Origin of the sequence: Sphingomonas palmae (assembly GCF_900109565.1) — a bacterium.
Lineage (GTDB): Bacteria > Pseudomonadota > Alphaproteobacteria > Sphingomonadales > Sphingomonadaceae > Sphingomonas > Sphingomonas palmae.
Genome location: NZ_FNZZ01000001.1, coordinates 793,753 through 847,892, shown reverse-complemented (window position 1 = coordinate 847,892; position 54,140 = coordinate 793,753). Strand labels below are relative to the sequence as shown.

The window sequence follows — 54,140 nt, the reverse complement described above, 5'->3', positions numbered from 1 at the left end:
CGGGCGCCGATGCGCCTTGCGAGGCCGTTTCGCAAGGTGCCGGGATAGGATCAGGGCCGATAAAGTGCAGCCAGCGACCGAGCGCTTCGCCCAGTCGATCGGCCGCCGTGCGGTCGGTGACGCCGATATGTACCACATTTTCGCGGCCCAGCGCCAACGACAATATGGGGCGCGCGACGGGAAGAACCAGACCCTTTAGGTCGCTTCCCTCACGATCGGAGCCGACGCGCCATGCCTGCGCAAGCTTGCGCGCGCCGTCCTCACCCGCGTCGGCGGCGTGATAAAGCGCACGAAGTTGTCCACCGCGCGCTGCATTCTCGATCCGCTCCGCGCCGGTCAGCAGGTGCCCGGCACGTGCCTCCAGCCCCAAGCGGTCGAGTGCGTTCTTCTCCAGAGCGGTCGCGATCTGATGCGGCAGCGTGTCTGACACCTGCACGTCGTTCGACTTGAATGCGCGCGCGAGCGAACCGCGCAAGCGGCCCTTGGCATAGGCCTGTTCGAGTTCGCCACGCGTCACCCCGATCCAGGCACCGCGACCCGGCGCCTTCGCGCGCACGTCGGGGTAGACCAGATTGTCGGGGCCGAGCACCAGCCGCACCAGCGCGTGCTGCAGCGCACGATCGCGGGTCAGGATGCAGGAGCGGGTGGGGCCGCTTATCGCCTCATGGTCGGGGTTCCGCATGCGCGTCTCCCTTGGCGATAAGTGGCTGCGCTGGCGAGTCGCGATCGGCGATCAGCTGCCCGCCCGCACCGTAATTTTCCGTGCTGACTTCCTCGATCACGACCTGCACCGCGGCCGGGTTCTTGCCCAGCCGCGTGACCAGCGAGGATGTGACATCAGCCACGATCCCCGCTTTCTGATCGCGGGTCGCACTGCCCGCCAGTCGGATCAGCACGAACGGCATCAGTCGCGCGCAGCCTCTTCGGCTTCGGGCTCGGCGTTCTCGCTCGCGGATGCCGGCTCGTCCTCGAACCAGTGCGCACGCGCGGCCATGATCATCTCGTTACCCTGTTCCTCGGAGAGGCCATAGGCACCGAGCACGCCGCCCTTGTGCTCCGGACGCTTGGGAGCATCGTCATTGCGGCGGCGCGGCTCCTGACGCTTCTTCTCGATCAGCTCGTCGGTCGCGAGGTCGGCGAGATCGTCGAGCGTCTTGATGCCCGCCTTGCCGAGCGTGACGAGCATCGCCTCGGTCATGTAGGGCAGTTCGGCCAGCGCGTCCTCGACGCCCAGCGCGCGGCGCTCCTCGCGCTGCGCGGTCTCACGCCGCTCGAGCGCTTCCTGCGCGCGGCTCTGCAGCTCCTGCGCGAGGTCCTCGTCGAAGCCCTCGATGCCGGCGAGCTCGTCGAGCTCGACATAGGCGACTTCCTCGAGCTCGCTGAACCCTTCGGCGACGAGCAGCTGCGCGAGCGTCTCGTCGACGTCGAGCTCGTTTTGGAACGTGTCGCTGTTCTTCACGAACTCGGCCTGACGCTTCTCGCTCGAGTCGGTCTCGGTCAGGATGTCGATCGCCTTGGCGGTCAACTGCGAGGCGAGGCGCACGTTCTGGCCGCGGCGACCGATCGCAAGGGAAAGCTGATCGTCGGGCACGACCACCTCGATCCGGTCCTCTTCCTCGTCGATCAGCACGCGCGCGACGTTCGCCGGCTGCAATGCGTTGACGACAAAGGTCGCAGTATCGGGCGACCAGGGAATGATGTCGATCTTCTCGCCCTGCATCTCCTGCACGACGGCCTGGACGCGGCTACCCTTCATGCCGACGCAGGCGCCGACGGGATCGATCGAGGAGTCGTGGGAGATGACGCCGATCTTCGCGCGGCTGCCCGGATCGCGTGCCGCCGCCTTGATCTCGATGATGCCGTCGTAGATTTCGGGTACTTCCTGCGCGAACAGCTTCTTCATGAAGTCGGGGTGGGCGCGTGACAGGAAGATCTGCGGGCCGCGGTTCTCGCGCACGACCTTGAGGATCAGCGAGCGGATGCGATCGTTGACGCGCACCACCTCGCGCGGGATCTGCGCGTCGCGGCGGATCACGCCCTCGGCGCGGCCGAGGTCGACGACGATGTGGCCGAACTCTACGCGCTTGACGACGCCGGTGATGATCTCACCCGCGCGGTCCTTGAACTCTTCGTACTGGCGCTCGCGCTCGGCGTCGCGCACCTTCTGGAAGATCGTCTGCTTGGCGGCCTGCGCCTGGATGCGGCCGAACTCGATCGGGGGCAGCGGATCGACGAGGAAGTCGCCGAGCTGCGCGCCGTCCTGCAGCTTCTGCGCGCCCTTCAGGTCGACTTGCTTGTAGATGTCGTCGACCAGCTCGACCACCTCGACGACGCGCCACAGACGCAGGTCGCCGTTGTTGGGATCGAGCTTCGCGCGGATGTCCATTTCCTGGCCGTAGCGCGTGCGCGCCGCGCGCTGGATCGCATCCTCCATCGCCTCGATGACGATGCCCTTGTCGATCATCTTCTCCGACGCGACCGAATTGGCGATCGCGATCAGTTCCGCGCGGTTCGCAGTGACGCCCGTGGCCATCTTACTGACTGTCCTCTTCTTCGAATTCTTCTTCTTCCGCGCCCTCTTGCGAGAGCGGGACGGTGGCGGCGATCAGCCGGTCGGTGAGCAGCAGCTTCGCGTCGGCGACCTGGTCGAACCCGATCGTCATCGGCTCGTGCTTGCGCACGTCGATCGTGATCCGGTCGCCGTCGGTGCCGACGAGGTCGCCGGTCAGCTGCTTGCGCCCGTCGACCGGCGCGGTCAGGTGGATGCGGGCCTCATGCCCCTTCCAGTCCTCGAAATCCTGCAGCCGCGTTAGCGGGCGGTCGATGCCCGGGCTCGATACCTCGAGCCGGTAGGCGCCGTCGATGTAATCGCGCCCGGCCTCTTCGGCAGCGTCGAGCTGGTCGGAGATGCGGCGCGACAGGTCGGCGCAATCGTCGATCGTCAGCTGGCGCGTGTCGGGACGTTCGGCCATCACCTGCAACGTACGCTCGTCACCCTTGCCGAACAGGCGCACGCGCACCAGCGCGAAACCGAGCGCCTCGGCCTCGGGTGCGATCATGGCTGAAAGGGCGTTTGTATCGTCCAAGCGGGTCATCCGAACATGCGTTTCTTGCCGCCGCGGAGCCGGGCCCCGCAGCCCCTTGCACCTGACGATGTAAGAGAAAGCACGCGTGATATAGACCGATCGCGCCACCGCCGCAAGCCGGCAACGCTTCCGCGCGCTGGCAATAGTTCGTGACAGGCCCGTGCCGGAACAATCGCGCGCGGCTCGCCTTTGTCGCAGTCGGTACTGCAACAACCGGGAAAATGTCCGTGCGCCTGATCGCCTTTACCGCCGCGCTGCTCGCGTCCACCGCCTGCTCGGCCGAACCGCAGCGGCAGGGCGGGGGTGCGACCGCCGTGTCTTCCGACGTGACGAGCGGACCGCAGGGGCCACAGGTCGCCGGCAGCAACGATCCCGTGCCGAAGAACGCGCCCGCGCCGACCGCGCGCAACGTGCCGGCCACGACCGGGCGCGCCAACATGCCCGCGACGCCGCCGCCGGTCGCGATCGCGGAGATGGGGCAGTTCGACGCGCCGTTCGCGATCGCGTTCCTGCCCGACGCGAGCCTGCTGGTGACCGAGAAGGCCGGGGCGCTCAAGCACCGCGCAGCCGATGGCCGCGTGACCAATGTCGGCGGCGTGCCCGCGGTGGCGGGCGGCGGGCAGGGCGGGTTGCTCGACGTCGCGCCCGCGCCCGACTTTGCGAGCAGCCGCGCGGTCTATCTGACCTACGCCGAGCCGCGGCCGAACGGGGGGTCGAGCCTGGCGCTGATGCGCGCGCGACTGGAAGGTGAGCAGCTGCGCGATCAGCGGGTGATCTGGCGCGCGGGGTCGGATGGACCCGGCGGGCAGTTCGGCGCCGTGATCGCGTTCGCGCCCGACGGCAAGTCGCTGTTCCTGACCTCGGGCGAGCGGCAGCGCTTCACGCCGGCGCAGGACCCCGAGCAGTTGCTCGGCAAGATCGTGCGGCTGACGCTCGACGGAAAGGCGTGGCCGGGTAACCCGATGTACAAGGCGGGCGGCGCGCGTGCGATGACGTGGTCGAGCGGGCATCGCAATCCCTACGGCCTCGTCTTCGCACCCGATGGCCGCTTGTGGGAAGAGGAAATGGGGCCGCGCGGCGGCGACGAACTCAACCTGATCGAGCCGGGCAAGAACTATGGCTGGCCGCTGGTGTCGAACGGCGACAATTATTCGGGTGTCGAGATCCCCGACCATCCCTCGCGACCCGAGTTCCAGGCGCCGGTGCTGTGGTGGAACCCGGTGATCTCGCCGGGTGGGATGATCGCCTATACCGGTGCGATGTTCCCGCAGTATCGCGGCTCGCTGTTCATCACCGGACTGTCGAGCAAGTCGCTGGTGCGCGTCGCGGTGAATGGCGCGCAAGCGCGTGCGGCGGAGCGGTGGGACATGGGCGAGCGCATCCGCGACGTGGCGCAGGCGCCCGACGGTGCGATCTGGGTGATCCAGGACGGCGAGAAGGGCGGTGGCGGCAAGCTGCTGCGATTGACGCCGAAGGGTTGAGCCGAGCGGGATGGGGCGGGGCGGGACTCAGTCGCGCTCGATCAGATAGTTCATGCGGGCGGCGGCGATCGGCTTGCTGCGATCATCCTGCCACGCGAACGCCTCCACGTTCGCGACGCGGGTACCGAGCCGCGTGATCGTGCCCGCCGCGCGCGTTTCGCGATCGCGTCCGCCGCGCATGAAGTCGATTGTGACGTTGATCGGCTTGACCCGCCCGCCACCTTCCTCCGCCAGCGCATGGTGAAGCGCGGTGATCGCGGCGACTTCGAGCAGGCCGGAGATCGCGCCGCCCTGCAGGAAGCCGGGGCGGCCGATCACGCCGTCGTGGAACGGCATCATCATGATCGGTGTGCCGTCCGCGGCGCGTTCGAGCACCGCGCCGAGCAGCGCTGCATAGGGTAGCAGTTTCATGCCTGCTGCTCCCTATCGACCGCCTTGGGCGCGAGGCGCGGATATTGCCCGCTCGGGATCATGAAGGTGGCGGCGACGTGCGCGATCGGGTCGTCCAGGTCGCCGTCGTGCGCGATCCCGCGGGTGAACGCGATCGAGCGCGCGACGCGCAGACACTCGGCGCGCCCGATCACCGTATGGCCGGGGCGCGCGGGTCGCAGGTAGTCGATGCGCAGGTCTAGCGTCGCCTGCGGCACGAACGTCTTGATCTGATTCCAGATCGCGAAGCTGGTCGCCATGTCCATCATCGCGATGATCGGACCCGAGGCGATCACCCCGCTCGCCTCGTCACCGACAAGCGCGTCCGAATAGGGTAGCGCAAGCTCGATCCAGTCGGCCGCGCGCGCGTGGAAGCGGATGCCGAGCCGGCCGCCGTGTCCGCCGAACCGGGTGGCGGCGAGCTGGTCGAGCGTCATCGAGGACGGGTCCCATTTCATCCGCGCCTCCTACACCGACGCATCGAAGAGGCAATGTGCGTGCGCGCTGGTTGCAGCGCGCGGCTGCAGTGCGCTAGCCCTTGAACACGAGGCATGGAGAGGCGGCGGACATGAGTGACGCGGTGGTGGATGGCGATCGGGTGTCGATCACGCTCAAGGACGGCGTCGCCGACGTGCGGCTGACGCGCGCGGACAAGATGAACGCGCTAGACCTCGCGATGTTCGCCGCGCTGGTCGACGCGATCGAGCGGTTGAAGGCGATGCAGGGGCTTCGCGCCGTGGTGCTGTCGGGCGAGGGGCGCGCGTTTTGCGCCGGGCTCGACATGGCATCGATGGCGGGGGGCGGATCGGGGCTCAAGCTCGACGAGCGGACGCATGGGATCGCCAATACTCCGCAATATGTCTGCACCGGCTGGCGCGACCTGGGCGTGCCGGTGATCGCCGCGATCCACGGCGTCGCGATGGGGGGCGGGTTCCAGCTCCTGTCGGGCGCCGACATCCGCGTCGCGCATCCCGCCACGCGCCTGGCGATCCGCGAAACCTACTGGGGGCTGGTGCCCGACATGGGCGGGTTCGTGCTGTGGCGCGGCACCGCGCGCGACGATGTGCTGCGCGAGCTGGTCTACACCAGCCGCGAGTTCAGTGCGGCCGAGGCGCAGGAATGGGGGCTGGTCACGCATCTGGACGACGATCCGCACGCGCGTGCGATGAGAATCGCGCGCGAGATCGCCGCGCGCAGCCCCAAGGCGGTGCGCGCCGCCAAGCGCATCTTCAACGCGCTGCCCGACATGGACGCGGCCGCGATTCTGCTGGCGGAGAGCGAGGAGCAACTCGCGCTGATCCGCAAGCCGGAGCAGATCGAGGCGGTGCGCGCCAACATGGAGAAGCGCGCGCCCGTTTTCGAGGACTGACGCGATTGGGGGAGGGCGCGCCGCTTCAATCGGCTGCGGTGGCGTTCATCAGCTTACCCGCGAGCGCCGCGCGGAAGTCGTCGGGGATACCGCCCTCCTTCGGATCGGTCATCACGAGCACAGTGTCGCACGTCGCGATCGCGCGGCCGTGCTGGTGCATCACCGCGTGTATGTCCCACGACCGGTTGCCGATCCGCCCGATCCCCGTCGCGATCTCGACATCGGCGGGAAAGCTGCCTTCCGCCAGATAGTTGACCGCGTTCATCGCCACTACGGCCCGGAAACCATTGTCGCGGTTGATATGGCCGAGCTGCCAGTTGAAGCGCACCCGCGCGGTCTCGAACAGCGCTGCGAAGGCGACGTTGTTGATGTGCCCCATCGCGTCGAGGTCCTGGTAGCGTGTCGGCACGCACTCGCGGACGGGGTAGCTGGCGAGGTCGAGACGGTAGGGGGCGGGGCGGGGCATGGCGGCTTTCTGGGTGGGCGGGGGGGGGTGATCTGATCCCGTCTGCCAGCTCGGCCAAAGGCGGAGCTCTAGGCAGTTTCGCGCCGGGAGCGGTCGGCGGGCAGCGGGTGAGTGGTCGCGGCGGGATCACTTCGGGGCGGCCGACGCGGGAGTTAATCCCGCGTCGTCGGACGGGTTCGGCGGGGCCGACCCGCCGGCCGGCCTTGCGCGTGGGCGGCTTAGGCTTTGCCTATGCCGGTCCCGCGCTGCGGCTCACCGCGGTGCCATCCTTATTCCCCCATCAAGCCGCACGTCCTCGCCGTTGAAATAACCGTTCTCGATCATCGTCAGCGCGAGGCTGGCATATTCGGGCGGGTTGCCGAGGCGTTTGGGGAAGGGGACGGAGGCGGAGAGCGCGTCCTTCACGTTCTGCGGCGCGGCGGCGAGCAGCGGCGTGTTGAAGATGCCTGGCAGGATCGTGTTGACGCGGATCGCCTCGCCCATCAGGTCGCGCGCGATCGGCAGCGTCATGCCGACGACGCCGCCCTTGGACGCCGAATAGGCCGCCTGGCCGATCTGTCCGTCCTCCGCCGCGACGCTGGCGGTGTTGATGATGACGCCGCGGTCGCCGTCTTCGGTCGGATCGAGGCTGAGCATCCCCGCCGCCGACTTGGCGATACAGCGGAACGTGCCGACGAGATTGATCTGGATGATCGCGTTGAACGCGTCGAGCGGGAAGTGCTTGATCGAGCCGTCTTCCTTCGACCGGCTGGCGGTCTTGATCGCGTTGCCGGTGCCGGCGCAATTGACCAGGATGCGCTCCTGACCGATCGCGGCGCGCGCCTTTTCGAAGCCCGCGTCGACCGATGCTTCGTCGGTGACGTTGACCTTGCAGAAGACGCCGCCGAGTTCCTGCGCGACCGCCTCGCCTTTCTGCTCGTTCAGGTCGAACACCGCGACCTTGACGCCCTTTGCCGCCAGCGCGCGCGCGGTCGCCTCGCCCAGGCCCGACGCGCCGCCGGTGATGACCGCGGAAATGGTGTTGTCGAGTTTCATGTCTTCCCCTCTTGCTCCTATGCCGCCGCGTCGACGCGCTCGATAATCGTAACGTTGGCGACGCCGCCGCCCTCGCACATCGTTTGCAGGCCGTAGCGACCGCCGCGGCGCTTCAACTCGTGCACCAGCGTCGCCATCAGCTTGGTGCCCGAGGCGCCGAGCGGGTGGCCGAGCGCGATCGCACCGCCGTTGACGTTGAGCTTGTCCGGGTTCGCGCCGGTGTGCTTGAGCCACGCCATCGGCACCGGCGCGAACGCCTCGTTGACCTCGTACAGGTCGATGTCGTCGATGGTGAGCCCGGCGCGTTGGAGCGCCCTGTCGGTCGCGAACAGCGGTTCTTCCAGCATCACGACGGGATCGCCCGCGGTCACGGTCAGGTTGACGATGCGGGCGAGCGGCTTGAGGCCGTATTTCTCCACCGCCTCCGCGCTCGCGATCAGCACCGCCGAGGCGCCGTCACAGATCTGGCTGGCGGAGGCCGCGGTCAGCACTCCCTGTTCCGACAGCAGCTTGACGCCCGCCATGCTTTCCGCGCTGGCGTCGTAGCGGATGCCCTCATCGGCCTTGTGCGCGACCTCACCCTCGGGTGTTTCGATGTCGACGGGCACGATCTCGTCGTCGAAGCGGCCCGCCTCGGCCGCGGCGACCGCCTTGCGGTGCGAGCCGAGCGAGTAGGCGTCGGTGTCCTCGCGTGAGAAACCGTATTTGCGCGCGATCATCTCCGCGCCGGTGAACTGGCTGAACTGGACGCCGGGGTATTTCTCCTCGAGCCCGGGCGACTTGTTGTTGCCCATGCCGGCGTCGCTGAACAATTTGTAGGTCGAGCCCATCGGCACGCGCGTCATGCTTTCCACGCCGGCCGCGATCACCACGTCCTGCGTGCCCGACATCACCGCCTGTGCGGCGAACTGGATCGCCTGCTGCGACGAGCCGCACTGGCGGTCAATCGTCACCGCCGGCGTCGATTGCGGCAGCTTTTTCGAGGCGAGTACGGCGTTGCGGCCGACCTGCCCGGCCTGTTGGCCACCCTGGCTGACGCAACCCATGACGACGTCGTCGATCGCTTCCGGCGGGATGCCGCTACGCTCCACCAGCGCGTCGAGCACGTGCGCGGCGAGGTCGACCGGGTGGATGCCCGCCAGCTTGCCGCCGCGTCGGCCCCCGGCTGTACGCACCGCGTCGACGATATAAGCCTCGGCCATCTTCCGCCTCTCCATAACAGTTGTTATCCTCCCCCTGATCGCGCAAATCGCGGCGAACGGCAAGAGCGGAGACGAGCGGATGGATGTGTCACAGGCGATCGCGGCGCGACGCTCGGTCCGCGGGTACCTGAACCGCGCGGTCGATGCGGCTTTGTTGAAGGACATCGCGATCAGGGCCGCGCGCGCCGCGACCGGCGGCAATATTCAGCCGTGGCACGTCGACATCGTTCACGACCATACGATGCGGCGATTGAAGGAGATCATGGCGGGCAAGATCGAGCGGCGTGAGAAGGAAGCGCCCGGTTACGACATCTATCCGAAAGAAATGGACGATCGTTATCGTCAGCGCACCTTCGCGATCGGCGAGGAAATGTACGGTCGGCTCGGCATCCCGCGCGAGGACAAGCGCGCGCGGGCAACGTGGTTCGCGCGCAATTTCCAGTTCTTCGGCGCGCCCGCGGCTTATTTCGTGACCGTGGATCGCCGCATGGGCCCGCCGCAATGGTCGGATCTCGGCATGTACCTGCAGAATCTGATGCTGCTGGCGGTCGGGCACGGCCTCGCCACCTGTCCGCAGGAGTGCTGGGCGATGTTCCCGCAGACGGTGGAGGCGTTTCTGGGGACACCGGCGGAGCGGATGCTCTTCTGCGGCGTCGCGATCGGGTATGAGGACACGGACGATCCCGCCAATCTGACGCGCTCGGCGCGCGCGCCGGAAGAGGAGTGGCTGACGGTACGGGGATGAGCAGCGCTGCTGGGCGAACTTGATCGAGGTTAGCAGCCGTCGCGGTTGGAACGCGTCACGGTTGCTGCCATGAGGGGCGCAATGGCTTCTCTCCTGCGCGTCGGCGTTCTCACCTTTCATCGTTGCATCAATTACGGTTCCTACTGGCAGGCGCGCTGCCTGGTAGAGGGTCTGCGCGCGCGCGGGCACGATGCGGTGCTGCTCGACCATCACGACGACGCGGTGGCGCGCGCCGAGTGGCGTTGCGCGTTTCAGCCGAGCCTGCCCGAACGCTCGCGAGCCGACGATCTGCCGCGCTACAAGCAGAAGGGGCGCACGTTCCTCGCCGCGTTCGACGCGCTGCCGCAGAGCGAGCGCTTCCGGCTCGATCAGCCCGAAACGCTCGCGGGCTATGACGCGGTCGTCGTCGGCAGCGACGAGGTGTGGAATTTTCGCCATCCCTGGTACGGGGGGACGCCGATCTTCTTCGGCGAGGGGCTGCGCACACCGCGGCTGATCTCCTACGCGGCGAGCTTCGGCAATCACGACGCGAGCGATGGGATCGCACCGGAATGGGCCGAGCGGTTGGCGCGCTTTACCGCAGTGTCGGTGCGCGACGAGAATGCGCGGCGGCTGGTGGTCGAGGCGCTGGGCGAGGAGCCGGCAATGGTGCTCGACCCGTGCCTGCAATTCCCGGAGATCGCGCGCGCGGCACCGGCCACTGCGGAGCGGCCCTACGCGCTCGTCTACGGCCACGTCTTTCCCGACTGGTTGCAGCAGCAGGTGAGCGCGTGGAGCCGGCGTAGCGGTGTCGAGCTGGTCAGCCTGGGGTACCGCAACGACTGGGTCGAGCGGCACCTGATCGAGGCGGGGCCGCACGAGTTCGCGAGCCTGATGGCGGGGGCGAGCGCGGTGATCACCAATTTCTTCCACGGCTGCGTCTTCGCGCTGGTGAACGACAAGCCGTTCGTCACTTCGCCGAGCGAGTATCGCTTCAACAAGGTGCGCGACCTGACCAACGCGCTCGACGCGCGCGAGCATGTCGTGACCGCCGAAAGCGACGCGACGGCGTTCGACCGGCTGCTGGAAATACCCCCCGCGCCTCGCGTCGGTGAGGCGATCGCAAGCATGCGCGTGCAATCGGCGGCGTTCCTGGATGCAGCGCTTGGGTGAGCTACCCGCGCTAGCGCCGCGCGAGATTGTCCGCTCGGGTCTGTGCATCGGGTGCGGTGGCTGCGCGGCGGATAAGCCGGGCGCGGGCATGGCGTGGGACGCGTTCGGGCAGTTGAAGCCCGATGGTCCGGCTGATTGGTATGACGCGCCGACGCCGTCCTTCGCTGCGCGCTGCCCCTTTTCTCCTTCGGCCATCAACGAGGACGTGATCGCGGCCGAGCGGCTGCCCGATGCGCCGCACGTCGATGCGCGGATCGGGCGGTATGAGCACGCCTGGGTCGGGCACGTCGCGGAAGGCTCGTTTCGCAGCGACGGCAGCTCTGGCGGGATGGTCAGCTGGGTCGCGAACGAGCTGCTGCGCACGGGCCGCGTCGACGCGGTGGCGCACGTGGTCGCGACCGAGCCGGTCGGGGAGGACGCGCGCTTCTTTCGCTATCGCCTGTCACGCACCCGCGCCGAGATCGCCGAGGGCGCGAAGTCGCGCTATTACCCCATCGACCTGACCGAGATCATTCGCGCGATCCGCGCCACACCGGGGCGGTACGCGATCGTCGGCGTGCCGTGCTTCATCAAGGCGGTGCAGCTGCTCCGCCGCAGCGATCCGGTGATTGCCGAGCGCGTGACGCATACGCTGGGGCTGTTCTGCGGCCACATGAAGAGCGCGCGTCTGGTGGAGAGTTTCGCCTGGCAGCTGGATACGCCGATCAAGGAAGTGCGCGGCGTCGATTACCGCATCAAGGACGAAGGACGCCCGGCGAACTGGTACCGCGCGCATCTGACGCTCGCGGACGAAAGTGCACGCGCGCAGGATTGGTGGCATCTGGCGGACGGTGACTGGGGGGCGGGGTTCTTCCAGAACTCGGCCTGCAACATGTGCGACGACGTTGTGGCGGAAACCGCCGACATCGCGTTCGGCGATGCCTGGGTCGAACCCTATTCCTCCGATGGGCGCGGCAGCAACGTCGCGGTGGTGCGTTCGCCCGAGCTGGCGGCGATGGTCGCGGATGCGGTGGCGGACGGGCGGCTGGCGCTGACCCAGGTCGACGCGAACTATATCGTCGGCACGCAGGCGGCGGGGTTCCGGCACCGTCGCGAAGGGCTCGCCTACCGGCTGACATGGTGGCGGCGCGGGGTGCGTCCGGTCAAGCGCGTCGCGCCGGGCGCGGGTACGCTGAGCCCGCGGCGGCGGCTGGTCTATCGCACGCGCGCGGTGATCGCGTGGTGGAGCCACCGCCTTTTCTGGCTTGGGCGACGGACGGGTTGGCATGCGATCTATCTGCGACCGGCGAAGGCGGCGCTCGGCTTCTATCAGGCGCTTGCGTGGTCGCAGGGGAAGCTGGGTGCGTGGTTCGACCGCGCGGAGAAGCGCGGCTAGCGCTCCGGCATAGAGCATTCGTACGCGGCCACTGGGCGCGGCGATGATGTCGTTAGATCGCGAGATCGGAGTGCGAGACCAATACCGTCTACGGCGGCTCAGCTGCCGAGTACCGCGGAGATGCGTGTCAGCGGGATGGTCAGCGCGACGTACAGCTGCGTGACAAGCAGGTAAGCACCGCCGCCGGTCGCCAGCGTGAGCGCGGCGAACTGCATCGCGGAGCCGATCTGCCGGCTTCGCTCCGCCTGGGCGATGGAGGAAGCACGAGCGACGTTTCGCCGCTCGCCGGACGGCGCTCGTCTGGCCGTATGCCGAGGCTCGTCGAGCATCGCGCCAACGCTGACCGAGTTCTGCGTCGCAATGCCGATGCGGCCGTTGCGTATCCACGACACGTGGCCGTTGATCGTCAACGTACCACGGCGTGCCTGCACGTTATCTCCGCGGCGGAGCGACGCCGTCGTCGAAATGACGATATCATTGGGACCGATCTCGTGAATGCAGGCGTCGTACCAGCGCGTATCGACATTGATACGACAGGGGACGAGAACTGCTGTCGTCGTCTTTGTCATCGGCCGCACTCCCATGTCCGGGGTACGTCCACTATGGAGGAAGGTCTACCCGCGAATACTTACAGTGTAGGCGAGGAGCGCTCGGACTTTAGCGTGTGTCTGATGCAGTGCGAGCGGGTGGTGCCCCCGGCGAGATTCGAACTCACGGCCTGCGGTTTAGGAAACCGTCGCTCTATCCGGCTGAGCTACGGGGGCACAGGCGCAATGCGTATCGCGCGACTGGTTCTTAATCAACAGACGTAGGCGCGTAAGGTGGCCATTTAGCGAGCAAGCGCGGTGGCATCGTGCGTGAAGGCAGGAAGGTGGCACGCTCGGCCTCCTCCCTGCCCCCTGCGTCAATCAGGCTTTCTTCAGCGCGTCGGGCTTGTGCGCGGCCTTCGCGCCGCTGTCGGTCTTCACGATATATTGCGGGTCGTCCTTCGATGCCTTGACCTGGTGGCTCTTGATCTTGGTGTCGCTGGTCTGCTTCTTCTCGACCGTGCCGTGCGCCTCGCCGCCGTGCGACTTCCACTTTACCTCGTCGCCCTTGTGCAATTCCTTCGTCATGCGCCTTCTCCTTTGACCTGGATCAGTGCGCGATCAATCGGCGGCGACGGCAAAGGTTGCGCGCGCGGCTGATCCCATGTCGGGACGAGCCGCGCGCGCGTGGATCAGAACTTGAACCCGGCGGCGACGCCGTAGCGCCGCGGCTCGATGGTGAAGATGTTGGTGTACAGCCCCGACGACTGATCGCCCACATAAAGGCCGGTTGTTGCGTTGTTCTTCGTCAGGTTGGAAACGAATCCGCGGACGTAGAAGCGATCATCGGGCGCGTTCAGCTGGATCTGCGCGTTGACGACCTCGTAGCCGGGCAGGCGGTCAATCGGGTTCTTGTTGAAGATCGTGCCCCAGGCGTTGCCGGTGTAGTTGAGGTCGACGCGCGGCACGAGCGTGAAGCCACTGTCGGCGAAATCGATCGTGTATTGCGCGCCGACCGACCATTTGTAGGTCGGCGCATTGGGCAGCTGGTTGCCGCGAACGTTCGTCTCGACGCCCGAGCCGAGCACCTGGATGCCGCCGAACGCCGCACCCACGGTGGCCGCCTGCGCAGTGAGTGCGGAGCAGATGCTGAACGCACCGGTGGTGTTGGTGCCGGGTACCGCCTGCGTGGGCCGCAGCAGCGTGGGATTGCCGAACGAGGTGCCAATCCCGCCGTTGACCGCGTTGACGAAGGCGTTCACCCCAGCAGCGTTGCCTGGCGTCGTCGGCACCACCGCGCAGTTCGCCGCGTTGGTGATATCCTTGATGATGACCGCGTCGGAGCGTCCGCCCGAGGGATCGCGCGGGTTGGCGAGGAAGCGATCGTCGGCAACCTTGGTCTTGAGGTAGCTGGCGTTCATGTTGACGACGAAGCGCGGGATCGGGCTGATCACCGCCTCGGCCTCGACGCCGTAGATGTCGGCGTTGACGTTGTCGTTGACCGCGGTGCGCGCGACGATGCGCGACAGCTGCAGGTTCTTGTACTTGTAGTAGAAGCCGGTCAGGTTGAGCCGGAAGGCGCCGCCGCCGAAGGTGTTCTTCGATCCGATCTCAAAGGCGTCGACGCTCTCGGGCGCGAAGGTGGTCGGGACCGAGAAGACTGGCGACAGCGGCGGGTTGATGCCGCCCGATTTGTAGCCGCGCGAGTAGGATGCGTAGAGCAGATTGTCCGGCGTGATCTTGTAATCGAACACCGCACGGCCCGTGACGCGCGAGAAGTTGACGCTGTCCTCGGCATAGGGCTGCACGCCGGCGCGGGTCGCATCGTAATCATACCGGCCCCCGTCCATCGTCGGGAAGGCGCTGGTGGTGCCGATGGGTACCAGAACGGGTACGCTGGGCGTGCCGTTGTCGACTAGCAGCGAGGTGCGCGCGCGGACGAACTTGTCGTCGTGGTTGTAGCGCAGCCCGAGCGTCAGCTTGGCGCGATCGTTGAACTCGAAATAGGTTTCGCCAAAAATGCCGTAGCTTTTCAGGCGGAACAGCGGCGTGCTGTTGCGGTAAAAAGGTGTCGCCGCGAACGAGGTGCCGCCTGACCGCCCGGCGCCGAGCAGTCCCGAGGCGTAATCGAGGCCGAAGGCGCTGACGTAATAATCGTTGCTCTGTTTGCTGTCGAAATAGATGCCGCCGAGCAGGAAGTTGAACATGCCGTCGAACTTGCTGTCGATGTGCGCCTCGGCGCTATACTGCCGCGCCTTGTTGAACGAGCGGTCGATGTCGAGCGCTGTGGCTGCGCACACGCCCGCGCCGCCGTAAACGCCCGAATTGTTGGCGTCGGGCAGCGACTGGCATATGGTCGCGGTTCCGTTCGGGATCAGTGTCTGGCGGACGCCGTTCAGCACCGCGCCGGGCGCGCCAGGGCGGCCGATCAGGTTGAGCAGGTTGAGCCCGGCATTGTTGGCGTAGCTATTCTCGACCGCCAGCGTGTAATCGGTCGTCGAGTCGACCTTGTTCTTCATGTAGCCGCCGGTGAAGTTGAAGCTGATCTTACCGAAGTCATGGAAGATTTTGGCGGTGTATTGCTGTTCCTCGGCGAAATAGGTCGGCTCGGCGTCGATGCTGACGCGGCGAACGTCGGTCGGGTTGCTCGCGCCGGAGAAGGCGTCGGGCGTCTGGTACACGCTGCCGAGCGCGAACGGGGCGAGCGCGCCGGCGCCCGATACGGTCAGGAATTCGCGGCTGGTGAAGATCGAGGCGAGCGACGAATTGCCGTTGGTGATGCCGTTCGCCAGCCGGTCGGGCGAGCAGCCGAGGATACCGGTCGAGTCGCGGTTGCACAGCTGCTTCTGGATGCGGCTGCGGTCGTCGTTCTCGTGGAAGTAGTAAGCGATCAGGTCGACGCGGGTGTCGGGATTCGGCTCCCACGACAATGTGCCGCGCACCGAGTAGAGGTCACGCCCATCGATGCGGTTGCCGGTATATTCGTTGAGGGTGTAACCGTCGCGCTTGAGGTAGGTGCCGGCGACGCGGATGCCGAGCGTGTCGGTGAACGGCAGGTTGAACATCGCACGGACGCGCTTCGAATCGTAATTGCCGTACTCGAACTCGCCTGCGGCGTGGATGCCCGACAGATCGGGCTTGGCGGTGATGAAGTTGACCACACCCGAGGTCGCATTGCGGCCGAACAGCGTGCCCTGCGGACCACGCAGTACCTCGACGCGTTCGAGGTCGAAGAATTCGCTCTCGAACAGGCGCGTGGCGAGCAGCGGCATATCGTTGACGTGGATTGCGGTCGCGCTGTCGCAGGTCGTGCCGGTGCACAGGTCGCCGACGCCGCGGATGGTGAAGCTGGACGAGGTGAAATTCGTCTTGGTGAAGGTGATGTTGGGCAGCGATTGCTGCAGCGCGACCGGGTTGACGATCTGCTGCTTTTCGAGGTTGTCGGCGGTGAAGGCGGTAACCGCGATCGGAACGTCCTGCAGTCGCTGCGACTGGCGCTGAGCGGTGACGACGATGTCGGGGGCGTAGCCCTGATCGGTCGCGGCCGCCTGGCTGCTCGTCTGCGTGTCCGTCGGGGTGGAGGAGGGGGCCTCCTGTCCGGGGCCGTTTGTAGGTGCGGTATTCTGCGACGAGGTGGTGGCCCCCGTCTGTGCGTGCGCAGGGATCGAGGTCACGAGCGCGAGCGCCGACGCGGCGAGCAGGTCGAACTTCTTCATGGCATCCCCTCCTGGGAACCGCCCCCGCTCTACGGCGGTGTTGCGGTGTTTCGATGAACCGGTATGGAGCAGACGACGAAAAACGAGCGTCGTCAAACGAAATTATTGTTGGATGTTGCGCAGCCAGTGAACGTGGCCGAAAAGAGACAGTTGTCGAATGTCGCGCGACTTCTGCTACCACGCGCGGCGGAAGGACGTTTAAACCGAGATGACGACGATCGAGAGTGGCGAGCCCGAGGACGGCGACCTGGTAGCAGCGGACGGCAAGCTGCCCGTGCCCGACCATGTGGCGGCGGCGATCCGCACGCTGATCGAGTGGGCGGGCGACGATCCCACGCGCGAGGGACTGGTCGATACGCCGAAGCGCGTCGCGCGCGCGTGGAAGGAATATTGCAGCGGTTACAGCGAGGACCCGGGCGTCCACCTGTCGCGCGTGTTCGAGGAGGTCGGCGGCTACGACGAGATCGTGCTGCTGAAGGACATCCCGTTCCAGTCGCACTGCGAGCATCACATGGCGCCGATCATCGGGCGCGCGCACATCGCCTATCTGCCCAAAGACCACGTCGTCGGCATCTCCAAGCTGGCGCGCGTGCTGCACGGCTTCGCGCGGCGATTGCAGGTGCAGGAGCGGCTGACCGCCGAGGTGGCCGACTGCATCTGGAATGGGTTGCGTCCGCAAGGTGTCGCGGTGGTGATCGAGGCGAGCCACGCGTGCATGACCGCGCGCGGGGTGCGCACGCCCGGCGTCGCGATGGTGACGAGCCGGATGATGGGCGTGTTCCGCGACGACGAGCGCAGCCGCAAGGAAGTGCTGGCGCTGATGGGGCTGGGTTGAGCGATCCCATGCGCGTGCTGGTCACTGGTGGTGCGAAGCGGCTGGGCGCCACGATCGCGCGCGCGGTCGCGGGTGCGGGGCACGGGGTAGTGATCCACTACGGCACGTCGCGCGACGAAGCGGAGGCGCTGGCGTCCGAGCTCGGCGGCAGTGCGATCGGCGGCGATCTGGCCGACACCGCGGCGCTGCCCGACCTGTTCGCGCGCGCGGCGGCGGCGGGGCCGATTGACGGTCTGGTGAACAGCGCTTCGTTGTTCGAGTATGACGCGGCGGACGCACTCGACCCGGTGCTCGCGGCGCGATTGTACGCAATCAACTGCCTGGCGCCCGCGACACTGACCGCGGCATTGGCGGCGCAGGGACGCGAGGGCGCGGTGGTCAATCTGCTCGACCAGAAGCTCGCCAATCCCAACCCCGATTTCTTCTCCTACACGTTGAGCAAATACGCGCTCGGGGGGGCGACGACGATGCTGGCGCAGGCGTTCGCGCCGCGCGTGCGCGTCAATGCGGTCGCGCCCGGGCTGACGCTGCCGAGCGGCGACCAGAGCCACGCCGAGTTCGAGAAGGTCGCCAGCCGCAATCTGTTGCAGCATCCGGTCGGCGCGCGGCGGGTCGCCGAGGCGGTGCTGTTCCTGCTCGGCGCGCAGAGCACGACCGGGCAGACGTTGTTCGTCGACGCAGGCCAACGCTTCCTGGCGCGCGACCGCGACGTGATGTTCGAGGACCGCGATGCCTGACTATACCGTGATCCTCGACGACTTGGACGTGGCGATGCGGCTGGGCATCCACCCGCACGAGACGACGCCGCAGCGCGTGCGGCTGTCGGTGCACCTGCGGGTTCGTTATGCGCACCCGCCGAGTGCGGACCGGATCGAGGAAGTGCTCGACTACGACTTCGTCCGCGACGGGGTGCACGCGCTCGCCACGGGGCCGGGCTTCGCGTTGCAGGAAACGCTGGTCGAGGCGGTCGCGTCGCTGTGCCTGGCGGACGCGCGCGTGCGCGAGGTGCGGGTGCGCTCGACCAAGCTCGACATCTACCCCGACGCGACCGTCGGGTGCGAGATCGTCCGCACGCGCGACTGAGCGTCAGGCGGGCTTGGGCTTCGGCTCGCGCATGCGGATCAGGCCTTCCTGCGCGACGCTCGCCACCAGCCGACCGTCCTGCGTGAAGATCTGCCCGCGGTTGAACCCGCGCGCGTGACCCGCCCAGGTGCTGTCGGTCGCGTAGAGCAGCCACTCGTCGGCGCGGAACGGTTCGTGGAGCCAGAGCGCGTGATCGAGGCTCGCGCTTTGTAGACCGGGTGAGGTCCAGTTGATCCCGTGCGGCAGCATCGAGGTGCCGAGCAGCGCCATGTCGCTGGCATAGGCGAGCACCGCGCGGTGCACCGCGGCGTCGTCACCGATCGGGGCGCAAATGCGAAACCAGCTGTGCTGCACCGGGTCGGTCGGCTGCGGCTTGAACCACTTGCGCGGGTAGACCGGCCGAATCTCGACCGGGCGCGGGCGGGTCAGATTGGCGCGGAAGCGTTCGTCGACGTGGACGCTCTCGCGCGCGCGGATCGCAGCCTCGCTTTCCAGCGTCTCGGGGGCGGGCACCTGGGGCATCTGCGCCTGGTGATGATATCCTTCCTCCGGCACCTGGAACGAGGTGGCCATGTTGAGGATCGGCTGTCCGCGCTGCATCGCGATGACGCGGCGGGTGGCGAAGCTGCGCCCCTCGAAATCGCGCACGACACGGTAGATGATCGGGTGCTGCTCGTCGCCCGCTCGCATAAAATAAGCGTGGAGCGAGTGCGCGATCTTGGGCGCGTCGGTCGAGCGCTGCGCCGCCTGCAATGCCTGCGCGATCACCTGCCCGCCGAACACGCGCCCGACGCCACCGCGCGAGCGACGCCCGCGGTACAGGTCGGTGTCGATCTCCTCAACGTCGAGCAGGTCGACGAGGTCCGCGGCGAGTTCGGTCGGGGAGGGGGGCGCTTGGTCGGTCATCTTATCCTCGCCAGAATGGATAAGGGGACCGCCGGCCGAAGGTCGGTGGTGGAGGAGGATCGCCACCTGCGATCCGCCCGTGCTCCCCCTCCACCATGCTGCGCATGGTCCCCCTCCCCGTGCCGGGGAGGATAGTGGCTCGTCAATAGCCCGCCGCGCGCGCGAGCTGGTCGGCGTGGAAGTTGGCGTCGCCGAATATCTCGGCCAGCACGCGCCCGCGCTTCATGTAGAAGCCGATGTCATACTCGTCGGTCATGCCGATGCCGCCGTGCATCTGTACGCCCTCCTGCACCGCCAGGGTGGTCGCGATGCCGGTCATCGCCTTGGCGACCGACACCGCCGCTTCTGCGCGGTTGTCGCCCAGATCGAGCAACTGCTGCGCCTTCAGCACCGCGGCGCGCGCGACTTCCATCTCGGAATAGAGATGCGCTGCGCGGTGCTGGAGCGCCTGGTAGCTGCCGATCACGGTCCCGAACTGCTTGCGCTCCTTGAGGTAGCCGAGCGTCATATCCATCGCGCCGCCGCCGACGCCGAGCATCTCCGCCGCGGCGCCGGTGCGGCCCGCGCGCAGCAGCCGGCCGAGCGGGTCACGGCCAGCGTCGACCTCGCCGATCACCGCGTCGGCGTCGACCTCCACTCCGTCGAACTCGATGCGCGCGGCGAGGCTGGCGTCGGTCAGCCGCTCTGCACGCGCGGACAGATTGGCTGCGTCGCGCGGCACCGCGAACAGCGTCACGCCGTCCTCGTCCTCCGCCGATCCGGCGGTGCGCGCGGCGACGATCAGCAGGTCGGCGACGTGGCCATGAGTCACGAACTGCTTGGCGCCGGTCAGCTTGAAGCCGTTGCCCGAACGCTCGGCCTTCATGCCGACGGCATTGCGATGTTTCGCGCCCTCGTCGATCGCGAGACCGACGACCGTGTCGCCCGCGATGATGCCGGGGAACCAGCGTTCGGCCTGGGCGCTGCCCTTCAATGCCTCGACCGCCGCGACCGCGGTCGACAGAAACGGCGAGGGCGACAGGTTGCGCCCGATTTCCTCCAGCACCACGCCAGCCTCGACATGGCCGAGCCCGAGGCCGCCCTGATCCTCGCCGATCAGCATGCCGGTGAAGCCCATTTCTGCGAACTGCTTCCACAGGTCGCGGCTGAACCCGGTCTGGTCATCGGCGTCGCGGAGCGCGCGCATGTGGCTGACGGGGGCGTGCTCGGCGACGAAGTCCTTGGCGGTGTCGCGCAGCATCGTTTGTTCGTCGTTCAGGAAAAGCGGCATTGTCTAACTCCCTCTCCCTTACGGGGAGAGGGTCGGGGTGAGGGACGCCTCACGCACCGACCCTGATTTGTTGTGTTTGAACGGGGCAGCCCTCACTCCGCAGGGGAGAGGGCTTTAGATCACGCGCCCGGCAGTTCCAGGATGCGCTTGGCGATGATGTTGAGCTGGATCTCGCTGGTCCCGCCCTCGATCGAGTTCGCCTTGGTGCGCAGCCACGCGCGCGCGTGGTGACCGCCGCGGCTGGCCTCGCTCTCCCATTCGAGCTCATCCGATCCGCCCGCCGCCATCATCAATTCGTGGCGGCTCTTGTTCAGCTCGGTGCCGTAGTATTTCATCATGCTCGGCTGCGCGGGGTGCGCGCGGCCGGCCTTCAACTCGTCGATGAAGCGCTCGCTCTGCGCGGTGAAGGCGCGGGCGCGGACCTCGAACATGGCGATCTGCGCGCGCAGCAGCGGGTCGGCGAGGCGACCGTCGTGATCGAGCCCGATCGTCGCCAGCGCGCCCTCGATCAGCGGGTTCTTGCCACCCGCACCCAAGCCCATGCCTGAGATCATCTCGCGCTCATGGCCCAGCAGGTACTTGGCAACCTCCCAGCCGCGGTTGAGTTCGCCGACGAGGTTCTCTTTCGGGACCTCGACATTGTCGAAGAAGGTCTCGCAGAAGGGCGAGTAGCCGCTGATCAGCAGGATCGGCTTGGTCGAGACGCCGGGCGTGCGCATGTCGAACAGCACGAAGCTGATCCCGCCCTGCTTGGTCGTCTTGTCGGTGCGCACCAGGCAGAAGATCCAGTCGGCCTTGTCGGCGTAGCTGGTCCATACCTTTTGCCCGTTGACGAGGAAGTGGTCGCCCTTGTCCTCGGCGCTGGTCGCGAGGCTGGCGAGGTCGGACCCGGCGTTGGGCTCCGAATAGCCCTGGCACCAGCGGATTTCGCCGCGCGCGATCTCGGGCAGGAAGCGCTTCTTCTGTTCCTCTGTGCCGTATTTAAGCAGCGCCGGCCCAAGCATCGAGATACCGAACGAGTAGAGCGGATTGCGTGCGCGGATGCGGGCCATTTCCTCGCGCAGCACCTTGGTCTCGGCCGCCGACAGCCCGCCGCCGCCGTATTCCTTGGGCCAGTCGGGGACGGTCCAGCCGCGCGCGCCCATGCGATCCATCCACGTCTTCTGCGCGGGCGTCATGTCGCTCTGGTCGCGCCCGCCCCAGGCGGTGTCCTTGTCCGAGCGGATCGGCTCGCGCATCCCGGGCGGGCAATTCTCCTCCAGCCACGCGCGTGTTTCTGTGCGGAAGGTGTCGAGGTCGGTCATGTGCGGCTCCTGACGAGGTCGTGCGCGACGCGCGCGACCGCGATGGCGTGATGGTCGGCGTAAAGGTCTGCGATCACCTGCGCGCCGATCGGCAGGCCGTCGGCATCGTGCCCGATCGGCACACTGGTGGCAGGCAGCATCGGCAGGGTGGCGAGTCCGGCCCAGGCGAACTGGTGGAAGAATTGCGTGTCGGCGCCGTTCACGTCGAGCCGCCGCTGGGCGAGCGGCGTGTCGTCGTGCGGGAAGGCGGTGGTGCCGAGCGTCGGCGCGATCACCGCGTCGTAATCCTCGAACAATCGCCGCCACTGGCGTTGGATGCGTGCCTGCTCGTCGTGGAGGTGCAGCCACGTGTCGACCGACACCGTCGGGCGGCTGTCGGGCGGGCCACGCCTGGACATCGCGATGTTGAGCATGTTCCAGTAGGCGTCGTGCTGCCGCGCGAGATCGGGCAGCAGCTCGCTCGCGCGGTCTACGCGCGCGCCGGCCTGCTCCAGCGCGGTGCCGAGCGACTCAAGGCTCGCGACGATCGCGTCCTGCGCGGTTGCGAGCGGGTGGGTGGTCAGCAGCAGGACGCGCAGGTCGCCCGCGCTTCGCACCATCGAGGGCTTGAGCGGGTGGTCGGCGACCACGTCGAGCGCGGCATCGAGGTCGTCGGGGTGCCGTGCGAGCGGGCCGATGACGGACAGGACGCTGCGCGCGCCATCGGTGCCTGGGTGGAAGTGGCCGTCGGTCGGCAGAACGCCCCAGGTCGGCTTGTGCCCCCACACGCCGTTGAAGGCCGCGGGCACGCGGATCGACCCGCCGATGTCGGAACCGAACTCGAGCGGCACCATCCCGCTGGCGAGTGCGACCGCCGAGCCGCCCGATGACCCGCCGGCGCTGCGGTCGGGGTTCACCGCGTTCAGCGTGCGGCCGTAGACCGGGTTGTTCGACTGCAAGTCGGAGAGCGCGGGCGGCACGTTGGTCTTGCCGAGCAGGATCGCGCCCGCCGCCTTCAACCGTTTTACCGCGACCGCGTCGGCTTGCGCCACGAAGTCGCGATGCTCCTCGAATCCGAACGTCGTCGGCAGTCCGGCGACGTCGAAACTCTCCTTGATCGTCATCGGCACGCCGAGCAGGGGCGCGTCGAAGCCCTCCGCGATCCGCCGGTCGAGCGCGGCGGCGGCAGCGCGCGCGCGATCGAAGTCGCGCACGACGACGGCGTTCAGCGCGCCGTCCCGCGCCTCGATTCGCCCGATCGCGGCGTCGGTTTCGGCGAGCGCGGTGGTCTCGTGCGCGCGGATCGCAGCGGCGGTGACGAGGCCGGAGCGTTCAGCCATCATATCCTCCCCAGAATGGGGAGGGGGACCAGCCGCAGGCTGGTGGAGGGGGCGTCCAACGCGATCCGCAAGCGGCGAACCCCCTCCACCACCACGCTGCGCGCGGCGGTCCCCCTCCCCACGAGTGGGGAGGATATGTTGCGCTCCGCCCTCACTTGATCGTGCCGGCCTTGAGCGTATCCGCCACCTTGAAGCCGTGCTTCTCGAGCCCCGCGACGACCTTGTCGTAGCCTTCGCTCTGCGCCCAGAACATCGGGCCACCGCGATAGACGGGCCAGCCGTAGCCGTAGATCCATACCACATCGACGTCGGACCCGCGCTGCGCCTTGCCTTCCTCCAGGATCAGCGCGCCTTCGTTCACCATCGGGTAGAGCGTGCGCTCGACGATCTCCTGGTCGGTGATCTCGCGCTTGGGCATGTTCGAGCGGCTGCGGAAATCCTCGATGATCTCGGCGACGCGCGGGGAGGGGGTGGGGTTACGCTTCTCGTCGTAATCGTAATAGCCCGCCTGCTTCTTCTGCCCCCAGCGCCCTTCGGCGGCGAGCGCGTCGCGGATGCTCTCGATCCGGTTGGGATCGCGGTGCCAGCCGATGTCGACGCCGGCGAGGTCGCTCATCTGGAACGGCCCCATCGGCATGCCGAACTCGGTGTGGACGCGGTCGATCTGCTCCGGCGTCGCGCCCTCCATCAGCAGCTTGTTCGCCTCGACCTGCCGCGGCATCAGCATGCGGTTGCCAATGAAGCCGTGCGTGACGCCCGCGACCACCGCGACCTTCCTGATCTTCTTCGCCAGCGCCATCGCGGTCGCGAGCACGTCGTCCGCGGTCTTCGCGCCGCGCACAATCTCCAAGAGCTTCATGACGTTGGCGGGCGAGAAGAAGTGCATGCCGAGCACGTCCTCAGGTCGGCTGGTCGAGGCGGCGATCTCGTCGATGTCGAGGTAGCTGGTGTTCGACGCCAGGATCGCGCCGGGTTTGGCGATCTTGTCCAGCTTGCCGAAGATCTCCTTCTTGACCTCCATGTTCTCGTACACCGCCTCGATGATGAGGTCGCAGTCGGCGAGGTCTTCGAGGTTGAGCGTCGGCTTGAGCAGCCCCATCGCCTGCTCGGGCGCGTCGGGCTTGATCCTGCCCTTCGCCGCCGACGCCTCGTAATTCTTGCGCATCACGCCGGTGCCGCGGTCGAGTGCCTCCTTCTGCATCTCGACGATCGTCACCGCAATGCCGGCCGACAGAAAGTTCATGCTGATCCCGCCGCCCATCGTGCCCGCGCCGATCACGCCGACGCGGTTGATCGGGCGCAGCGTGATGTCGGACGCGATGCCGTCGATCTTCGCGGCCTGACGTTCGGCGAAGAAGATGTGGCGCTGCGCGGCGGACTGCGTGCCCGTCATCAGCTTCATGAACTGCTCGCGCTCGAACTGGAGCCCTTCGTCGAACGGCTTCTCGGTCGCCGCCACCACGCAGGCGACGCAGGCGGCAGGGGCGTCGAAGCCACGCATTTTGCGACCGTTGGCTTGTCTGAACGCCTCAACCGCCTCGGGGTCGGGCGCGACCTCGCGATCGCGCACGCGCGGGATCGGGCGCTTGTCCGCGATCTCGCGCGCGAAGGCGATCGCGTCGGCTTCCAGACTGTCTTCACCGACGACCTTGTCGACGAGGCCAATCTCCGCGGCTTTCTTCGCCGACACGGGATCGCCCAGCGCGATCATCTCGAGCGCCGCCTTGACCCCGACGACGCGCGGCAGCCGCTGCGTGCCGCCGGCACCGGGGAGCAGGCCGAGCTTGACCTCGGGCAGCCCGACCTTGGCCGAAGGCACCGCGACGCGGTACTGGCACGCGAGCGCGACCTCGCACCCGCCGCCGAGCGCGGTGCCGTGGATCGCGGCGACGATCGGCTTGCTGCTGGCGTCGATCATGTCGATCACCTCGTGCAGCCCGATCCCCTGCATCGGCTTGCCGAATTCGGTGATGTCAGCGCCCGCGAAGAAGGTGCGGCCGTCGCAGCGCAGCACCATTGCGGTGATCGACGCGTCCGCGACGCCTTCCTTGACCCCGGCCTCGAGCCCGCCCCGCACCGCGGCGCCGAGCGCGTTGACCGGCGGCGAATCGGAGATGATGACGAGCACGTCGCCGTGGCGTTCGGTACGGACGGGATTCTGCACGGGCGAGGTCATGTGAGGCGATACTCCGAGAGGATTGGGGAAGCCGCGACAACGCGGCGGGAAGGGGATCAGGTCATCGCGGCGTAGATCATCGTCTTCAACTCGCGCCGGATCGGATACAGGCTCGACGGACTCAGCTGCGTCATGAAGACCATGTTGATGCGCTCGACCGGATCGATGAAGAATGCGGTCGAGAACATGCCGCCCCAGTAATATTCGCCGACGCTGCCCGGCATCATCGAGCGTGCGACATCGATCGTCACCGCGAAGCCGAGTCCGAATCCGGTCCCTGCGTTCTGCGTCTCGCTGAACAGCGACTTCGACATGACCGACAGGTCCGCCTTGCCGGGCAGGTGGTTGATCGTCATCAGCTCGATCGTCTTGCGCCCGAGGATGCGGGTGCCGTCCAGCACGCCGCCGTTCAGGCACATGGTACAGAAACGGTGATAGTCGAGCGCGGTCGAGACGAGCCCGCCGCCGCCCGACACCAGCCGCGGCATCCGGCTCCACGCGCTGGCCGCGCCGCGATCGTAGAGCTGGCGACCTTTTCCGGGCACGAAGGTGTAACAATCGGTCAGTCGGTCGATCTTGTCCTCGGGCACCGCGAAGAAGGTGTCTTGCATCCCGAGCGGCTGGAAGATGCGCTCTGCGAAGAAGCGGTCGAGCGGCATGCCCGAGACCCGCTGCACCACGGCGCCGAGCACATCGGTCGCGACCGAGTAGTTCCACTGCGTGCCGGGCGAGAATTCGAGCGGCAGCTTGCCCAGTTCGGCGACGAAGCCATCGAGGTCGTGTCCGCCGTGCCAGTTCTCCAGCTTCAGCTCGCGGTGCGCGGCATCGATGTTGGAGCGGTTCTGGAACCCGTAGGTGAAGCCCGCGGTATGGCGCAGCAGGTCGACCATCCGCATCGGCTCGTCCGTGGCACGCGTCGCGAACGGCACGCCCGCGCCGCCGCCCGCGTAGACGCCGACATTCTTCAACTCGGGCAGCACGTGGTGGACCGGGGTGTCGAGCGCGACACGGCCTTCCTCCACCAGCATCATGAACGCGACCGAGGTGACCGGCTTGGTCATGGAGGCGATGCGGAACAGCGAGGCCTCGGTGATCGCCGCATCCTCGCCCTCGCGGGCCGAGCCCTGCGACGACAGGTGCACGACCTCACCCTCGCGCGCGACGAGCAACTGCGCGTGCGGCAGCAGGCCGGTGTCGAGGTAGCGCGCCTTCACGAAGCGGTCGATCGCGGCGAGGCGTCCGGCGTCGAACCCGAGATCGGCGGGTCTGGCGTTTGTCATGTCCGCGTCCGTACCCCTGCTTCGAAGAATGATTGCTTCCTACGCCTTGAGCGTGGCGCAAATCAACTCTAACCTCGTTCCCAAGCGAACCCGATGTTCAAGATTCGGGTCGACCTGAGCAGCGGAGACGACGCGTGGCGACACAGGCTATGGCAGATGCGGGCAAGTGGCCGGCAATGACGCTGGATGCGGTGGAGCGCGCGCTGTGCGCGCCGGGCGCCCGCTTCGAGATGGAGACGATCGACATCCGCGGCGTGCCGACTCGCGTGTGGAAGAACGCGCCGCCGCATATGGGTGCGTTGGTGGCGCTGTCGCGCACGCATGGCGAGCGGCTGGCGACGATCTACGAGGACGAGCGCGTCACTTATGAGGCGCAGTTTCGCGCGATCGCGGCACTGGCCGAGGTGTACCGCGCGCACGGCGTGAAGAAGGGAGATCGCGTCGCGCTCGCAATGCGCAACCTGCCCGAATGGCCCGTCGCGTTTTTCGCCGCGACTGTGATCGGTGCGATCGCAGTGCCGCTAAACGCGTGGTGGTCCGGGGACGAGCTCGCCTACGGGTTGAACGATTCGGGCGCCAGGCTGCTGGTGTGCGATGCCGAGCGCTGGGATCGGATCGTGCCGCACCTTTCCGAGTTGCCCGACTTGGCGCAGGTGCTGGTCAGCCGCGCGACCGCGCCACTGTCGCCGCCCGCGACCCGGCTGGAGGACGCGATCGGTATCCCGAACGACTGGCACACGCTGCCCGATCGCGCGCTGCCCGACGCAGGGTTGTTGCCCGACGACGATGCGACGATCCTCTACACCAGCGGCACGACCGGCAAGCCGAAGGGCGCGCTCGGCACGCATCGCAATTTCATGACCAACATCATGTCAACGGGCTTTTCGGGCGCACGGATGCTGCTGCGTCGCGGCGACCCGATCCCCGCGCCGCAGCCGCGCGTCGGGCTGACCGTCATTCCGCTGTTCCACGCCACTGCGCTGTCGGCTGGGTTGATGGGCGCGATGGCTGCGGGACACACCAGTATCTACATGCGCAAGTTCGAGGCGCTGCGCGCGTTCGAGATCATCGAGCGCGAGAAGGTCAATTCGACCGGTGGCGTGCCGACGATCGCGTGGCAGTTGCTGGAGCATCCCGACCGGCACAAATACGATCTCTCCAGCCTGGAGGCGGTCGGCTACGGCGGCGCGCCCTCCGCGCCCGAACTGGTACGCAAGATCGCGGGCGAGATGAAGGCGATCCCGACCAACGGCTGGGGCATGACCGAGACGACCGCGACCGTCACCACCCACGGCGCGGAGGACTACATCCACCGACCCGAGAGCTGCGGGCCACCTGTCGCGGTCGCCGACCTGAAGATCATGGACGCGGACGGCACGACCGAGCTGCCGGTCGGCGAGGTCGGCGAATTGTGGGCGCGCGGGCCGATGATCGTGAAGGGTTATTGGAACAAGCCGGAGGCGACCGCGGCGACCTTCGTCGACGGCTGGGTCCGCACCGGCGACCTCGCGCGCCTGGACGAGGAGGGGTTCTGCTTCATCCTCGACCGCGCCAAGGACATGATCATCCGCGGGGGCGAGAACATCTACTCGACCGAAATCGAGAATGTGCTCTACGACCATCCGGCGGTTACCGACTGCGCGCTGATCGGGCTGCCGCATCGTATCCTAGGCGAGGAGCCTGCCGCGGTGGTCCATCTGGGGCCGGGCGCGAGCGCGACCGAGGCGGAGTTGCAGGCGTGGGTGCGCGCGCGGCTGGCGGCGTTCAAGGTGCCGGTCGCGATCCGCTTCGTGCCCGAGACGCTGCCCAGGAATGCGAACGGCAAGATCCTCAAGCGCGACCTGAAGGGCTTGTTCGAGGATCGCGCCGCCGCGTAAGGAACGGCGAACGGATCGTAAGGAAAACAATCTTGGGGGTCACCGACGATTTCCTGCGCGAGCGCGGGCGGGGTTTGCTGAGCCATGACGAGATCGCGGTGCTGGAAGGCGCGATCGACCGCGTCGAGACGTTCCCGGCGCGCACCGCGATCACGCGTCGCGGCGACCGCGTGCGCGAGAGCACGCTGCTGATCGAGGGGGCGATGTGCCGCTATCTCGACGCCCGCGACGGCTTCCGCCAGTTACTCGCCTATCACGTGCCGGGCGATTTCGTCGACATGCACGGCTACACGCTCCACCGGCTCGATCACGATGTCGCGACGATCGTCGAGTCGCGCGTCGCGATGGTCCCGCACGACCGGATCGACGCCATCATGCGCGACGCGCCGCGCCTGGCAAAGATGCTGTGGCGCTCGACATTGCTCGACGCGGCGATGCACCGTGAGTGGATCTTTCGGCTCGGGCGGCTCGATGCCGCGGGGCGGATCGCGCATTTCGTGTGCGAGGTGCAGGCGCGGATGGAGGCGATCGGCCGCGTCAAGGACGGCGCCTTCGCGCTGCCGCTGACGCAGCAGGACATCGGCGAGGCGTGCGGGCTGACCAGCGTCCACGTCAACCGCACGCTCCGCCGCCTGCGCGAGGAAGGGGTGGCCGACATCGGACGAGGCGAGGCGAGGATCGCGGATCCGCGACAGCTCGCCCGGATCGGCGAGTTCGATGCCGATTACCTGTACCTGGACGACGGCCCGTGGGGTGACACCGACGATTGATCGCGCCCGCGCCGCGTCGGGGATATTCGCGGGCGATAAATGGCGGTACGCGTGGGGAACATGGCTGACCTTCCCGATCCTGTCGTCGCCTCTGCTGCTACCCCGACCGGCCCGGCCGAACCCACGCCCCCGGGCGTGTTCGGGCTGCCCCCGGCGCCGGGCGAGGACGCGCGTATCGCGCAGCGGCGCGACCGCCTGCTCGCGTCGCTGACGCTGACGGCCGGCGTCGGCCTGATGGTCGGATTGCCGTTCGCGCTGAAATCCGGGTCGGAGTTCTTTCTGCCGACGACGGTGGCGCTGGTGGTCTCGCTCGCGCTGATCCCGCTGCTGCAATGGCTCGAGCGGCGGCGGCTGCCGTCGCCGATCGCGGCGCTGCTGTGCGTGATCCTGTTCCTCGTCGCCGCCAACATCGCGATCGCCGCGATCGTCGTGCCCGCGACCGATTTCTTCCGCCTGCTGCCGTCGCGGATCGGGCGCATCCAGTCGAACCTGCAGCCGCTGCTCGATATCTATTCCAACCTCGAGCATTATGTGAACCGCACGCTGCGCCAGGTCGCATCGTCGCCGGTACGCCCGTCGCCCAGCGCCGCGGTGTCGCCGCCCAGCTCGATCGTCGAACTCGCCGCGACCAGCGCGCCGGCGTTCATCGTGCAGGTGTTCTACGCCATCCTGGTCGCGTATTTCTTCCTCAGCGGCTGGACACGGCTGCGCCAGCGGATGATCACCGAGCGGTCGAGCTTCGGCGGCGCGATGGCGACCGCGCGCGTGCTGCAGGACGTGGTCGACGACGTGTCGTCGTACCTGGGCACGATCACCGCGATCAACATCGCGCTCGGCGCGATCATCGCGACCGCGCTGTACCTGATCGGCATGCCGTTTCCGCTGATGTGGGGCGGCATCGTCGTGCTGTTGAACTACATCCCCTATTTCGGACCCGTCATCGCCGCGCTGCTGCTTGCCGTCGGCGGGTTGATGACGTTCAACGACATCTGGACCGCGCTGACCGCGCCCGCGATCATGTACGGCACGCATTTGATCGAGGCGAATGTGGTGACGCCGCTGATTGTTGGTCACCGGCTGACGATCAACCCGGTGCTGATCCTAATCTCGATTAGCTTCTGGGGCTGGGTCTGGGGCACGGCGGGCGCGCTGCTGGCGGTGCCGATCCTGATCATCGTGCAGACGGTGATCGGTGCCGCGGGGCGCCCCGACATCACCGGTTTCCTGTTCGAGCACGGGACGCTCGTGCGCGGGCGCGACCGCGAGGCGAAAAACTACGAAGGCGATACGCGTTCCGGTTGACAGGGGGGCGGGCGCCGCCTAGCAGCCGCGCCTCACGCTTCTACAAGCGGGTGTAGCTCAGTTGGTTAGAGCGCCGGCCTGTCACGCCGGAGGTCGCGGGTTCGAGCCCCGTCACTCGCGCCATTCCCCGGTCGTTAAGCCGGAGCAGGAATGGCTAGAGAGGAGCGTGTTGACTTGGGGGAAGTGCCAGCCTAGTTGGCGCGCCTTCACGCTTTGCAAGCGGGTGTAGCTCAGTTGGTTAGAGCGCCGGCCTGTCACGCCGGAGGTCGCGGGTTCGAGCCCCGTCACTCGCGCCATTGCCGGCGTTTCTCAATGACAGCATCGGATCGGTCGGCGCGCTCACGCGCGCCAACGGCCCGTTTCCATCCAGCGCAGCAGCGGCTTGAGCGGCGTGATCCAGATGATCCCGGCGACGAGGTAGAAGGCGAACTGGAGCGTCCAGTGCCAGCGCCCGACCACGCCCGACAGCGACATGATGACGATTGACCAGATCGCGATCAGCGCGAGGATGGCGAGCATGCCCACGGGTTTGCGCCAGTCGGGTGTCATCGCGTGATCCATTCCTGTTCGGTGACGATCGCGTCGAGCGGCGCGTCCCACGGATCGGCGTCGATGCGGGCGACCTCCTGAACGCTCCACGCGACGCCGATGCGCTTGGCATGAGGGTATTGGGCAAAGGCGCGGTCGTAGTGGCCCGCGCCCTGTCCGACGCGGTTGAGCGCGCGGTCGAAGGCGATGAGCGGGGTTAGTACGAGTTCGGGCGCGATCGGACAGGCATCGCCGGCCGGCTGGCGCAGGCGGAACGGTCCGTCGACGAGCGCCGCGTTCTCATCCCACGGCAGAAACGTGAGCGCGGTCTGACGATCGACGACGTGGGGCAAGGCGACGCGACACCCTGCCACACGCGCCGCGGCGACGAGCGGGGCGGGGTCGGCCTCGCTGCCGATCGGCACGTAAGCGGCGACGATCATGTCGGCGCGGAACATGGCTCGCAGCGCCGCTGGTACGGCGAGTGCACGCGGTGCCGCGGCGACGAAGGCTTCGCGCGCGCGGCGCATCTCGGCGCGGAGCTGTTTCTTGTCGGTCATGCTGGGCGCCGTGGGGCAGGGCGGGTGGCGGGACCGCCGTGGTCGTTTGCCGGTATATCCACTGACGCACGGTACGTCAGGTGGGGATCGTGTACGTCGGACCAGGATCCGGGCAGGGACAACCCCCTTTGGATGATGAATAGCCTCAGGGATAAGTCTGGCTCGTACCGGGCAGAACCCGCCGCTACGTGACTTAGGGCTTCGCCGCCTCGTCCTCAAGGGCCGAGGCGAGGGTTTCGAGCCGTTCGGCGATGCGACCGAGCGCGACGTCGGCCGGCGTCTCGGGCGGGGGTGCCTCGCGCGCCTCGATCAGCGCGTCGGCGAGCATCAGTGCGGTCAGCAGGAAGGTGCGCGGCACCCCGCCGCTGCCCGCCGCGCGTTTCGCCGCGGCCCAGCGCTCGTCGATCAAGGCGCCCGCCTGCATCAGCCGTGCCTCGCCGCCGTCGCGGCACGCGACCTCGTAGGAGAGGTCGCCGATCCTGAGCGTGACCATCGCCATTATTCCGCCCCCTCGCGCGCCATCACCGCGTCGAGTGCGGCGACTGCCTCCGCCATGCGCGATTTCAGCGCGGCGTGACGTTCCGCCACGGCCTCGGCCGCGACGCGGCGGCGCGCAATCGCCGCTTCGATTCGTTCGATCGCCTGTTCGATGCGCGCGAGTGCCGGATGATCCATGACGCCAAGCGATAGGCAGGCGTCGTCGCACGGGCAAGACGCTGGTTTTCGTCTCGGCGTGCGGCGCGCCGACAGGAATACGGCCGATGCGGTTGACGCATGCCCCGCTTGCCCGGCAAAGGCCGCTGCAATTGCGAACAACCGGGTGAGGGATTGAGCGATGACGAAGGTAGCGATCAACGGGTTCGGGCGGATCGGTCGCCTGGTGGCGCGCGCGTTGCTGGAGCGGAACAGCGAGCTCGAACTCGTCGCGATCAACGATCTCGCCGATGCGAAGTCGAACGCCTGGCTGTTCAGCCGCGACAGCGTTCACGGCCGCTACGACGGCACGGTCGAGGCCGAGGGCAACGACCTGGTGATCGACGGCCGCCGCATCCGCGTGACCTCCGAGCGCGACCCCGCCAATTTGCCGCACAAGGAACTGGGTGTCGACATCGTGCTCGAATGCACCGGTTTCTTCACCGACCGCGCCAGCGCGCAGAAGCACATCGACGCGGGCGCGAAGAAGGTCCTGATCTCGGCTCCGGCAAAGGGCGTCGACATCACGGTGGTCTACGGCGTCAACGACGACAAGCTGGAAGCGGGGCACACGATCGTGTCGAACGCGTCGTGCACGACCAACTGCCTGGCGCCGGTCGCGAAGGTGCTGAACGACGCGATCGGCATCGAGCGCGGGCTGATGACGACGATCCACGCCTATACGAACGACCAGAAAATCCTCGACCAGATTCACCCCGACCTGCGCCGTGCGCGGGCGGCCGCGATGAGCATGATCCCGACCACCACGGGCGCGGCGCGCGCGGTGGGTGAGGTGCTGCCCGAGTTGAAGGGCAAGCTCGACGGGTCGGCCGTGCGCGTGCCGGTGCCCGACGGCAGCCTGGTCGACCTGACCTTCACGCCCGCGCGCGACACGACGCGCGAAGAGGTGAACGAACTGCTCAAGGCCGCGGCCGACGGTCCGATGAAGGGCGTGCTGCACTTCTCCGACGAGCCGCTGGTGTCGATCGACATCGTCCACACGCCGTACTCGTCGACGGTCGACAGCCTTGAGACGGCGGTGATCGACGGCAAGCTGGTGCGCGTGGTCACGTGGTACGACAACGAATGGGGCTTCTCCAACCGCATGGTCGACACCGCCACCGCGATGGCGAACTTCGGCTGACAACCTTTCGCGCCGTCGCGGCAGCATCGCGGCGGCGCATAACCTTTACGGACAGACGATGGGTATCCTCCTCGGCATCGCGCGCCACGCTTTTCCCAAGGCGCCGATGGAACTGATCGACCGCGCGGTCGTGACGTGCGAGGAGGGCATCCACGGCGACTATCGCGGGGCGATGAAGCGCAAGCCCTACAAGCGGCAGATGACGCTGATCGAGCGCAGCGACTGGGCGGCGGCGCTGGCCGAGATCGGTGAGAGCATCGGCTGGGAGGAGCGGCGCTCCAACCTGCTGATCGACCAGTTCGACCTACCGCAGGTACCCGGCACCTTGCTGCGCATCGGCGCCGACGTGGTGCTGGAGATCACGCGCGAGACCGATCCGTGCGAGCGGATGGAGGCGCTGGCGCCGGGTTTGAAGGCGGCGCTGCTGCCCGACTGGCGCGGCGGCGCGTGTGCGATGGTGAGACAAGGCGGCGTGATCGCCGTCGGTGACCAAATCAGGATCGAGGAAACATGGACAAGTCCTTCCGAACGCTCGACGACATCAGCGATGTCCACGGCCGCCGCGTCCTCGTTCGCGAGGATCTGAACGTACCCCTGCACGACGGGCAGGTGAGCGACGACACCCGACTGCGCGCCACCGTGCCGACGATCGCGGAACTGTCCGACAAGGGCGCGATCGTGCTGATCCTGGCGCACTTCGGGCGGCCGAAGGGCGTGCCAAGCCCGGAGATGTCGCTGGCGCAGATCGTTCGCCCCTACGAGGCGGTGCTCGGCCGCGCGGTGCGCTATATCGACTGGGAGGGTGCCGAGGCGGCGATTGCGACGATGCAGCCGGGCGACGTCGGCGTGCTGGAGAATACGCGCTTCTTGGGTGGCGAAGAGAAGAACGAGCGCCAAGTCGTTGATCGCTTTGCCGCGCTGGGCGACCTCTACGTGAACGACGCCTTTTCCGCCGCGCACCGCGCACATGCTTCGACCGAGGGGCTCGCGCGCCGCTTGCCGGCGTACGCCGGGCGGCAGATGGAGGCCGAGCTCGACGCGCTGGAGAAGGCACTCGGCAACCCCGAGCATCCGGTCGCGGCGGTCGTCGGCGGCGCGAAGGTCTCGACCAAGCTCGATGTGCTCAAGCACTTGGTTGCGCGGGTCGATCACCTGATCATTGGCGGTGGAATGGCGAATACCTTCTTGGCGGCGCGCGGGGTCGACGTCGGCAAGAGCCTGTGCGAGCATGACCTGACCGCCACTGCCGAGGAGATCCTCGACGCCGCGGACAAGGCGGGCTGCACCGTCCACCTGCCGTACGATGTCGTGGTCGCGCGCGAGTTCAAGCCCAACCCGGAGACGCGCACCGTCAACGTCCACGAGGTCGCCGTCGACGAGATGATCCTCGACATCGGACCCGCCGCGGCCGAGTCGCTGGGCGACGTGCTCAAGAACTGCCGCACGCTGGTGTGGAACGGCCCGCTGGGCGCGTTCGAGACGCCGCCGTTTGATGCCGCGACGGTCGCGCTCGCGCGCACCGCCGCGGCGCTGACCAAGGAAGGGGGGCTCGTCTCGGTCGCGGGTGGGGGCGACACCGTTGCGGCGCTCAACCAGGCCGGCGTGGCGAGCGAGTTCAGCTTCGTCTCGACCGCGGGCGGCGCGTTCCTGGAGTGGATGGAGGGGCGCGAACTGCCGGGCGTCGCGGCACTCGCGCGCTAATCTCGTGAGCGCGCGGTCGGTCCGGCCGCGCTCAGCCGGCGGGGGCGGGTTCCTGCAGCAGCGGCACGATAATCTTGTTGAGCGTATCAAGGTCGAACGCGCCTGCAGTGGCGTAGCGGATGCGCCCGGCGCGATCGATGACGTAGTTCATCGGCACCGCTGACACTTCCGAATACGGACCCTTCGACCGCTTCACCGCCGGGATCGCCATCGCGGCGAACAGCGGCTTCATGCGGTAGAGCGGCAGCGAGTCTTCGGTCGTGACCGCGAAGGCGCGGAAGCCGTGCTTCTTCTGAATGTCGTAATAGCGATCGATCAGCGGTAGCTCGGCACGGCATGGCACGCACCACGTCGCCCAGAAGTTGAGTAGCACGACTTGTCCTTTCAGGTCGTCTCGCGACACCTTGCTGCCGTCCATCAGCGTGAAGGTGAAGTCGGGCGCGACCTCGCCGACCTTGGGCAAGCGCGCACTCGCCGGCGCGGCACAGAACATTGCCGCCGACGCGGCGATCAGCCAGTGTTTGATCATTGAGCAGTCCCCCCTGACGCGATGCTGCGACGGGATGCGACCGGCGTCAACGTGGCTTGCTTACGGCAACGCCGACGCGTAATGCCGTGTTTAACACGTTAAACAAGGGGTGCGCTGATGCTCGGGGTGCGGCTGGACGAGGAGCTGGAACAGCGTCTCGCCGCGGTCGCGCGCTCGCAGGGGCGCAGCAAGAGCGACATCGCGCGCGAGGCGGTGCGGCGCTACGTCGACCTGCACGACGAGGCGTTCCGGCGCGAGGCACGACGTCAGTCGCTGCGCGCGTCGCGCCGCGAGACCGAAGGCGATCACCTTTTCTGGGAAGCGGCGGAGGTGACTGATGCCGCCGACGCGGGGGGTGCCGGGTGAGCGTGCCCGAGATCAGGCACGGCGCGATCGTGATGGTGTCGCCGTTACAGGGCGAGGCCGCGCCGCGCGCCAGCGTGGTCGTGCAGGCCGATCTGTTCAACGACACGCACGCGACGATCACCCTTTGCCCACTGACCGAGATCATCGGTGGCGAGTCGCTGTTCCGCGTCGCGATCTCGCCGCAGGAACACACCGGCCTGTCTGTCGAGTGCGAGGTGCAGGTGGATCGGATCACCTCGGTCCGGCGTCATCGCATCGTCGAGGTGATCGGCCATGCATCACCGACGCGGATGGAGCAGGTCGATCAGGCGCTGCGGCGCTGGCTTACCTTATGATTACAACGAACTAGGAGCTGAACATGACCCCGATCGTCAAGAACATCCTCGACAAGTACGAGGGCACCAGCCCGGCGGTGAAGGCGAACCTGGCGCGCATCCTGATGCACGGCAAGCTGGGCGGCACCGGCAAGCTGGTGATCCTGCCGGTCGATCAGGGGTTCGAGCATGGCCCCGCGCGCTCGTTCGCAGTCAACCCGGCGGCGTACGACCCGCACTACCATTACCAGATCGCGATCGACGCCGGCCTGTCGGCCTATGCCGCGCCGCTCGGCATGCTGGAGGCGGGCGCCGACACGTTCGCGGGGCAGATCCCGACGATACTGAAGGTCAATTCGTCGAACAGCTGGGCGACCAGCATCAACCAGGCGCAGACCGGCAGCGTCGAGGACGCGCTGCGGCTCGGCTGTGCGGCGATCGGCTTCACCATCTACCCGGGTTCCGACCACATCTTCGAGATGATGGAGCAGATCCGTGCGCTGCGCGAGGAAGCTGAGGCGGCGGGTCTCGCGACGGTGATCTGGTCGTATCCGCGCGGCGGCGACATTTCGAAGGACGGCGAGCTCGCGCTCGACGTCGGCGCCTATGCCGCGCACATGGCGGCGTTGCTGGGTGCGCACATCATCAAGGTGAAGCTGCCGAGCGCGCATATCGAGCAGAAGGACGCGAAGAAGGCGTACGAGAAGCTCGATGCCTCGACCCAGGCGAAGCGCGTCGCGCACGTCGTGCAGGCGAGCTTCGCCGGGCGTCGCGTCGTGGTGTTCTCGGGCGGTGCGTCGAAGGGCGCGGACGCGGTCTATCAAGACGCGCGCGACATTCGTGACGGCGGCGGCAATGGCTCGATCATCGGGCGCAACACGTTCCAGCGCGAGCGCGGCGAGGCGCTGGAGATGCTCGCCAAGCTGATCGCGATCTACAAGAACGAGGAATAAGGCGTTGTGATCGCGGCGGCTCTGGTATGAGCCGCCACGACGAACACAGGTCGGCGTTGGCGCTTTCGTCCCGAGGGGCGAAGCGCTAGTGCGGTTCGATGGATATCGAAGACCCGCTCGGCCCGCTCGACCCCGGTTTCGCGACCGCTTTCCGGCGCGACGATCGGCGACCGGCCTGTCAATTGTACCTTGTCTCGCCATTGAACGTAAGCGGGGTATTTCCCGACCGTTTGCGCCGAGCACTGGGCGCGGGGCCGGTCGCGGCGTTTCAGTTTCGGGTCAAGGATGTCGACCAGCACGCCGCCGCGAAACTGGCCGAGCCGTTGCAGGCGATTTGCGCCGAGCACGACGTTGCCTTCATCGTCAACGACAGCGCGAGCCTGGCCAAGCGGCTGGGTGCGGACGGCGTGCACTTGGGGCAGGACGACGACGATCCGCGCGACGCGCGCGCGTTGCTCGGCCCGGACGTGCAGATCGGCGTGACGTGCCACGATAGCCGGCATCTGGCGATGGAGGCCGGTGAGGCGAATGCCGATTACGTCGCGTTCGGCGCTTTCTACCCGACCACGACCAAGGAGGTGAAGCACCGTCCCGAGCCGTCGATCCTGTCGTGGTGGTCGACGCTGTTCGAGCTGCCGAGCGTTGCGATCGGCGGGATCACGCCCCAGAATGTCGCGCCACTGGTCGCGGCGGGGGCGGACTTCGTCGCGGCGTCGGGATCGGTGTGGAACGGTGATGAAGCCGCGGCAATCAAGGCGTTCGAGGCGGCACTGGCCGACGCGCATCGGCGCTGAACACCGACGGTTCGCTTGACGGGCGGGCCGGTCCGACGTTCATAGTGACGCCATGACCCGGCTCGGCGCCATCATCCTGCTGATCATCGTCGTGGCTGTCGTCGGCTTCGCGTCGATGCTGTCGTTCGGTTCGGCGCCGGTGAGACCTGCACGGATCGAGCGCACGGCGCCTCAGGCGAGTGTCGCTCCTTCCCGGTTAAGCAGCGACGTGAACCTGAGCGTGCCGGTCGCGGGCGTCGGACGCGGTGCACTGCGCGACAGCTGGGGTGACGCGCGCGAGGGCGGCGAGCGCGGCCATCACGGCATCGACATCATGGCACCGGGTGGCACGCCGGTGATCGCGACCGCGGACGGTCAAATCGAGAAGCTGTTCGAGAGCGGGCGGGGCGGCACCACCCTTTACCAGCGATCGGCGGACGGGCGCTGGATGTATTATTACGCGCACCTGGCCGGCTATGCTTCGGGCCTGCGCGAAGGCTTGCGCGTGCGGCGTGGGCAGTTGCTCGGCTACGTCGGTGACAGCGGCAATGCGGGGGCTGGCAATTACCACCTGCATTTCGGCCTGTCGCGGATGACGTCGAGCGAGCGCTGGTGGCAGGGCGAGAGCGTCGACCCGTATCCGCTTCTTGCCCGGCCGCGCTCCGAGCGCTAAGTGGCGCGCACCGGCTTCCCGCGCGTGCGGCGAGGCCCCAGCTCTTTTCCATAGGCGAGATCCATGAAGATCAGCGGCGTGGACATCCGTCCCGGCAACATCATCGAGTATGAAGGCGGCATCTGGCGCGCCGTTAAGATCCAGCACACGCAGCCCGGCAAGGGCGGTGCGTACATGCAGGTGGAGTTGAAGAACCTGCGCGACGGGCGCAAGAACAACGTCCGCTTCCGCTCGGCGGAGTCGGTCGAGCGCGTGCGGCTCGACACCAAGGACTTCCAGTTCCTGTTCGCCGACGGTGACGGCCTCGTCTTCATGGACAAGCAGACCTACGATCAGGTGACGCTGCCGCGCGACCTGCTGGGTGATGCCGCTGCGTTCCTGCAGGACGGCATGGACGTCGTCATGGAGCTGTACGACGACGAGGCGATCAGCGTGCAGCTGCCCGACACGATCGAGGCCGAGATCGTCGAGGCCGACGCGGTAGTGAAGGGGCAGACCGCTTCGTCGAGCTACAAGCCCGCGATCCTTGACAATGGCGTGCGCGTGATGGTGCCGCCGCATATTTCGGCGGGCACGCGGATCGTGGTCGATGTTTACGAGCAAACGTATGTTCGGCGCGCCGACTGAGACGATTAGCACCTGCTGATCGCACAGTCGGCCGCCCGGCCGGCGCGCGACAAGTGCGACCGACGACGCGGGCCGCCGTTTCAGAAGCCCTCGACGAAGGGCCGGGGAGGGGCCGCCGGGGCGACCCTCTCCCCCATGCGACACCGCGTGGGGCTCCCCTCTCCCAAACCCTCTCCCCGGAGGGGCGAGGGCTTTTGTCATGCCATCCCATTCCGGCCTGTTTACGATCATCGAGCGCGCGGCGCGCAAGGCGGCGCCGCGGCTGCGTCGCGACTTCAACGAGGTTCAGCAGCTGCAGGTCAGCCGCAAGGGGCCGGCCGATTTCGTCAGCCAGGCCGATCAGCGCTGCGAGCAGACGCTGTACGAGGAATTGTCGAAGGCGCGGCCCGACTGGGGTTTCCTGATGGAGGAGCGCGGCGAGGTCGAAGGCGATCCGACCAAGCCGCGCTTCATCGTCGATCCCTTGGACGGCACGTCGAACTTCCTCCACGGTATCCCGCACTTCGCGATCTCGATCGCGGTCGAGGAGCCGCTGCCCAACGGCAAGCGCGAGATCACCACCGCGCTGACCTATCAGCCGCTGACCGACGAGAGTTTCTGGGCGGAGAAGGGGCGCGGCGCGTGGTTGCAGGACCAGCGGCTGCGCGTATCGGCGCGTCGCGAGCCTTCGGAAGCGCTGATCGCGACCGGCATCCCGTTCATGGGCCACGGCGATTTCGTGCAATGGACGCGCATCTTCGGTGCCGTAGCACCGCAGGTCGCCGGCATCCGCCGGCTGGGCGCGGCGACGCTCGACCTCGCTTGGGTCGCGGCGGGGCGCTTCGACGCTTATTGGGAGAGCGACCTGAAGCCGTGGGACGTGTCGGCCGGCGTGCTGCTGGTCAAGGAAGCGGGCGGCTTCGTCACCGACTTCCGCGGCGGTGACCGTTACATGGAGCGCAACGAATTCCTGGCGTCGAACGACAGCATGCATTCCAAGCTGCACAAGATGGTGGCGCAATCGCTACGTTGAGTTGCTGAGGTCGAACGCTTCACCCGCCGGTGCGCCGGCGGGCTGTGTTGCGATTCATTCTCACACTCCCTGCGCCTTGCCCGGTCATGCCCGGAGGCCTAAAGCGTCGGGTAATCGTTCGCACATGCGGTACGAACCCGTGCAAGCCATATTGAGAGTCTGACATTGGTCGACCTGTCGCAATATCTGCCGATCCTGATGTTCCTGGGCGTCGCGCTCATCCTGTCGTCGGCATTCGTATTTCTGCCGATGGCGGTGTCGCGGATCACCGGGTCGCACAAGCCGACCGCGGAGAAGCTGTCCGAATATGAGTGCGGCTTCCCCGCGTTCGAGGACAGCCGCAGCCAGTTCGACGTGCGTTTTTATCTCGTTGCCATTCTGTTCATCATCTTCGATCTCGAGGCGGCGTTCCTATATCCTTGGGCGGTAAGCGTTTTCTCGCTCGGATGGACGGCGTGGATCAGCATGATGGTATTTATCGCGGAGCTGGCGCTCGGGCTGGTGTACGCGTGGAAGAAAGGAGCGTTGGAGTGGGAGTAGAAGTGCACTCCGGTCCTGTCGGACTTGTCAACGCGCCGGAAACCGATCGCTCGGTCGTCGCGCCCGATCAGGGCTTCTTCGACAGTTTGAATGGCGAGCTGACCGACAAGGGTTTCCTGGTTACCTCCTCGGAAGAGTTGTTCCAGTGGGCGCGCACGGGCTCTTTGTGGTGGATGACGTTCGGTCTCGCGTGCTGCGCGGTGGAGATGATTCACGTCAACATGCCGCGCTACGACCTGGAGCGCTTCGGTGCCGCGCCGCGCGCGAGCCCGCGTCAGTCGGACGTGATGATCGTCGCAGGCACGCTGTGCAACAAGATGGCGCCGGCACTTCGCAAGGTCTACGACCAGATGTCGGAGCCGAAGTACGTCATCTCGATGGGCAGCTGCGCCAATGGCGGCGGTTACTATCACTACAGCTACTCGGTGGTGCGCGGTTGCGACCGCGTTGTGCCGGTCGACATCTACGTGCCGGGCTGTCCGCCGACTGCGGAGGCGTTGCTCTATGGCATCATGCAGTTGCAGCGGAAAATCCGCCGCAGCGGGAGCATCGAGCGATGAGGGCGCCGGCACCGGCTTTCGCCTACAGCCTGAACGACGAGACGATCGCGGCGGCGCGAGACGCGATCGGCGGCGGGCTGACCGACGCCTTCGCGCGCGCGGGCGAGGTGCAGCTGCACGTGACGCGCGAGGCGCTGATCCCCGCGCTGACCGCGCTGCGCGACACGCCCGGGCTCGAGTACCAACAGTTGATGGAAATCGCGGGCGTCGACTATCCCGATCGCGGCGCTGAGCGGTTCGAGGTCGTCTACTGCCTGCTGTCGCTGACGCGTAATCACCGGCTGCACGTCCACGTGCGCGCGTCGGAGGACATGCCGGTGCCGAGCGTGACGGGGCTGTGGCCGGTCGCGGGCTGGTTGGAGCGCGAGGTGTACGACATGTACGGCGTGCTGTTTGCGGGCAACCAGGACCTGCGCCGCATCCTGACCGACTATGGCTTTCGCGGTCATCCGTTCCGCAAGGACTTCCCGCTCTCCGGCTTCGTCGAGATGCGCTATTCGGAAGAACAGAAGCGGGTGGTGTACGAGCCGGTCAAGCTCGCGCAGGATTTCCGCAGCTTCGACTTCATGAGTCCGTGGGAAGGCGCCGAATACGTGCTGCCGGGCGACGAGAAGGCCGGCGACGCCGCGCTGCCGCAGGCAAAGGGCGCGCAGACGCCCGCGACCGCCACGCAGGTGCAGAACGCCGGCGCGAGCGAGAGCGACAAGCAGCCGCCCGCCGCGTCGAGCGAACCGTACGCGAAGAAGGACGCGCCCAGCACCGCCGAGACTGGGGCGGGCAAGAGCGATCCCGATTCCAAACCTGAGCCGCGCGACCCCGATGTCGTGCCCGGCAAGGGAGGGCAGAACCAATGACCGACACGCTCGTCGACAAGGACATGGCCGTTGATCGCGAAGTCGATCCCGCGGTCGAGAAGATCGTTCACGCCACCGACGCCTCACACCCGAGCGAGGGCGATGTTGCGATCCAGAACTACACGATCAACTTCGGCCCGCAGCACCCCGCGGCGCACGGCGTGCTGCGGCTCGTCATGGAGCTGGACGGCGAAATCATCGAGCGGATCGACCCGCACGTTGGCCTCCTCCACCGCGGCACCGAGAAGCTGATCGAGTACAAGACCTACGCGCAGGCGATCCCGTATTTCGACCGGCTCGATTACTGCTCGCCGATGTGCATGGAGCACACCTTCGTGCTCGCGATCGAGAAGTTGCTCGACCTCGAGGTGCCGCTGCGCGCGCGATACCTGCGCGTGCTGTTCGCCGAACTGACGCGCATTTCCAACCACATGCTGAACCTTGGCAGTCACGTGATGGACGTCGGCGCGATGACGCCGAACCTGTGGCTGTTCGAGATCCGCGAGGATTGCTACGGCTTCTTCGAGCGCGCGTCGGGCGCGCGCATGCACCACAATTACATGCGGCCGGGCGGCGTCCACCAGGACGTGCCGCTTAAGCTCCTAACCGACATCGCCGACTGGCTCGACACGCGGCTGCCGCGCTTGTTCGAGGACGCGATCAGCCTGGTCGCGGACAACCGCATCTTCAAGCAGCGCAACGTCGACATCGGCACGGTAAGCCGCGATGACGCGATCGCTTGGGGCTTCTCGGGCCCGATGATCCGCGCGGCGGGTGTTCCGTGGGACCTGCGCAAGTCGCAGCCATACGACGTCTACGACCGGATGGACTTCGACGTGCCCGTCGGCACGCGCGGCGACTGCTATGACCGGTTCATGGTGCGCGTGGAGGAGGTGCGTCAGTCGGCGCGCATCATGCGCCAGTGCCTGAACGAGATGCCCGAGGGCCCGATCGCCAGCCTCGACCGAAAGGTGGTGCCGCCCAAGCGCGCCGAGATGAAGCAGTCGATGGAAGCGCTGATCCATCACTTCAAGCTCTATACCGAAGGCTATCACGTCCCCGCTGGCGAGGTATATGTTGCGACCGAGAGTCCCAAGGGCGAGTTCGGCGTGTATCTGGTCAGCGACGGCAGCAACAAGCCGTACCGCTGCAAGATCCGCCCGACGGCGTTTTCGCACCTGCAGGCAATGGACTTCATGAGCCGCGGCCACATGCTGGCGGACACGACGGCTATTCTGGGCGCGATGGATATTGTTTTTGGTGAATGTGACCGCTGATGGCTGACGGACCGCAGATCCCCGACGAGGCCGAGACCCGCGCGCGCTGGGGTGCGTTCGCGTGGGACGACGACAGCCGGAGCAAGCGCAACGCGATCATGGCGCGCTACCCCGCGGGGCGTGAGCAATCGGCGTCGATTCCGCTGCTCGATCTGGCGCAGCGTCAGGTCGGCCGCGAGACGCACACGCAGGGCTGGTTGCCCGTGCCGGTGATCGAGTTCGTCGCGCGTGAGATCGGCGTGCCGTACATCCGCGTGTTCGAGGTCGCGACCTTCTACACGATGTTCAACCTGGCGCCGGTCGGGCGTTTCCACGTCCAGGTGTGCGGCACGACGCCGTGCGTGCTGCGCGGGTCGGACGACGTGTTCGCGGCGTGCAAGAACAAGGGGCTGATCAAGGGGCGTACCACCCCTGATGGCCTGTTCACGCTGACCGAGGTCGAGTGCATGGGCAATTGCGCGTCGGCGCCGATGGTTCAGATCAACGACGACAATTACGAGGACCTCGACTACGATCGCACCACCGCGATCCTCGAGACACTGGCGAACGGCGGCACGCCCAAGCCCGGATCGCAGGAGCCGGGCCGTCACACGGTCGAGCCCTACGGCGGTCCGACGACGCTGACCGCAATGGTGAACGAGAACCACGATTACCGCGACGAATGGGGGCAGGTAGCGCAGCCCGAGGCGGTGGAGCAGCAGGCATGAGTCTCGCCGACAAGGACCGTATCTTCACCAACCTGTACGGCTTTCAGTCGTGGCGGGTCGACGCCGCGATGCAGCGCGGTGACTGGGACAATACCAAGGACCTGCTGGCGCTCGGCCAGGACAAGATCATCGACGTGATCAAGGCGTCCGGCTTGCGTGGGCGCGGCGGCGCGGGTTTCCCGACCGGCACGAAGTGGAGCTTCATGCCCAAGGAGCCCAAGCCCGATCGTCCGAACTTCCTGGTCATCAACGCCGACGAGTCCGAGCCCGGTTCGTGCAAAGACCGCGAGATCATGCGGCACGATCCGCACAAGCTGATCGAGGGCGCGCTGGTTGCGGGTTTCGCGATGCGCGCGCGGGCGGCCTATATCTACATTCGCGGCGAATATATCCGCGAGGCCGAGGTGCTGTTCGCAGCGGTCGCCGAGGCATACGACCGCGGCCTCGTCGGCAAGAATGCGTGCGGGTCGGGCTATGATTTCGACGTGTTCGTCCACCGTGGTGCGGGCGCGTACATCTGCGGTGAGGAAACCGCGATGCTCGAGAGCCTGGAGGGCAAGAAGGGCCAGCCGCGCCTGAAGCCGCCGTTTCCGGCCGGTGCGGGCCTCTACGGCTGCCCGACGACGGTCAACAACGTTGAATCAATCGCGGTCGCGCCGACGATCCTGCGTCGCGGCGCGGCGTGGTTCTCGAGCTTCGGCAACGAGAACAACAAGGGTACCAAGCTGTTCCAGATCAGCGGCCATGTCGAGAAGCCGACCGTGGTCGAGGAAGCGATGAGCATCAGCTTCCGCGAGCTGATCGAGAAGCATTGCGGCGGCATCCGCGGCGGGTGGGACAATCTGCTCGCGGTGATCCCGGGCGGATCGTCGGTGCCGCTGGTGCCGGCGAAGGACATCATCGACTGTCCGATGGATTTCGACGGGTTGAAGGGCGTCGGCTCGGGCCTGGGCACCGCGGCCGTCATCGTCATGGACAAGTCGACCGACGTCGTCCGCGCGATCAGCCGTATCTCATACTTCTACAAGCACGAGAGCTGCGGTCAGTGCACGCCGTGCCGCGAGGGCACCGGCTGGATGTGGCGCGTGATGGAACGGCTGCGTACCGGCGACGCGGAGATCGGTGAGATCGACATACTCCAGCAGGTCACCAAGCAGGTCGAGGGCCACTCGATCTGCGCACTGGGCGACGCCGCGGCTTGGCCGATCCAGGGGCTGATCAAGCATTTCCGCCCCGAGCTGGAGCGCCGCATCAACGAGCGGACAGGAACGACCGGGAGCCTCGCTCCCATGCAGGAAGCTGCCGAGTAATGCCGAAGCTTAAAGTAGACGGGACCGAGGTCGAGGTACCGCAGGGTGCCACGGTGCTCCAGGCGTGCGAGGCCGCGGGCAAGGAGATCCCGCGCTTCTGCTATCACGAGCGGCTGAGCATTGCGGGCAATTGCCGCATGTGCCTGGTCGAGGTGAAGCCTGGCCCGCCCAAGCCGCAGGCGTCGTGCGCGCTGCCCGCCGCGGACAATCAGGAAGTGTTCACCACCACGCCGATGGTGAAGCATGCCCGCGAGGGCATCATGGAATTCCTGCTGATCAATCACCCGCTCGACTGCCCGATCTGCGATCAGGGCGGCGAGTGCGACCTGCAGGACCAGTCGGTCGCCTACGGCCGCGGGCGCTCGCGCTTCGCCGAGAACAAGCGCGCGGTGACCGAGAAGTACATGGGTCCGATCGTCAAGACGATCATGACCCGCTGCATCCAGTGCACGCGCTGCGTCCGCTTCGCGGAGGAAGTCGCGGGCGTGGAGGAGATCGGCGCGATCTACCGCGGCGAGAACATGCAGATCACCAGCTATCTCGAGGAAGCGGTGACGAGCGAGCTGTCGGGCAACGTCGTCGACCTGTGCCCCGTCGGCGCGTTGACCAGCAAGCCCTACGCGTTCGAGGCGCGCCCGTGGGAGCTGCGCAAGACCCTGTCGATCGACGTGATGGACGCGGTCGGCACCAACATCCGCCTCGATGCGCGCGGTCGGCAGGTGCTGCGCGCGGTGCCGCGCGTCAACGACGACGTGAACGAGGAATGGGCGACCGACAAGACGCGTCATGCGGTCGACGGCCTCGTGCGCAAACGACTCGACCGCCCGTACGTGCGCCGCGACGGCAAGCTCCAGCCGGTTACGTGGGACGAGGCGTTCGCGACGATCGCCGCGGTCGATCACGGCGGCTCGGTTGCGGCGGTCGCGGGCGATCTGGTCGATTGCGAGACGATGTTCGCGGCGAAGGCGCTGCTGCGCGAGCTGGGCGATGCCAAGTTCGAAGGGCGTCAGACCGGCATGGACTATGACACGTCCAGCCTCGCGGCGGTGAACTTCAACACCACGATCGCGGGTGTCGAGGAAGCGGACGCGATCCTGCTGGTCGGCACCAACCTGCGCTGGGAAGCGGCGCTGGTGAACACGCGCGTGCGCAAGGCGATCAAGCGCGGCGCCAAGGTGTTCGCGATCGGACCCGAGACCGAGCTGACCTACCAGGTCGAGTGGCTCGGCGACGATCTGTCGATCCTGGGCGACCTGCCCGAGGCGGTCACGGACGCATTCGGCAAGGCCGAGCGGCCGATGGTGATCGTCGGCGGTGCGGCGCTGAAGGGCGCGCACGGCGCGGCGCTGGGACTCGCCAACAGCCTCAACCTGGTGCGCGACGGCTGGAACGGCTTCAATGTCGTTCACATGGCGGCGAGCCGCATGGGCGGGTTGATGCTCGGCTACGCGTCGAAAGGTGGCATCGCCGACCTGCACAACGCCAAGCTCGCCTTCTTCCTCGGCGCGGACGAGTGCGATTTTACCAAGTTCACCGGGTTCAAGGTGTTCGTCGGTCACCACGGCGACCGCGGCGCGCACCACGCCGACGTGATCCTGCCGGGTGCGAGCTACGCCGAGAAGTCGGGGACGTTCGTCAACCTCGAAGGCCGCGTCCAGCGTGGCGAGCGCGCCGGCTTTCCGCCGGGCGACGCGCGCGAGGATTGGGCGATCTTCCGCGCACTGTCGGACAAGCTCGGCAAGACACTGTCGTTCGACACGCTCGAGGAGCTGCGCGCGGCGATGGCGCTCGACTGCCCCGATCTCGCGACGCTCGGGCTCAAGATGTTCGCGTGGAATCCGCCGTCGCTGGGCACCACCGCGTCAGGGCGGATCGAGGGCTATCCAATCAAGGACTTCTATCTCACCAACGCGATCTGCCGCGCGTCGCCGACGATGCAGCGCTGCTCGGCGGAACTGATCCACGGTGAGAGCTTCGCGGAGGCAGCGGAGTGACCGGCTTCTTCAACACAACGCTTGGCCTGTCGTACGGCTGGTCATGGTTCCTGGCGACGATCATCGGCATTCTGGTGATCGCGCTGCCGCTAATGCTGGCGGTCGCGATGATCATTTACGCCGATCGCAAGATCTGGGCGGCGATGGCGCTGCGTCGCGGGCCCAACGTCGTCGGCCCGTTCGGGCTGCTCCAGAGCTTCGCCGACGGGTTGAAGGTGTTCCTACAGGAAACGATCGTTCCCTCGGCGGCGAACCGCGGGCTGTTCCTGCTCGCGCCGATCATCACCTTCACGGTCGCGCTGATCGTCTGGGCGGTGGTGCCGTTCCAGCCGAGCGTGGTGCTCGCCGACATCAACGTCGGGCTGCTCTACGTGCTCGCGGCGTCGTCGCTGGGCGTTTACGGCATCATCCTGGCGGGCTGGTCGTCGAACTCAAAGTATCCGTTCTTCTCTGCGATCCGTGCCGCGGCGCAGATGGTCAGCTACGAGGTCGCGATCGGGTTCGTGCTGATCTCGGTGGTGATGTGGGCGGGGACGTTCAACCTGACCGGGATCGTTGAGGCGCAGAAGGGGCTGTACGGCTTCATCAACGGCTTCGCGTTCAATCCGCTGCTGTTCCCGATGGCGGTCGTGTTCCTGATCTCGTCGCTGGCGGAAACGCAGCGCGCCCCGTTCGATCTTACCGAGGCGGAGTCGGAACTCGTCGCCGGTTACCAGACCGAGTACAGCTCGATGAGCTTCGCGCTCTACTGGCTGGGCGAGTACGCCAACGTGCTACTGATGTGCACGTTGAACGCGACGCTGTTCTGGGGCGGATACCTGCCGCCGTTCGACTGGGCGCCGTTGTACATGGTGCCGGGCATCATCTGGCTGTTCGCCAAGATCCTGTTCTTCTTCTTCGTGTTCTCCTGGATCAAGGCGACGGTGCCGCGCTACCGCTACGACCAGCTGATGCGGCTGGGGTGGAAGGTGTTCCTGCCGCTGTCGCTGTTCTGGGTGTTCCTGGTGTCGGGTGTGCTGATGTTCATGCGCGTGGGAGTTTGAGATGAGTATCGCGCAGACGATCAAGTCGTTTACCTTGTGGGAGTTCGTGAAGGCGCACGCCCTCACACTGAAGTATTTTTTCAAGCCCAAGGCGACGATCAACTATCCGTTCGAGAAGAACCCGCTTTCCCCGCGCTTCCGCGGCGAACACGCGCTGCGCCGTTATCCGAACGGCGAGGAACGCTGCATCGCGTGCAAGCTGTGCGAGGCGGTGTGCCCGGCGCAGGCGATCACGATCGAGGCTGAGCCGCGCGATGACGGCAGCCGCCGCACGACGCGCTACGACATCGACATGACCAAGTGCATCTACTGCGGCCTGTGTCAGGAAGCGTGCCCGGTCGACGCGATCGTCGAGGGGCCGAACCTCGATTTCGCGACGGAAACGCGCGAGGAGCTGATCTACGACAAGGCCAAGCTGCTCGACAACGGCGACCGCTGGGAACGCGCGATCGCCGCGAACCTTGCCGCCGACGCACCGTACCGTTAAGCGCGCGGCAAAGACCGACAGCCGCCAGAACAGACCGGCCAAAAGGGGCTCGTAGAATATCGTGATACAGGCGCTCGCCTTTTACCTGTTCGCGCTCGTCGTGCTGCTCTCGGGCGCCATGACGATCCTGTCGCGCAACCCGGTCCATTCCGTGCTGTGGCTGATCCTCGCGTTCTTCAACGCCGCCGGCCTGATGGTGCTGGTGGGGGCGGAGTTCATCGCGATGCTGCTCGTCATCGTCTACGTCGGTGCAGTCGCGGTGCTGTTCCTGTTCGTCGTCATGATGCTCGACATCGATTTCGCCGAGTTGAGAGCCGGGTTCGTGCGCTACGCTGCACTCGGGCTGCTGCTCGCGGTCGCGCTGGTTGCGGAAATCCTGATCGGCGTCGGCGCGTGGAGCGCAGGCGGGATCAACTTGGCACGGCGCGCGGCGCCGACCGATGCGGCGGTGCCCAACATCGAGGCGATCGGGCAGCTGCTCTACACGCGCTACCTGTTCATCTTCGAGGGTGCGGGGCTGGTGCTGCTGGTCGCGATGATTGGCGCCATCGTGCTGACGCACCGCGAGCGGTCGGGTTCGCGCTATCAGAACATCGCGCGGCAGAATGCGCGCCGTCCGCAGGACGCGACGCGCAACGTGCGGCCCGAGATCGGGCAGGGAGTGCAATTGTGAGCGGCGAATTTGCGGGCGGCGTCGGCCTGATCCATTATCTGGTCGTGGCGGCGCTACTGTTCACGATGGGGGTGCTGGGCATCTTCCTCAACCGCAAGAACATCATCGTCATCCTTATGGCGATCGAACTGATCCTGCTGGCGGTGAACATCAACCTCGTCGCCTTCTCGGCCGCGCTGCACGACCTGGTGGGTCAGGTGTTCGCGATGTTCGTGTTGACGGTGGCGGCGGGCGAGGCTGCAATCGGGCTTGCCATCCTGGTGATCTTCTTCCGTGGTCGCGGCTCGATCTCGGTCGACGATCCCAGCCGGATGAAGGGATAAGACGTCCGTGCACTCGATCCTCTTCATCGTCTTCCTGCCGCTGGTCGCGGCCGCGATCGCCGGGCTGGGCAACCGCTCGCTAGGCGTCGTGCCGGCCAAGGTCATCACGACCGGCGCGCTGTTCGTGTCGTGCCTGCTGTCGTGGCCGATCTTCATCGGCTATCTGAGCGGCAGCGCGGAGGCGACCGTCACGCCCGTGCTGCACTTCATCACCTCGGGCACGTTCGACGTGTCGTGGGCGTTGCGCGTCGACGCGCTGACCGCGGTCATGCTGGTCGTGATCACCAGCGTCTCCGCGCTCGTGCACCTCTATTCCTGGGGCTACATGGCGGAGGACCCGGACCAGCCGCGCTTCTTCGCCTATTTGTGCCTGTTCACCTTCGCGATGCTGATGCTCGTCACCGCGGACAATCTGATCCAGATGTTCTTCGGCTGGGAAGGCGTCGGCCTCGCCAGCTACCTGCTGATCGGTTTCTGGTTCCGCAAGCCCAGCGCCAATGCGGCCGCGATCAAGGCGTTCGTCGTCAATCGCGTCGGTGACTTGGGCTTCATGCTCGGCATCTTCGGCACCTACCTGGTGTTCAACACCGTCTCGATTCCCGCGATCCTCGCCGCCGCGCCGTCGATGGCAGGGTCGACCATCGGCTTCCTGTGGTTCCGCGCCGACACGATGACGGTGTTGTGCCTGCTGCTGTTCGTCGGTGCGATGGGCAAGTCGGCGCAGCTAGGCCTCCACACCTGGTTGCCCGACGCGATGGAGGGGCCGACTCCGGTGTCGGCGCTGATTCACGCCGCGACGATGGTAACCGCGGGCGTGTTCATGGTGTGCCGTCTGTCGCCGATGTTCGAGACCAGCCCGACCGCGCTCGGCTTCGTTACCTTCATCGGTGCCGCGACCTGCCTGTTCGCGGCGACGATCGGGACGACGCAGACTGACATCAAGCGCGTGATCGCTTATTCGACCTGTTCGCAGCTCGGTTACATGTTTTTCGCCGCGGGCGTCGGCGCGTACGGCGCGGCGATGTTCCACCTGTTCACGCACGCCTTCTTCAAGGCGCTGTTGTTCCTCGGTGCGGGCTCGGTGATCCACGCGATGCACCACGAGCAGGACATGCGTTACTACGGCGGCCTGCGTAAGGAGATTCCGGTCACCTTCTGGGCGATGCTGCTCGGCACGCTCGCGATCACCGGTGTCGGCATCTACGGGATCGGCGGGTTCGCAGGCTACCACTCGAAGGACGCGATCATCGAGGTGAGCTGGGCGGCAGGGTCGCCGGTCGCGTCGATGGTGGGCGTGTTCGCGGCGCTGCTGACGAGCTTCTACTCATGGCGACTGATGTTCCTGACCTTCTGGGGCAAGCCGCGCTGGGCCGCGTCGAAGCATATCCAGCACGCGATCCACGACGCGCACGGCCACGGTCACGATCACGCCGGCGATCAGGCGCACGCGGCCGATCACGAGGTGCACGAGCACGGCAAGCAGGCTGAGCATCATCACGGCGATGTCGCGCACGAGGATGCCGGCCATACGCCGCGCGTCGAGACGCGCGGATTCAACGAGATCCCGGTCGGTACCGGCGGGTACCACCCGCACGAGAGCCCGTTGCCCATGCTGATCCCGCTGATCGTTCTATCGATCGGCGCAGTCGCGGCAGGCTTCACCTTCCACGGGTGGTTCATTGAGCCGGACGCCGGCGAGCGTTTCTGGAAGGGCGCGATCGCGTTCAACGAGCATCTGATGCACTCGATGCACGAGGTGCCGCTGCTGGTGAAACTGTCGGCGACGATCGTGATGCTGACCGGGCTGCTGATCGCCTGGGCGAGCTATATCCGCTCGCCGTCGACGCCGGCGAAGGCCGCGGACACGTTCCAGCCGATCTACCGCTTCCTGTTGAACAAGTGGTACATCGACGAGCTCTACAACTTCCTTTTTGTCCGACCCGCGTTCGCGATCGGGCGGCTGTTGTGGCACAAGGGTGACGAGGGGACGATCGACCGCTTTGGTCCGAACGGATCGGCGTGGCTGGTCCAGGTCGGCAGCCGCGTGGCGGGCCGCGTCCAGACGGGATATGTTTACACCTATGCTTTTGTCATGCTGATCGGGCTGACCGCCGCGGTCACCTGGGCGATCGCGGGTTGAGGGCGGCACGATGAACGGCTTCCCCATCCTCTCCGTCATGCTCGCGGTGCCGGCGATCGCCGCCGTCGCGTGCCTGTTCCTGTCCGCGCAGACCGCGCGGACGACCGCGCTCGCCGCGACGCTGGTCAATCTGGCGCTCGGCGTCGTGCTGTGGCTCAATTTCGATGTCGGCGGCGCGCAGTGGCAGTTCGTCGAGAATGCGCCACTGTTCGGCCGCTTCGGCTGGGCGCTCGGCATCGACGGCTACGCGCTGCTGCTGATCGCGCTCAGCGTGTTCCTGATGCCGATCTGCATTGGCGCCAGCTGGCACGCGATCGAGAAGCGCGTGCCCGAATATATGTCGGCGTTCCTGTTCACCGAAGTGCTGATGATCGGCACCTTTGCGGCGCAGGACATCTTCCTGTTCTACATCTTCTTCGAAGCCGGCCTGATCCCGATGTTCCTGATCATCGGCATCTGGGGCGGGGCGAACCGCATCTACGCGTCGTACAAGTTCTTCCTGTACACGCTGCTCGGCTCGCTGCTGATGTTCATCGCGATGCTGTACATGAGCATCACCGCGAACACGACCAGCATCCCGGTGCTGATGGCGTATGATTTCCCGGCGCATGTACAGACGTGGCTGTGGCTCGCGTTCTTCGCGTCGTTCGCGGTCAAGATGCCGATGTGGCCGGTTCATACCTGGCTGCCCGACGCGCACGTGCAGGCCCCGACTGCCGGCTCGGTGATCCTGGCGGGCGTGTTGCTTAAGCTCGGCGGCTACGGCTTCCTACGCTTCAGCCTGCCGATGTTCCCCGAAGCCTCGGCGCAGCTGACGCCATTGATCTTCGGCCTCAGCGCAGTGGCGGTGATCTACACCAGCCTCGTCGCGCTGGTGCAGGCCGACATGAAGAAGCTGATCGCTTATTCGTCGGTCGCGCACATGGCGATCGTGACGATCGGCCTGTTCGCGTTCAACGCGCAGGGGATTGAGGGCGCAATGATGGTGATGCTGGGCCACGGCCTGGTGTCGGGTGCGCTGTTCCTGTGCGTCGGCGTCATCTACGACCGGCTGCACACGCGCGAGATCGCGCGCTACGGCGGTCTGGCGATCAACATGCCGCGCTACGCGATCTTCTTTCTGCTGTTCACGATGGCGTCGATCGGCCTGCCTGGCACCAGCAACTTCGTCGGTGAGATCCTGAGCCTGATGGGCGCATATCAGGTCTCGACCTGGACTGCGCTGCTGTGCACCACCGGCATCATCCTGGGTGCGGCGTACATGCTGTACCTGTATCGTCGCGTCGTGTTCGGTGAGATCAAGTCGGACGAGGTCCGCGCGATGTCTGACCTGTCGGGCCGCGAGCTGTGGCTGCTCGCGCCGATCGCCGCGGTCGTCCTATGGATGGGCGTCTATCCCGAAAGCTTCCTTGCGCCGATGCGTAAGGACACGCAGGTGCTGCTCGCACGCATCAACCGCGCGCAGCCGGCGGGCGACAGCAAGCCGACGCGCGGCACCGGCATCATCCCGTCGGCGCACGCCGAACCTGCTCACGACAATCCGGCGTCCGGGGAGGCGCACTGATGGACTATGCTTCCCAACTCGCGATGACGCTGCCCGAGGTGATCCTCGCGGTCGGCAGCATCGTGCTGATGCTCGTCGCCGCCTGGGGTG

58 protein-coding genes and 3 tRNA genes (2 of these 61 only partly in view) are annotated in these 54,140 nt (G+C 66.8%); 37 read left to right on the top strand and 24 right to left on the bottom strand.

Annotated elements, in window-relative coordinates:
- The 4 genes in view from BMW51_RS04140 to rimP are tightly spaced (at most 1 nt apart) and all read right to left on the bottom strand, a layout consistent with a single transcriptional unit that may run on beyond the window.
- Positions 1–682, bottom strand: partial view of a DUF448 domain-containing protein gene (locus BMW51_RS04140; protein WP_245708263.1) — the 5' portion only. 62 nt of this gene lie to the left of the window's left edge; 682 of the gene's 744 nt are visible here — the first part of the coding sequence; it begins with the start codon at positions 680–682; the stop codon falls past the left edge of the window.
- Complete coding sequence (locus BMW51_RS04135) at positions 663–905, bottom strand: tautomerase family protein (RefSeq protein WP_093003523.1); 243 nt, start codon at positions 903–905, stop codon at positions 663–665. Before BMW51_RS04135 ends, BMW51_RS04140 begins: the two co-directional genes overlap by 20 nt.
- Entirely contained in the window at positions 905–2,533 is a 1,629-nt protein-coding gene (nusA, locus tag BMW51_RS04130) for a transcription termination factor NusA (RefSeq protein WP_093003521.1), read from the bottom strand. The genes BMW51_RS04135 and nusA overlap by 1 nt, the downstream gene beginning before the upstream one ends.
- 1 nt (position 2,534) lies before the next feature.
- Complete coding sequence (rimP, locus tag BMW51_RS04125) at positions 2,535–3,095, bottom strand: ribosome maturation protein RimP (RefSeq protein ID WP_177171503.1); 561 nt, start codon at positions 3,093–3,095, stop codon at positions 2,535–2,537.
- Between the two features lie 212 nt (positions 3,096–3,307).
- Here rimP and BMW51_RS04120 point away from each other — a divergent pair, with 212 nt between their 5' ends.
- Positions 3,308–4,567, top strand: coding sequence for a PQQ-dependent sugar dehydrogenase (locus tag BMW51_RS04120; RefSeq protein ID WP_093003519.1), 1,260 nt, complete (start codon positions 3,308–3,310; stop codon positions 4,565–4,567).
- 27 nt (positions 4,568–4,594) lie between these two features.
- On the opposite strand, the gene BMW51_RS04115 is transcribed toward BMW51_RS04120, so the two are convergent.
- Positions 4,595–4,978: a PaaI family thioesterase gene (locus BMW51_RS04115; protein ID WP_093003517.1), complete on the bottom strand. Its 384-nt coding sequence runs from the start codon at positions 4,976–4,978 to the stop codon at positions 4,595–4,597.
- Entirely contained in the window at positions 4,975–5,454 is a 480-nt protein-coding gene (locus tag BMW51_RS04110; protein ID WP_245708261.1) for a PaaI family thioesterase, read from the bottom strand. The genes BMW51_RS04115 and BMW51_RS04110 overlap by 4 nt, the downstream gene beginning before the upstream one ends.
- A 110-nt stretch (positions 5,455–5,564) precedes the next feature.
- Here BMW51_RS04110 and BMW51_RS04105 point away from each other — a divergent pair, with 110 nt between their 5' ends.
- Positions 5,565–6,365 (top strand): crotonase/enoyl-CoA hydratase family protein, encoded by an 801-nt coding sequence (locus BMW51_RS04105; protein WP_093003515.1) that lies wholly within the window; start codon positions 5,565–5,567, stop codon positions 6,363–6,365.
- Between the two features lie 25 nt (positions 6,366–6,390).
- On the opposite strand, the gene BMW51_RS04100 is transcribed toward BMW51_RS04105, so the two are convergent.
- The 3 genes from BMW51_RS04100 to BMW51_RS04090 all read right to left on the bottom strand — a co-directional run bounded on the left by BMW51_RS04100 (position 6,391) and on the right by BMW51_RS04090 (position 9,068).
- A complete protein-coding gene (locus BMW51_RS04100; RefSeq protein WP_093003513.1) occupies positions 6,391–6,831 on the bottom strand; it encodes an acyl-CoA thioesterase in 441 nt (146 codons plus the stop codon).
- Between the two features lie 252 nt (positions 6,832–7,083).
- Positions 7,084–7,866: an SDR family NAD(P)-dependent oxidoreductase gene (locus BMW51_RS04095; protein WP_093003511.1), complete on the bottom strand. Its 783-nt coding sequence runs from the start codon at positions 7,864–7,866 to the stop codon at positions 7,084–7,086.
- A 17-nt stretch (positions 7,867–7,883) separates the two neighbouring features.
- A complete protein-coding gene (locus BMW51_RS04090) occupies positions 7,884–9,068 on the bottom strand; it encodes an acetyl-CoA C-acetyltransferase (RefSeq protein ID WP_093003897.1) in 1,185 nt (394 codons plus the stop codon).
- A 79-nt stretch (positions 9,069–9,147) separates the two neighbouring features.
- Here BMW51_RS04090 and BMW51_RS04085 point away from each other — a divergent pair, with 79 nt between their 5' ends.
- From BMW51_RS04085 to BMW51_RS04075, 3 genes are all read left to right on the top strand, one after another.
- Positions 9,148–9,813, top strand: a complete 666-nt coding sequence (locus BMW51_RS04085) for a nitroreductase (protein WP_093003509.1) — start codon at positions 9,148–9,150, stop codon at positions 9,811–9,813.
- An 81-nt stretch (positions 9,814–9,894) separates the two neighbouring features.
- Complete coding sequence (locus BMW51_RS04080; protein ID WP_177171502.1) at positions 9,895–10,965, top strand: polysaccharide pyruvyl transferase family protein; 1,071 nt, start codon at positions 9,895–9,897, stop codon at positions 10,963–10,965.
- Complete coding sequence (locus BMW51_RS04075) at positions 10,958–12,340, top strand: Coenzyme F420 hydrogenase/dehydrogenase, beta subunit C-terminal domain (protein WP_093003895.1); 1,383 nt, start codon at positions 10,958–10,960, stop codon at positions 12,338–12,340. Before BMW51_RS04080 ends, BMW51_RS04075 begins: the two co-directional genes overlap by 8 nt.
- Before the next feature lie 98 nt (positions 12,341–12,438).
- Here BMW51_RS04075 and BMW51_RS04070 read toward each other — a convergent pair whose 3' ends face one another.
- The 4 genes from BMW51_RS04070 to BMW51_RS04055 form a co-directional block, all read right to left on the bottom strand.
- Complete coding sequence (locus tag BMW51_RS04070; RefSeq protein WP_093003505.1) at positions 12,439–12,909, bottom strand: hypothetical protein; 471 nt, start codon at positions 12,907–12,909, stop codon at positions 12,439–12,441.
- Positions 12,910–13,027: 118 nt separating this feature from the next.
- Positions 13,028–13,104: transfer RNA gene (locus BMW51_RS04065), tRNA-Arg, on the bottom strand.
- A gap of 144 nt (positions 13,105–13,248) precedes the next feature.
- Complete coding sequence (locus BMW51_RS04060; protein WP_093003503.1) at positions 13,249–13,455, bottom strand: hypervirulence associated TUDOR domain-containing protein; 207 nt, start codon at positions 13,453–13,455, stop codon at positions 13,249–13,251.
- 104 nt (positions 13,456–13,559) lie between these two features.
- Positions 13,560–16,583, bottom strand: a complete 3,024-nt coding sequence (locus BMW51_RS04055; RefSeq protein ID WP_093003501.1) for a TonB-dependent receptor — start codon at positions 16,581–16,583, stop codon at positions 13,560–13,562.
- A gap of 208 nt (positions 16,584–16,791) precedes the next feature.
- On the opposite strand from BMW51_RS04055, the gene folE reads away from it, so the two are divergent.
- Genes folE through BMW51_RS04040 form a run of 3 tightly spaced genes read left to right on the top strand, consistent with a single transcriptional unit; the run spans position 16,792 to position 18,501 of the window.
- Complete coding sequence (folE, locus tag BMW51_RS04050) at positions 16,792–17,418, top strand: GTP cyclohydrolase I FolE (RefSeq protein WP_093003499.1); 627 nt, start codon at positions 16,792–16,794, stop codon at positions 17,416–17,418.
- Between the two features lie 8 nt (positions 17,419–17,426).
- A complete protein-coding gene (locus tag BMW51_RS04045) occupies positions 17,427–18,155 on the top strand; it encodes an SDR family oxidoreductase (protein ID WP_093003497.1) in 729 nt (242 codons plus the stop codon).
- The gene (locus tag BMW51_RS04040) at positions 18,148–18,501 is read left to right on the top strand and encodes a dihydroneopterin aldolase (protein WP_093003495.1); all 354 of its coding nucleotides are present in this window, start codon (positions 18,148–18,150) and stop codon (positions 18,499–18,501) included. The genes BMW51_RS04045 and BMW51_RS04040 overlap by 8 nt, the downstream gene beginning before the upstream one ends.
- A gap of 3 nt (positions 18,502–18,504) precedes the next feature.
- On the opposite strand, the gene BMW51_RS04035 is transcribed toward BMW51_RS04040, so the two are convergent.
- The 6 genes from BMW51_RS04035 to BMW51_RS04010 form a co-directional block, all read right to left on the bottom strand.
- Positions 18,505–19,407, bottom strand: a complete 903-nt coding sequence (locus BMW51_RS04035; protein WP_093003493.1) for an acyl-CoA thioesterase — start codon at positions 19,405–19,407, stop codon at positions 18,505–18,507.
- Positions 19,408–19,549: 142 nt separating this feature from the next.
- The gene (locus BMW51_RS04030) at positions 19,550–20,677 is read right to left on the bottom strand and encodes an acyl-CoA dehydrogenase family protein (RefSeq protein ID WP_093003491.1); all 1,128 of its coding nucleotides are present in this window, start codon (positions 20,675–20,677) and stop codon (positions 19,550–19,552) included.
- Between the two features lie 119 nt (positions 20,678–20,796).
- The gene (locus BMW51_RS04025; protein ID WP_093003489.1) at positions 20,797–21,981 is read right to left on the bottom strand and encodes an acyl-CoA dehydrogenase family protein; all 1,185 of its coding nucleotides are present in this window, start codon (positions 21,979–21,981) and stop codon (positions 20,797–20,799) included.
- On the bottom strand, positions 21,978–23,300 hold the full coding sequence (locus tag BMW51_RS04020) for an amidase family protein (protein ID WP_093003487.1): 1,323 nt from the start codon (positions 23,298–23,300) through the stop codon (positions 21,978–21,980). The genes BMW51_RS04025 and BMW51_RS04020 overlap by 4 nt, the downstream gene beginning before the upstream one ends.
- Before the next feature lie 151 nt (positions 23,301–23,451).
- Positions 23,452–25,476, bottom strand: a complete 2,025-nt coding sequence (locus BMW51_RS04015; protein WP_177171500.1) for a 3-hydroxyacyl-CoA dehydrogenase NAD-binding domain-containing protein — start codon at positions 25,474–25,476, stop codon at positions 23,452–23,454.
- Between the two features lie 56 nt (positions 25,477–25,532).
- Complete coding sequence (locus tag BMW51_RS04010; RefSeq protein ID WP_093003485.1) at positions 25,533–26,756, bottom strand: serine hydrolase domain-containing protein; 1,224 nt, start codon at positions 26,754–26,756, stop codon at positions 25,533–25,535.
- A gap of 149 nt (positions 26,757–26,905) precedes the next feature.
- Between BMW51_RS04010 and BMW51_RS04005 the strand changes: the two genes are divergently transcribed.
- The 5 genes from BMW51_RS04005 to BMW51_RS03985 all read left to right on the top strand — a co-directional run bounded on the left by BMW51_RS04005 (position 26,906) and on the right by BMW51_RS03985 (position 31,001).
- Entirely contained in the window at positions 26,906–28,633 is a 1,728-nt protein-coding gene (locus BMW51_RS04005; RefSeq protein WP_177171527.1) for a class I adenylate-forming enzyme family protein, read from the top strand.
- Positions 28,634–28,665: 32 nt separating this feature from the next.
- Positions 28,666–29,403: a Crp/Fnr family transcriptional regulator gene (locus BMW51_RS04000; protein WP_093003481.1), complete on the top strand. Its 738-nt coding sequence runs from the start codon at positions 28,666–28,668 to the stop codon at positions 29,401–29,403.
- A gap of 60 nt (positions 29,404–29,463) precedes the next feature.
- Positions 29,464–30,705 carry an AI-2E family transporter gene (locus tag BMW51_RS03995; protein WP_093003891.1) on the top strand — a complete coding sequence of 414 codons (1,242 nt, stop codon included), beginning with the start codon at positions 29,464–29,466 and terminating at the stop codon, positions 30,703–30,705.
- 46 nt (positions 30,706–30,751) lie between these two features.
- Positions 30,752–30,828, top strand: a tRNA-Asp gene (locus tag BMW51_RS03990).
- Between the two features lie 96 nt (positions 30,829–30,924).
- Positions 30,925–31,001: transfer RNA gene (locus BMW51_RS03985), tRNA-Asp, on the top strand.
- Positions 31,002–31,044: 43 nt separating this feature from the next.
- Here the strand turns inward: BMW51_RS03985 and BMW51_RS03980 are convergent.
- From BMW51_RS03980 to BMW51_RS15995, 4 genes are all read right to left on the bottom strand, one after another.
- Entirely contained in the window at positions 31,045–31,254 is a 210-nt protein-coding gene (locus BMW51_RS03980) for a DUF2842 domain-containing protein (RefSeq protein ID WP_177171499.1), read from the bottom strand.
- Positions 31,251–31,793: a 5-formyltetrahydrofolate cyclo-ligase gene (locus BMW51_RS03975; protein ID WP_093003477.1), complete on the bottom strand. Its 543-nt coding sequence runs from the start codon at positions 31,791–31,793 to the stop codon at positions 31,251–31,253. The genes BMW51_RS03980 and BMW51_RS03975 overlap by 4 nt, the downstream gene beginning before the upstream one ends.
- A gap of 193 nt (positions 31,794–31,986) precedes the next feature.
- Positions 31,987–32,292 carry a cell division protein ZapA gene (locus BMW51_RS03970; RefSeq protein ID WP_093003475.1) on the bottom strand — a complete coding sequence of 102 codons (306 nt, stop codon included), beginning with the start codon at positions 32,290–32,292 and terminating at the stop codon, positions 31,987–31,989.
- A complete protein-coding gene (locus tag BMW51_RS15995; protein ID WP_019516637.1) occupies positions 32,292–32,468 on the bottom strand; it encodes a hypothetical protein in 177 nt (58 codons plus the stop codon). Before BMW51_RS15995 ends, BMW51_RS03970 begins: the two co-directional genes overlap by 1 nt.
- Positions 32,469–32,628: 160 nt before the next feature.
- Between BMW51_RS15995 and gap the strand changes: the two genes are divergently transcribed.
- Genes gap through BMW51_RS03955 form a run of 3 tightly spaced genes read left to right on the top strand, consistent with a single transcriptional unit; the run spans position 32,629 to position 35,331 of the window.
- Positions 32,629–33,630 carry a type I glyceraldehyde-3-phosphate dehydrogenase gene (gap, locus tag BMW51_RS03965; protein WP_093003473.1) on the top strand — a complete coding sequence of 334 codons (1,002 nt, stop codon included), beginning with the start codon at positions 32,629–32,631 and terminating at the stop codon, positions 33,628–33,630.
- A gap of 58 nt (positions 33,631–33,688) precedes the next feature.
- Positions 33,689–34,216, top strand: a complete 528-nt coding sequence (locus BMW51_RS03960) for an MOSC domain-containing protein (protein WP_093003471.1) — start codon at positions 33,689–33,691, stop codon at positions 34,214–34,216.
- Positions 34,141–35,331 carry a phosphoglycerate kinase gene (locus tag BMW51_RS03955; RefSeq protein WP_093003469.1) on the top strand — a complete coding sequence of 397 codons (1,191 nt, stop codon included), beginning with the start codon at positions 34,141–34,143 and terminating at the stop codon, positions 35,329–35,331. Before BMW51_RS03960 ends, BMW51_RS03955 begins: the two co-directional genes overlap by 76 nt.
- Before the next feature lie 31 nt (positions 35,332–35,362).
- On the opposite strand, the gene BMW51_RS03950 is transcribed toward BMW51_RS03955, so the two are convergent.
- Entirely contained in the window at positions 35,363–35,860 is a 498-nt protein-coding gene (locus BMW51_RS03950; protein ID WP_093003467.1) for a TlpA family protein disulfide reductase, read from the bottom strand.
- Between the two features lie 117 nt (positions 35,861–35,977).
- On the opposite strand from BMW51_RS03950, the gene BMW51_RS03945 reads away from it, so the two are divergent.
- From BMW51_RS03945 to nuoN, 21 genes are all read left to right on the top strand, one after another.
- Positions 35,978–36,226, top strand: coding sequence for a ribbon-helix-helix protein, CopG family (locus BMW51_RS03945; RefSeq protein ID WP_177171498.1), 249 nt, complete (start codon positions 35,978–35,980; stop codon positions 36,224–36,226).
- Complete coding sequence (locus BMW51_RS03940) at positions 36,223–36,561, top strand: type II toxin-antitoxin system PemK/MazF family toxin (protein ID WP_245708260.1); 339 nt, start codon at positions 36,223–36,225, stop codon at positions 36,559–36,561. Before BMW51_RS03945 ends, BMW51_RS03940 begins: the two co-directional genes overlap by 4 nt.
- Positions 36,562–36,584: 23 nt before the next feature.
- Positions 36,585–37,493 carry a class I fructose-bisphosphate aldolase gene (locus BMW51_RS03935; protein WP_093003465.1) on the top strand — a complete coding sequence of 303 codons (909 nt, stop codon included), beginning with the start codon at positions 36,585–36,587 and terminating at the stop codon, positions 37,491–37,493.
- Positions 37,494–37,591: 98 nt separating this feature from the next.
- A complete protein-coding gene (gene thiE, locus BMW51_RS03930) occupies positions 37,592–38,287 on the top strand; it encodes a thiamine phosphate synthase (protein WP_093003463.1) in 696 nt (231 codons plus the stop codon).
- 52 nt (positions 38,288–38,339) lie between these two features.
- Entirely contained in the window at positions 38,340–38,939 is a 600-nt protein-coding gene (locus tag BMW51_RS03925) for a M23 family metallopeptidase (RefSeq protein WP_093003461.1), read from the top strand.
- 63 nt (positions 38,940–39,002) lie between these two features.
- Positions 39,003–39,566 carry an elongation factor P gene (gene efp, locus BMW51_RS03920; RefSeq protein WP_019516627.1) on the top strand — a complete coding sequence of 188 codons (564 nt, stop codon included), beginning with the start codon at positions 39,003–39,005 and terminating at the stop codon, positions 39,564–39,566.
- Between the two features lie 199 nt (positions 39,567–39,765).
- Positions 39,766–40,578, top strand: coding sequence for an inositol monophosphatase family protein (locus BMW51_RS03915; protein WP_093003459.1), 813 nt, complete (start codon positions 39,766–39,768; stop codon positions 40,576–40,578).
- A gap of 165 nt (positions 40,579–40,743) precedes the next feature.
- Positions 40,744–41,118 (top strand): NADH-quinone oxidoreductase subunit A, encoded by a 375-nt coding sequence (gene ndhC / locus BMW51_RS03910; protein WP_093003457.1) that lies wholly within the window; start codon positions 40,744–40,746, stop codon positions 41,116–41,118.
- A gap of 2 nt (positions 41,119–41,120) precedes the next feature.
- Positions 41,121–41,678: a NuoB/complex I 20 kDa subunit family protein gene (locus BMW51_RS03905; protein ID WP_019516624.1), complete on the top strand. Its 558-nt coding sequence runs from the start codon at positions 41,121–41,123 to the stop codon at positions 41,676–41,678.
- Positions 41,675–42,532, top strand: coding sequence for an NADH-quinone oxidoreductase subunit C (locus BMW51_RS03900; protein WP_093003455.1), 858 nt, complete (start codon positions 41,675–41,677; stop codon positions 42,530–42,532). The genes BMW51_RS03905 and BMW51_RS03900 overlap by 4 nt, the downstream gene beginning before the upstream one ends.
- The gene (locus BMW51_RS03895; RefSeq protein WP_245708259.1) at positions 42,529–43,809 is read left to right on the top strand and encodes an NADH-quinone oxidoreductase subunit D; all 1,281 of its coding nucleotides are present in this window, start codon (positions 42,529–42,531) and stop codon (positions 43,807–43,809) included. Before BMW51_RS03900 ends, BMW51_RS03895 begins: the two co-directional genes overlap by 4 nt.
- On the top strand, positions 43,809–44,516 hold the full coding sequence (locus BMW51_RS03890; RefSeq protein WP_093003453.1) for a complex I 24 kDa subunit family protein: 708 nt from the start codon (positions 43,809–43,811) through the stop codon (positions 44,514–44,516). Before BMW51_RS03895 ends, BMW51_RS03890 begins: the two co-directional genes overlap by 1 nt.
- Positions 44,513–45,826, top strand: a complete 1,314-nt coding sequence (gene nuoF, locus BMW51_RS03885) for an NADH-quinone oxidoreductase subunit NuoF (protein WP_093003451.1) — start codon at positions 44,513–44,515, stop codon at positions 45,824–45,826. Before BMW51_RS03890 ends, nuoF begins: the two co-directional genes overlap by 4 nt.
- A complete protein-coding gene (gene nuoG / locus BMW51_RS03880) occupies positions 45,826–47,820 on the top strand; it encodes an NADH-quinone oxidoreductase subunit NuoG (protein WP_093003449.1) in 1,995 nt (664 codons plus the stop codon). The genes nuoF and nuoG overlap by 1 nt, the downstream gene beginning before the upstream one ends.
- Positions 47,817–48,863 carry an NADH-quinone oxidoreductase subunit NuoH gene (nuoH, locus tag BMW51_RS03875; protein ID WP_093003446.1) on the top strand — a complete coding sequence of 349 codons (1,047 nt, stop codon included), beginning with the start codon at positions 47,817–47,819 and terminating at the stop codon, positions 48,861–48,863. Before nuoG ends, nuoH begins: the two co-directional genes overlap by 4 nt.
- 1 nt (position 48,864) lies before the next feature.
- Complete coding sequence (gene nuoI / locus BMW51_RS03870) at positions 48,865–49,350, top strand: NADH-quinone oxidoreductase subunit NuoI (protein ID WP_019516615.1); 486 nt, start codon at positions 48,865–48,867, stop codon at positions 49,348–49,350.
- A 61-nt stretch (positions 49,351–49,411) separates the two neighbouring features.
- Positions 49,412–50,023: an NADH-quinone oxidoreductase subunit J gene (locus BMW51_RS03865; RefSeq protein ID WP_093003444.1), complete on the top strand. Its 612-nt coding sequence runs from the start codon at positions 49,412–49,414 to the stop codon at positions 50,021–50,023.
- Positions 50,024–50,049: 26 nt separating this feature from the next.
- Positions 50,050–50,346, top strand: coding sequence for an NADH-quinone oxidoreductase subunit NuoK (gene nuoK, locus BMW51_RS03860; protein WP_281243237.1), 297 nt, complete (start codon positions 50,050–50,052; stop codon positions 50,344–50,346).
- Positions 50,347–50,353: 7 nt separating this feature from the next.
- Positions 50,354–52,486 (top strand): NADH-quinone oxidoreductase subunit L, encoded by a 2,133-nt coding sequence (gene nuoL / locus BMW51_RS03855; protein ID WP_093003440.1) that lies wholly within the window; start codon positions 50,354–50,356, stop codon positions 52,484–52,486.
- A gap of 10 nt (positions 52,487–52,496) precedes the next feature.
- Positions 52,497–54,050 (top strand): NADH-quinone oxidoreductase subunit M, encoded by a 1,554-nt coding sequence (locus tag BMW51_RS03850; protein ID WP_093003438.1) that lies wholly within the window; start codon positions 52,497–52,499, stop codon positions 54,048–54,050.
- A protein-coding gene (gene nuoN / locus BMW51_RS03845; RefSeq protein ID WP_093003436.1) for an NADH-quinone oxidoreductase subunit NuoN crosses the window boundary here: on the top strand, positions 54,050–54,140 show its 5' portion. It continues 1,370 nt past the right edge of the window; the window shows 91 of its 1,461 coding nt (coding positions 1–91); its start codon is at positions 54,050–54,052; its stop codon lies off the right edge, out of view. Before BMW51_RS03850 ends, nuoN begins: the two co-directional genes overlap by 1 nt.

Bases quoted from the DNA above. Each gene is read 5' to 3' on its own strand.
- BMW51_RS04135 (WP_093003523.1), bottom strand. From the start codon at position 905: ATGCCGTTCGTGCTGATCCGACTGGCGGGCAGTGCGACCCGCGATCAG.
- nusA (WP_093003521.1), bottom strand. From the start codon at position 2,533: ATGGCCACGGGCGTCACTGCGAACCGCGCGGAACTGATCGCGATCGCC.
- rimP (WP_177171503.1), bottom strand. From the start codon at position 3,095: ATGACCCGCTTGGACGATACAAACGCCCTTTCAGCCATGATCGCACCC.
- BMW51_RS04120 (WP_093003519.1), top strand. From the start codon at position 3,308: ATGTCCGTGCGCCTGATCGCCTTTACCGCCGCGCTGCTCGCGTCCACC.
- BMW51_RS04115 (WP_093003517.1), bottom strand. From the start codon at position 4,978: ATGAAACTGCTACCCTATGCAGCGCTGCTCGGCGCGGTGCTCGAACGC.
- BMW51_RS04110 (WP_245708261.1), bottom strand. From the start codon at position 5,454: ATGAAATGGGACCCGTCCTCGATGACGCTCGACCAGCTCGCCGCCACC.
- BMW51_RS04105 (WP_093003515.1), top strand. From the start codon at position 5,565: ATGAGTGACGCGGTGGTGGATGGCGATCGGGTGTCGATCACGCTCAAG.
- BMW51_RS04100 (WP_093003513.1), bottom strand. From the start codon at position 6,831: ATGCCCCGCCCCGCCCCCTACCGTCTCGACCTCGCCAGCTACCCCGTC.
- BMW51_RS04095 (WP_093003511.1), bottom strand. From the start codon at position 7,866: ATGAAACTCGACAACACCATTTCCGCGGTCATCACCGGCGGCGCGTCG.
- BMW51_RS04090 (WP_093003897.1), bottom strand. From the start codon at position 9,068: ATGGCCGAGGCTTATATCGTCGACGCGGTGCGTACAGCCGGGGGCCGA.
- BMW51_RS04085 (WP_093003509.1), top strand. From the start codon at position 9,148: ATGGATGTGTCACAGGCGATCGCGGCGCGACGCTCGGTCCGCGGGTAC.
- BMW51_RS04080 (WP_177171502.1), top strand. From the start codon at position 9,895: ATGGCTTCTCTCCTGCGCGTCGGCGTTCTCACCTTTCATCGTTGCATC.
- BMW51_RS04070 (WP_093003505.1), bottom strand. From the start codon at position 12,909: ATGACAAAGACGACGACAGCAGTTCTCGTCCCCTGTCGTATCAATGTC.
- BMW51_RS04060 (WP_093003503.1), bottom strand. From the start codon at position 13,455: ATGACGAAGGAATTGCACAAGGGCGACGAGGTAAAGTGGAAGTCGCAC.
- BMW51_RS04055 (WP_093003501.1), bottom strand. From the start codon at position 16,583: ATGAAGAAGTTCGACCTGCTCGCCGCGTCGGCGCTCGCGCTCGTGACC.
- folE (WP_093003499.1), top strand. From the start codon at position 16,792: ATGACGACGATCGAGAGTGGCGAGCCCGAGGACGGCGACCTGGTAGCA.
- BMW51_RS04045 (WP_093003497.1), top strand. From the start codon at position 17,427: ATGCGCGTGCTGGTCACTGGTGGTGCGAAGCGGCTGGGCGCCACGATC.
- BMW51_RS04040 (WP_093003495.1), top strand. From the start codon at position 18,148: ATGCCTGACTATACCGTGATCCTCGACGACTTGGACGTGGCGATGCGG.
- BMW51_RS04035 (WP_093003493.1), bottom strand. From the start codon at position 19,407: ATGACCGACCAAGCGCCCCCCTCCCCGACCGAACTCGCCGCGGACCTC.
- BMW51_RS04030 (WP_093003491.1), bottom strand. From the start codon at position 20,677: ATGCCGCTTTTCCTGAACGACGAACAAACGATGCTGCGCGACACCGCC.
- BMW51_RS04025 (WP_093003489.1), bottom strand. From the start codon at position 21,981: ATGACCGACCTCGACACCTTCCGCACAGAAACACGCGCGTGGCTGGAG.
- BMW51_RS04020 (WP_093003487.1), bottom strand. From the start codon at position 23,300: ATGGCTGAACGCTCCGGCCTCGTCACCGCCGCTGCGATCCGCGCGCAC.
- BMW51_RS04015 (WP_177171500.1), bottom strand. From the start codon at position 25,476: ATGACCTCGCCCGTGCAGAATCCCGTCCGTACCGAACGCCACGGCGAC.
- BMW51_RS04010 (WP_093003485.1), bottom strand. From the start codon at position 26,756: ATGACAAACGCCAGACCCGCCGATCTCGGGTTCGACGCCGGACGCCTC.
- BMW51_RS04005 (WP_177171527.1), top strand. From the start codon at position 26,906: ATGGCAGATGCGGGCAAGTGGCCGGCAATGACGCTGGATGCGGTGGAG.
- BMW51_RS03995 (WP_093003891.1), top strand. From the start codon at position 29,464: ATGGCTGACCTTCCCGATCCTGTCGTCGCCTCTGCTGCTACCCCGACC.
- BMW51_RS03980 (WP_177171499.1), bottom strand. From the start codon at position 31,254: ATGACACCCGACTGGCGCAAACCCGTGGGCATGCTCGCCATCCTCGCG.
- BMW51_RS03975 (WP_093003477.1), bottom strand. From the start codon at position 31,793: ATGACCGACAAGAAACAGCTCCGCGCCGAGATGCGCCGCGCGCGCGAA.
- BMW51_RS03970 (WP_093003475.1), bottom strand. From the start codon at position 32,292: ATGGCGATGGTCACGCTCAGGATCGGCGACCTCTCCTACGAGGTCGCG.
- BMW51_RS15995 (WP_019516637.1), bottom strand. From the start codon at position 32,468: ATGGATCATCCGGCACTCGCGCGCATCGAACAGGCGATCGAACGAATC.
- gap (WP_093003473.1), top strand. From the start codon at position 32,629: ATGACGAAGGTAGCGATCAACGGGTTCGGGCGGATCGGTCGCCTGGTG.
- BMW51_RS03960 (WP_093003471.1), top strand. From the start codon at position 33,689: ATGGGTATCCTCCTCGGCATCGCGCGCCACGCTTTTCCCAAGGCGCCG.
- BMW51_RS03955 (WP_093003469.1), top strand. From the start codon at position 34,141: ATGGACAAGTCCTTCCGAACGCTCGACGACATCAGCGATGTCCACGGC.
- BMW51_RS03950 (WP_093003467.1), bottom strand. From the start codon at position 35,860: ATGATCAAACACTGGCTGATCGCCGCGTCGGCGGCAATGTTCTGTGCC.
- BMW51_RS03945 (WP_177171498.1), top strand. From the start codon at position 35,978: ATGCTCGGGGTGCGGCTGGACGAGGAGCTGGAACAGCGTCTCGCCGCG.
- BMW51_RS03935 (WP_093003465.1), top strand. From the start codon at position 36,585: ATGACCCCGATCGTCAAGAACATCCTCGACAAGTACGAGGGCACCAGC.
- thiE (WP_093003463.1), top strand. From the start codon at position 37,592: ATGGATATCGAAGACCCGCTCGGCCCGCTCGACCCCGGTTTCGCGACC.
- BMW51_RS03925 (WP_093003461.1), top strand. From the start codon at position 38,340: ATGACCCGGCTCGGCGCCATCATCCTGCTGATCATCGTCGTGGCTGTC.
- efp (WP_019516627.1), top strand. From the start codon at position 39,003: ATGAAGATCAGCGGCGTGGACATCCGTCCCGGCAACATCATCGAGTAT.
- BMW51_RS03915 (WP_093003459.1), top strand. From the start codon at position 39,766: ATGCCATCCCATTCCGGCCTGTTTACGATCATCGAGCGCGCGGCGCGC.
- BMW51_RS03900 (WP_093003455.1), top strand. From the start codon at position 41,675: ATGAGGGCGCCGGCACCGGCTTTCGCCTACAGCCTGAACGACGAGACG.
- BMW51_RS03895 (WP_245708259.1), top strand. From the start codon at position 42,529: ATGACCGACACGCTCGTCGACAAGGACATGGCCGTTGATCGCGAAGTC.
- BMW51_RS03890 (WP_093003453.1), top strand. From the start codon at position 43,809: ATGGCTGACGGACCGCAGATCCCCGACGAGGCCGAGACCCGCGCGCGC.
- nuoF (WP_093003451.1), top strand. From the start codon at position 44,513: ATGAGTCTCGCCGACAAGGACCGTATCTTCACCAACCTGTACGGCTTT.
- nuoG (WP_093003449.1), top strand. From the start codon at position 45,826: ATGCCGAAGCTTAAAGTAGACGGGACCGAGGTCGAGGTACCGCAGGGT.
- nuoI (WP_019516615.1), top strand. From the start codon at position 48,865: ATGAGTATCGCGCAGACGATCAAGTCGTTTACCTTGTGGGAGTTCGTG.
- BMW51_RS03850 (WP_093003438.1), top strand. From the start codon at position 52,497: ATGAACGGCTTCCCCATCCTCTCCGTCATGCTCGCGGTGCCGGCGATC.